Genomic DNA, 56,587 nt, shown 5'->3' with positions numbered 1-56,587 from the left:
GACCGGGTCGCGGTGAGCCGGTTCGCCTTCGAGATGGGCGACCCGAAACACCTCGGCCACGTGCTCAAGGCGGTGCGCAACGTGGAGGGCGTCTACGACGTGTACCGGGTCACCTCGGCCAGCTGAGTCCAGGCCTAGCGGGCCGCGAACACCATGCCGATGTCGGCGGCCCGCTGCGCCGGATCCTGCTCGGCCCGGACGGTGAACCCGCGCGCGGTGAACACCTCGCTGATCCGGTCGCGGTTGGCCGCCCAGCCCTCGACCTCGACGACCGACTGCCGGATGAGCGGCCAGTGCCGGTCCTCGATGCCGTGCAGCACGTCCAGCTCGGCGCCCTCGACGTCGATCTTGAGCAGGTCGATCGCCTCGATGCCCTGCTCGTCGAGCACCGCGGACAGCGGCCGGACCCGCACCCGATGGGTCTCCAGCTCGCGCATCACCCGCAGCTTGCGGCCCACCAGGAAACGCAGCACCGGAGCGGGCACCCGGCGCAGCGCCGGCCCCATGCCGCCCTGCCGGATCATCTCCACCACGCTGGCGGTGACCCGCCGCCGCTCCTGCTCGATGTTGCCGGCGTCGCGCAGCGAGGAGGAGAAGATCGTCGCGGCCGGGAAGTAGCTGAAGTCGAGCTCGTGCTCGGCGGCGGCCAGACCGTAGGGCAGCGCGGTCAGCTTGCCGTCGAAGAACTCCTCGGCGTTGCGGGCCAGCGTCGCGTGCAGCGGCGGCATCGGCTCGAAGGCGAACAGCCGCACATCACCGCCCAGCCGCTCGTAGACGGCCGCGGCGAAGACGCCGATGTTGGCGCCCACGTCGAGCACGGTCGCCCCCGGCCGGAGATCGACCTCCGGGGTGAAGTAGCCGCGCACCTCCTCCCGCAGGAACGCGGCCTCCCACGAGTTGACGCAGTGCAGTTGGATCGTCTCCGTGCTCACGCGAGATCTCTAGCAGTCCCCGCCCCGGGAGTCCAGGCCGGCACCGCGCTCAGTTCACCGGCCTGGCCTGGTCCGCGGCCAGCTCGGCCGGGCTCAGCGCCCGGTCGTAGAGCCGCACCTCGTCGATCAGCCCGGCGAAGAACTCGTTGCGCCACACCGCGTTCCCGCCGATCCGCAACACCCCGTCCGACGCCGTCACCGACCCGGTCACGGCTTGGCTGGCCACCAGCGAGCCGTTGACGTAGAGCCGCACCACGCTGCCGTCGTAAGTCGCGCTCACATACGACCATTGGCCGGCCGGTAACGCCGTCGCGCTCGCGGTGTCCCGCTCCACTCCGCCGACCCTGGCCGCCGCGCCCGGACCACGTGACGGCGAACTGGCGTAGAGGCCGTAGCTGAGCCCGTTCGTGGTCTCCCGCAACGCGATCGTGCGCCACTGCGTGCTCGGCGCGCTCGGCTGCACCCAGGCGGAGAGGGTGAACCGGGCCGGGGACAGGCCGGCGTGGCTCGGCACGGTGACCCAGTCGTCGACCCCGTCGAAGCGCAGCGCCCGCCCGAACCTGCCGGTGGTCACCCACTGCGCGCCGGAGACCGTGCCGGTGCGGCCACTGCCGCTGTCATCGGCGGCGGTGCTCCCGCTGCCCGCGTCGAAGCCGTACTCGGCCAGGAGTCCACTGGCCCGGTAGCGGGCCGTGTAGGTGGTCGCGGTGGCGGGCGCGGTGACCACGTGGCTGTTCGCGCCGCCGTCGGACCAGGAGGTGAAACCAAAACTGGTGCCGGACAACGTCTGCGGACTGGGCGCGGACACCGAGTTCGCCGACCCGACGATCACCGTCCTGGTGAACGGGGTGACCTGGGTCCGGGAGAACGTGGTCAGCTGCAACCCCGGCGGATCGGAGGCGAAACTCAGCTGCACCGTCCGCGGATCCAGCCGCACCGAGCTGCTGGCCTCCCGCCCGCCGGAGTCCCGCGCGGTCAGCACCAGCTCCAGGAACGACGGGTACTCGTGGTCCGGCGCGAAGAACTCCCCACCGGCCACCCCGGTGAAGCTCTGCACCGGATGGGTGTGGCAGTTGCTCGGACAGTGGTGCAACACCAGCCGCCAGGTCAGTGCCGAGGCCGGTAACGGCCCGTCCTGCGGATCGGTGGCGCTGCCACTGAACGGGATCCGCTGCCCCACCTGCCACCGCAGCGCCGCCGTCGGAGTCGCGATCACCGGCACCGGGTCCTGCGGCGGCGGTTGTCCCACCGTCACCGTCACCGAGGTGGTGCCGGACAACCCGGCCGGATCGGTCACCCGCAGCCGCGCGGTCACCTGGCTGGCCTGACCGTAGGTCCAGCTGGGCCGGGGCAGCGTCGAGTCGTCATAGGCGCCGTCACCGTCGAGATCCCAGCCGTAGGTCAGCGCGCCGGCGTCCGGATCGGTGGACCGCGACCCGTCGAACCGCACCGTCAACGGCGCGGGCCCACTGGCCGGGCTCGCGGTCGCCACCGCCGTCGGCGCCCGGTTGCCCGCCGGATAGCTCAACCGCCGCAGCTCACCCGCCCCCAGCGCCAGGTAGAACATGTCCCCGCCCGGTCCGCGCAGGATCTGCACCGGAATCCGCACCCCGGTGGCGACGGTGACGATCCGCGCCGGATCCGGCAACCCGTTCGCCCCGGCCCGCATCGCCCACACACAACCGCGCGAGGAGTCCGCGAAGAACAACGCCCCCCGGTACTCCGCCGGATAAGCGCTGCCCTGCTCAAAAGCGAGCCCGGTCACCGAAGAGCTCCCGGTCGGACACCCGTCCCCGGCCACCACCGAACCGTCATGCCGATAGGCGTAATAGGGAGCCTGCTGCCCGGCCCCCGCGTAGAGCTGCTCACAGGAGTCCAGGTTCGCCCCGTCATAACCACCCTGCCGGGCCGTGCCCTCATAACAGGGCCAGCCGAAGTTCTCCGCGGTGGCATCAGCCGGATTGACCACCCGGTTGATCTCCTCCCAGGTGCCCCACCCGACATCGGCCACCCACAGCTCCGAAGTCCCCGGCCGCACCGTGAACCGGAACGGATTCCGCAACCCATAAGCGGTGACCCGCCGCGCATTCGGATCCGAACTCCCCGCGAACGGATTCCCCGGCAACCCAGCCCCGGTGTCCGGATCAATGCGGATCACCGACCCGTTCAACACCCGGGGCTGCCCAGCGGGCCGCCGCACCGCCTGCGCCCGCACCGCCCCACCCTGCGCCGCGGGCGGCGAGAGGCTGGATCCGGCGGCCCCAGGCGGATCCGCGCAAGGATTCTTGGTCTGCCCCCAGTCGGCATAGTTGAAGCCGGCCCCGTCACCGGCGCTCACATAGAGCGCCCCATCAGCCCCGAACCGCAGCTCACCCACGGTATGACTGGGGAACTGCTGACACCACGAAGTCAGCACCACCTGCTCGGTCCCGGTGTTCCCACTGGCCACCAGCCGGGACACCCGCCCCTGCACCACACACCCGTCCACGGTCGCCCCCGGCGGATCAGGACAGGTGTCCCCCCAAACCGGCGCCACACCCCCGGGAATGGCGTCATAGGTATAGGCGACGTACACGTGCGGTACCACCGGAAACCGCGGATGCAACGCCAATCCCAGCAATCCCCGGTCCCAGTAGTCCTGCACCTGGGTTCGCAGATCGGCGAACACGGTGGGCGTCGTATCCGCCAGCCCGTCGAACACGTTCACAATGCCGCGCTTCTCCGCGACAAAAACCCGCCCGTCCGCGGCGAAGGCCACATTCGTCGGCGCGTGCAATCCCGATAACGCGACGGAGTCGACAAATCCCGGCGGCGTGGCCGAGGCGGTCCCGGCGGGCAGTCCCACCAGACAGGTCAAGGTCAACAGGGCAGCGAGAAGCACGCGCAGCACAGACATCCGGGTCCCCAAGGCTCGCACCGACAAAGCGACCACCCGGCCCCCGCCCGCGGCCCCCAACAACTACCCTGCGCAACCGAGCCGTAGCAATCCGCCATCAGGGCAGCTCATCGGCCCAAGGTAAGCCGCCCCGAACGTCCGTTGTCACTATTACTTCAGTGTCGATCGAAATAAAGCTGACAAGCCGCAACCCATAAACCAGCCAGGAGAGCTCAAGCCCCGCCAAACGCCGCCGCGCCCTGCCTGCCGCGCCCCGCCCCGCCTTGCCGCGCCCCGCCACGCCTCTCCTGGTGCCCGGCCACAAAAAGAACGCCCGGCCGGGGGAAAAACCGGCCGGGCGTTCTCGATGTCGCGAGGGGATCAGCCCTTCAGCGTCGCCGTCTCGATCTTGGTCTCGAGCTTGGGCTTGCCGTCACCGGGCGGGGCGCCGGGCTCGCCGGCTTCAGCGCCGGCGGCGGCGATCTTGTCCAGGACCTTCATGCCCTCTTCGCTCACCGAGCCGAAGACCGTGTACTCCGGCGGCAGCTGGGAGTCGCCGGTGACCATGAAGAACTGGCTGCCGCCGCTGTCCGGGGCCTGCGTCTTGGCCATCGCCAGGGTGCCGCGCGGGTAGACGCTGACGCCTTCCTTGGGACCGGCCTTCAGGTCCTTCGGCTTCTCGTCCTTGATCGTGTAGCCGGGGCCGCCCTGGCCGGTGCCCTTCGGGTCGCCGCACTGCAGCACCTTCAGGCCCTCGCCGGTGGTCAGGCGGTGGCAGGTGGTGTTGTCGTAGTACTTCTTGGCGATCAGGTGGGTGAAGCTCTGCACCGTGCACGGAGCCTTGGCCCGGTCCAGGGTCAGCGGGATGACACCCTGGCTGGTCTTGAAGTCCGCCTGCACCGTGCCCTTGTCCGGGGTCGGGTTCACATCCGGCGGGAGACCGGCCTCCTTCGCCGCGGGCTCGGCCGGAGTCTCGGTGTACTTGCACGGACCCTCGGACTGCTTGCCCGGCGGGGGCGGCGGCGTGGTCGAGGTGTCCGAGGGGTTCGCCGCGGCGTCGGTGCTGCTCTCCGAGGTCGCCAACCAGTAGACGCCGCCAACGACAGCCAGTACGGCGACGACGGTCACCGTCACGCCGATCACGCGACGGCGCTTGGCGCGCGCCGCCCGGCGTTCCAGCTGCCGTTCCAGCTTGCGCTTGGCAGCTTGGCGCCGCTGCTCGTTGCTCGGCACGTGGATCCTCCCCTGGGGGTCGACCTGTTGGTGTGGTGGTGGCGCGCGGAGTCTAGATCGGATCGTGTAAGGCCAGTGTGGCGGTACCCGTCGTCCGTTGGTTCGACCCGCGAAAACCGGCTCGGGGCGCTCGCTAGGCTAAGGGGACAATCCAGTCGCAGTCGACCAGGAGGTTCCTCCGTGTTCGTCGCCGGGTTCCCCGCCGGCCCCCTCGCCGCCAACTGTTACCTGTTGGCCGCCGACGAGGGCGAGGCCTGCGTCATCGTGGACCCCGGGCAGGACGCCGAGGAGCTGATCGAGCAGGCCCTGCGCCAGTACCGGCTCACCCCGGTCGCCGTGCTGCTCACCCACGGCCACCTCGACCACGTCTTCTCCGTCACCCCGGTCTGCGACGGCCACGACGTGCCCGCCTGGATCCACCCGGATGACCGCGCGCTGCTCAGCGACCCGGCCCGCGGGTTCGGCGTGGACGCCGCCGACTTCTTCGGCGGCAAGCTGGCGCTGCGCGAGCCGAAGGAGATCCGCGAGCTCGGCGACGGCCAGCAGCTGGAGATCGCCGGGCTGAGCTTCACCGTCGACCACACCCCCGGCCATACCGGCGGGTCGGTGTGCTTCCGCACCGGCGCGGAGGAGGGCGGACGGCTGCTGCTCTCCGGCGACACCCTCTTCGCCGGTTCCATCGGACGCACCGACCTGCCGGGCGGCGACTCCGGCAAGATCATGGAGTCGTTGCGCGCCAAGGTGTTGCCGCTTCCCGACGACACCGTGGTGCTGCCCGGCCACGGCAGCCCGACCACCATCGGCCGCGAGCGCGCAGGCAACCCGTTCCTGACGGGGCTGACCGGCGGCGGCGCACCGGCCTTCCCGACCCGAGGACTGTGACGCACTACCGATGAGCACCTTCGCCGCTCCCAAGGGCATTCCCGAGTACTACCCGCCGGCCTCGGCGGCCTTCCTGCACGTCCGCGACACCCTGACCGAGCAGGCCCGGCGCGCCGGCTACGGCTACATCGAGCTGCCGCTGTTCGAGGACACCACGCTGTTCGCCCGCGGCGTCGGCGAGTCCACCGACGTGGTCAGCAAGGAGATGTACACCTTCGCCGACCGCGGCGGCCGTTCGGTCACGCTGCGGCCGGAGGGCACCGCGGGCGTGATCCGGTCGGTGATCGAACACGGCATGGACCGCGGTCAGCTGCCGGTGAAGCTGTACTACGCGGGCGCGTTCTTCCGCTACGAGCGCCCGCAGGCCGGGCGGTACCGGCAGCTGCAGCAGGTCGGCATCGAGGCCATCGGCATCGACGACCCGGCCATCGACGCCGAGATCATCTCGGTGGCCGACGCCGGGTTCCGCGCGCTCGGCCTGACCGGTTTCCGGCTGGAGATCACCTCTCTCGGTGACAACACCTGCCGCCCCGCCTACCGGGAGAAGCTCCAGGCGTTCCTGGCCAAGCTGCCCCTGGACGAGGCCACCCGCGCCCGCGCCGAGCTGAACCCGCTGCGCGTGCTCGACGACAAGCGCCCCGAGGTGCGCGAGCTGCTCGCCGACGCGCCGCTCATGGTCGACCACCTCTCCCCGGAGTGCCGCGAGCACTACGAGCGGACCAAGGGCCACCTCGGCGACCTGGGCGTGAAGTTCGTGGAGAACCCGCGCATGGTGCGCGGCCTGGACTACTACACCAAGACCACCTTCGAGTTCGTGCACGACGGGCTCGGCGCGCAGTCCGGCATCGGCGGCGGCGGCCGCTACGACGGCCTGATGGCCCAGCTCGGCGGGCAGCCGCTCTCCGGCATCGGCTTCGGGCTCGGCGTGGACCGCGCGGTGCTGGCCTGCCAGGCCGAGGGACTGGCGGTCGGCGACGCGGCCCGCTGCGAGGTCTTCGGCGTGCCACTGGGCGAGGAAGCCCGCTCGCGGCTGGTGGCCGTCGGCGGCGCGCTGCGCGCGGCCGGCGTGCGCACCGACCTCGCCTACGGCGGCCGGGGCGTCAAGGGCGCGATGAAGGCCGCTGACAAGTCCGGCGCCCGGTTCGCGCTGGTGCTCGGCGACCGCGACCTGGCCGAGGGCATCGCCCAGCTCAAGGACCTGGCCAGCGGCGACCAGCGGCCGGTGCCGCTGGAGGACGTGGTGGCCGAGGTCCGCGCGGCACTGGCGCGGCCGGAGTGACTCCCGGCGAACGGATCCCGCTGAACCTGCTGGACTCGGCGCTGCTGCGCAAACGGGCAGGCGCGGTGGCCATCGGCGCGGTGCTGCTGGGCGGCGCCCTCGGCGGCCTGTTCGGGCTCTTCGGCGGCGCGGTGGTCGGTTTGGTCGCGGCGGCGATCGTCGCGCTGCCGCTGGTGCTGCTCGCGGTCACCGAGGCCCGGCGCAAGGTGTGGCTGCAGGACGGGGTGGTGTCGGTCCGCGCGATCGGCACCCGCCGCGTCGACCTGCGCGCCGCCGGCCGGCTGGAACTGCTGGTCACCGACGTCCGCGGCGCCCGCACAGTAGGCCTGCTCGTCTCCGGCCCGCCAAAGAACCAAACCCTCAACCTCGCCCTGGCCACCTACGCCGGCGTCGGCGGCCGCGAACTGGGCATCCTGGCCCTGCGCCGCCTCGCCGACGTCCTGGCCACAGCAGGCGAGGCCCACGCCCTGGTCTACTCCGAACTGCTGGTGGCCCAGCTCCGCTCCGAGGCCCGAGGCGACGCCGCCCCAGACCGCCCCCTGTACCGCCTGGCCAGCCTCGCCCCCCAGGGCAGAATGGCCCAACGACTCCGCCCCGACGCGGTAGCCAAGTTCGTCACCAGCCTCGGCTGAGACGGCAGTTCGACGCGCACGACGGACCGGGTGAGACGCGGCCCAGCCCGAAGATCAAGACAGAAAGCAACCTTTTCGGCTTGAAAAGCGTTCCGCAGAGGAAGCGGAGGCGCGGGCGGGGCAGCGGAGGCCGCGGGAAAGCGACGAGCGGGTGCGCACGCGGCATGCAGCAGCCCGCGCGGGACGTAGCGGTCGGCGCGGGCTGCAGCGGCCCACGTGGGATGTAGCGGCTCGGGCGGCATGCAGCGGCCCGCGCGGGACGTAGCGGACCGGGCGGCATGCAGTGGACCGGGCGGCGTGCAGCGGCCCACGCGGGATGGACTGGTCCGCGCCTGGACGGACCGGCCCCGCGCTGGCTCGGGCCTGGATGGACCGAGCCGCGCTGGACGGGCCCGATCCGCGTCGGCTTGGGCCGCGTGGGTTCAGTCGAGCTGGGCTTGGTCTGGCTGGGGTCGGCCCGGCTGGGCTGGGGCGGTGTGGGCTCGATCGGCGTCGGTGTGGGCTCGATCGGCGTGGGCTCCGCGTGGGCTCGGCGTGAGTTTGGCCGGCGTCGGCTCGGTTGGTGTCGGCTCGGGCGGCGTGGCGCAGTTGGGGGAGCGCAGTCGGGGCGTGCTCCGGCGGCGTCCGCTCGGCTCGTTGCGATTGGGCTCGCTCTGAGCCAGCCGCCGGTTCAGTCCGCGTCGACGACCGGCTCCGGCGCAGACCACAAGCCGACCAGCAGTCGCCACAACTCCGGCGGCACCTGCGGCTCCGGCGGCACCTGCGGTCGCGCGGGGTCCAGCCGGGTCGTCAGCCACCCGTTCGCCGCCCGGACCACCGCGGCCGTGGCGGCCCGCATCAGCTCTGGGTCCACGTCCGGTTGCACGAGTCCCAGTGAGCGGCCGTCGGCGAGCATCGCGTCCAGCCATTTCTCCAGTCGGCGGTCCGCTTCGACCGTGATCGTCGCCACGGCTACCGCCAGGTCCGCCGGGGTGGCCTGCAGGTGGGCGAGCAGGCGGGTGGCGCCCGCTCGCAGTTCTCGCCAGAAGTCGGCGCGGGTCAGCGTGCCCGGCCAGATGCCGAGGGTGTCTGCCAGGCGTTCGCGTGCGTCGGCGACCACTGCCGTCAGCAGGTCGTCCCGGCCGTCGAAGTACTGGTAGGCGCTGGTCTTGGAGATTCCCGCGGCGGCGATGATCTTGTTGTAGGAGGCGGCGCCCAGGCCGTCGGTGGCGAAATGCGCTCGGGCGACATCCAGGATGTGTCGACGGCGCTCGGTGGGTAACCGGAAGTAGCGCGGCAAGGGCATGAACCAATAGTGCGCACTAGCGGGGTGTACCGCAAGTACACCCCGAAGGTTGGCGCTGCGCGGCGCAAGGACCGCGACTAGCGTGGCCCACTTCGACAGCCGTGCCGACTACGGAGGGAACCCACCGATGCTCGCTCTCACGCCCACGGCCATCGAGGTCGTTCGCACCATCATGGCCGCCGATGGCGTGCCCGACGGCTCTGGCCTGCGCTTCTCCGCCTCCGGTGTGGATCACCCCGGTGAACTGCAGATGACCATCGCCCCCGCGCCGGAACAGGACGACCAGGTGCTGGTCGGCGAGGGCGCCCATGTCTTCCTGGACCCGCAGGCCGCCGAGTTCCTGGACGACAAGATCCTGGACGCGGAGGTCGACGAGCAGGGACAGCTGTCGTTCGCGCTGGGCGAGCAGGCCGCGCCGCCGGTGAGCAACTAGCGACCCAACCGGTCACGCGGGACGAAGGAGATCACCATCGCGGACCGGCGGGGCTTGGCCGAGGCAGGCCACCCGCTGGTCCGGTCCTCGCCGTGCCTGGTCTAGTCGGTCAGCTCCGCCCAGACGATCTTGCCCTGGCCGGTCGGCTGGTGGCCCCAGCGGACCGAGAGCGCCTCGACCAGTTGCAGGCCGCGCCGACGCACCGAGTCCACCGGGCCCCGGTGCAACCGAGGCGGCGTCGGGCTGCCGTCGCTGACCCGGATCAGCACCCCGCCCGTCCTGGGCAGCAACTCGAGGCGCAGCGGGCCCTGGGCGTGGTCGACCACGTTGGCCACCAGCTCGTTGGCGACCAGCATCGCGTCCTCGACCACCGTGCCCGTCACACCCCAGCCGGCCAACGTCGCCCGCACCAGCAGCCGCGCCTGACGGCACGCCGCCGCTGAGACCTCCAGGGCGGTGCTGCTCTCCGCAGGCCGGGCGTTCATCTCGGCGGTCCTATCTCCAGGCCGTCCTCGCCCTGGGTCATCGAGAAATGTACCCATAACCGGCGGCTGACGTCCCGTCGCGCTGGAGTGATCGACGCGATGGGTCGCTGGATGGGGGAGGTCGCGGGTGGCCGGGCTTGGTGGGCGAGGTGAACGGCTGGTGTTGGTGGTGGGTGTGCGTGTTGGCGTTCGGTGTTGTGTGAAGGTGAGGCGGGGGCAGCGCTGGCCGGGGCGCGGGAGGGGTGGTTGTGGGGCGCGACTTGGTGGGCGGATGGTTGCGGGGCGTGGGCTAGCGGACGCCGCGGGGGCGGAACTGGATGCTGATCCTGGGGCCTACCGGTTTGCTGGTCTTGGGGATGGCGTGCTCCCAGGTTCGCTGGCAGGAGCCGCCCATGACGATCAGGTCGCCGTGGCCCAGCGAGCGGCGGATCGTCTCGCCGCCGCCTCGGGGCCGGAGTAAGAGCGGGCGGGGTGTGCCGACGGAGAGGATGGCGACCATGGTGTCCTCGGTGGCGCCCCGGCCCAGGGTGTCGCCGTGCCAGGCGACGCTGTCCTGGCCGTCGCGGTAGAAGCACAGGCCCGCGGTGCGGAAGGGTTCGCCGAGCTCGGCGGCGTAGTGCTGGTTGAGGGCGTCGCGGGCGGCGGTGAGCACTGGGCTGGGCAGGGCGGCGGACTCCGGGTAGAAGCAGAGCAGGCGGGGGACGTCGACGACACGGTCGTACATCTGGCGGCGTTCGGCCTGCCACGGCACCTCGCGGGCCAGGTGCTCGAACAGCTCGTCGGCGCCGGTCAGCCAGGCGGGCAGGACGTCGATCCAGGCACCGTGCGCGAGGTGGGTGCGCTGGGCCTGGGGCAAGGGGGCCAGGCCGGGTTCGGCCTGGTCGAAGAGGGAGGCTTGCAGGGCTGGGGTCATGGCTCGAGATTAGCCCGCGATCGAACACCTGTTCTATATTCTTTGCGGGCAATCTTCCATCGTGTGACCCTGGTTCGCTGAATCAGGTGGGGTGGTGTTGCGAAGTGTGAGAGCGGCCAGGGCTGCCAGCAGGGCGAACCCGAGGGCGCTGAGTCCCGCCATCGTGGTGACGGCGGTGGTGAAGGCGTCTTTGGCTGCGGAGAGTAAGGGGGCGGCCTCGGGGAGGCGGCCGGCGGCGGCCAGGGCGCTCGCGATGCCCTCGCGGGCGGTCTCGGCGGCCTGGGCCGGGAGTCCGGCAGGCAGGGTGAGGGCGTCGCGGTAGACCGCGGTCACCACACTGCCCACCAGCGCCACGCCCAGCGCGATCCCCAGCTCGCCGCTGGTCTCCGACAGCGCGGCCGCCGATCCGGCCCGCTCGGCGGGCGCCGCGCCGACGATCAGCTCGGTGCCCAGCGCGGCGGCCAGCCCGAGTCCGATCAGCGAGACCACCAGCCCCGGCAGCAGCACCGACAGCGAAGCCGACCCGTCCAGCCCGGTCAGCCCCAGGTACGCCACCGCGCCCACGCCCAGCCCACTGGCGATCACCAGTCCCGGCCGGACCCGCCGCGCGATCACCGGTGCGGTCATCGACCCGAGCACCATCGCCGTCGCGGGCAGCACCAGCCACAACCCGGCCTGCAAGGGCGTCAGCCCGACCACGGTCTGCAGGTAGAGCGTGAAGAACAGGTAGCTGCCGCCCTGGATCACGCCGAATCCCAGCCACACCACCAGCGCCGAGGAGAAGGTCCGGTTGGCGAACAACCGCAGGTCCAGCACCGGATCGGGCAGTCGCCGCTGCCGCCGCGCGAACGCCACCCCGAAGACGAGCCCGGCCACGATCGCCAGCGCCGGGACCGGCGCGAGACCGTTCTTGGCCAGCTCCTTCAGCCCGTACACCACCGGCAGGATCGCGGCCAGCGACAGCCCCACACTGACCAGGTCGATCCGCCCGGCGTCCGGCTTGCGGTACTCCGGCAGCAGCAGCGGCCCGGTCACCAGCAGCACCAGCATCACCGGCACGCCCAGCAGGAAGGCCGACCCCCACCAGAACCGCTCCAGCAGCACCCCGCCGATGATCGGCCCGAGCGCGGAGCCGCCCATGAAACAGCTCATCCACACCGAGATCGCCACCCCGCGCTGCCGGGCGTCGGTGAACATGGTGGTCAGCAGCGCCAGTGTGGAGGGCATCAGGGTCGCCCCGGCGATGCCCAGCACGCCCCTGGTGACGATCAGCATCTCCGGGCTGGTGGACAGCGCCGCCAGCACCGAGGCCGCGCCGAAGGCGGCCCCGCCGATCAGCAGCAGCCTGCGCCGCCCGATCCGGTCGCCCAGGGTCCCCATGGTCACCAGGAACCCGGCGATCATGAACCCGTAGCTGTCCATGATCCACAGCTGCTGGGTGCCGTCCGCGCCGAGATCGCGGCTGAGCTGCGGCAACGCCAGGTAGAGCACGCTCATGTCCAGGGCAAGCAGCAGGGTGGGCAGAGCTAGCACGGCCAGCCCGAGCCATTCCCGTCGGCCGGCCCGGCTGGGCGAGGTGGTGGTCATCGTGAGGCCTTCCCGTGTGCGGATCTCACCCGTTGTGACCCGCCTCGGACGGAAAACTCATCGGTGGCCGATGACTCCCGGCCGGTTTCCGGGTCTGTACTGACAAGCGCCGCGACCGTGGCGCGGACAGGAGGCCGGGCCGCGATGACCGGGACAGGTGGGGGAGCGCTGCTGGGCGGGGTCGAGCTGCTGGCGCGCTCGGTCCGGTACGCCATGGGCGGCCTGGACCTGGTGACCCCGGCGACGTTGACCTGGCCGACCCCGTGCCGGGACTGGGACGTGCGAGCGCTGCTGCGGCACCTGGAGGACTCGATGGCCGCGCTGGCCGAGGCCGCCGACCTCGGCCAGGTCGCGCTGACCCCGGCCCGCCGCGAGGAACCCGCCGCCGACCTCCTGGACAGCGTCCGGGTGCACGCCGCCCGGCTGGTGCGCAGCTGGCGGCGCGCGGAGGGCCCCGACCTGGTCGCGGTGGCCGGCTGCCCGATCACCGCGACGCTGGTGGTCACCACCGGCGCGGTGGAGGTCGCTGTGCACGGCTGGGACCTGGCCATGGCCTGCGACGGCGACCTGCCGCTGCCGGAGTCCCTGGCCAGGGACCTGCTGGAGCTGGCGCCGCTGTTCGTCAGCCAGGCCGACCGGCCGCACCGGTTCGGCCCGGTGGTCAGCGAGGGCCCGGACGCGGGTGCGGCGGAGCTCCTGCTCGCCTTCCTCGGTCGCGACCCGGCCTGGCGCGGCCGGTCCCGGTGGAGTGCCTAGGAGGCCTTGGCCCGGTCGAACTCCGCGCGCGCGGTCAGCACCTCGGCCATGTGCTCGCGAGCCCATCGGTCCAGGTAGGCCACGGTGTCGGCGAGGCTGTGCCCGAGCGGGGTGAGCGCGTACTCCACTCTGGGCGGCACCTCGGCGTAGGCGGTGCGGGTGAGCATGCCGTCGCGCACCAGGCTGCGCAGCGTCTGGGACAGCACCTTCTGCGAGATGCCGCTGACCACCTCGCCGATCTGGGTGAAGCGCCTCGGCCCAGCGCACAGCGACAGCACGATCAGCACCGTCCACTGGTCGCCGATGCGGTCGAGCAGTTGCCGGGCCGGGCAGTCCCGGTCGGTCGGATCAAAATCCAGCACGTCGACTCCTTTGGTTCCCTTGAGATAGTAACTGACTTCAAAGTCATTACTAACTTTGGGGAAGTATTGGGATCGGCGGCCGGTTGGAGGGGGTGGAAGAGCACCCCACTGCCAAGGAGACAGCAATGACGATCGTGGTGACCGGCGCTACCGGACAGCTCGGCAGGCTCGTGGTCAAGCACCTGCTGACCAAGGTCCCGGCCGAGCAGGTGGTCGGCAGCGTCCGTACCCCGGCCAAGGGCGCCGACCTGGGCATCCAACTGCGCGAGGGCGACTTCGACCGCCCGGAGACCCTGGTCGCGGCCTTCGCCGGCGCGGACAAGCTGCTGATCATCTCCACCGACGGGGACAGCGCGGCCGAGCGGGTCCGCCAGCACGCCAACGCGATCGAGGCCGCCAAGGCCGCCGGCGTGAAGCACATCCACTACACCTCGCTGACCTCGGCGGACACCGCCACCATCGTGCTGGCCCAGACCCACGGGCCCACCGAGGAGCTGATCAAGGCCAGCGGCATCCCGTACACGATCCTGCGCAACAACTGGTACTTCGAGAACGACCTGGGCACCATCGCGGGCGCGCTGGCCACCGGTGTGCTGGCCACCTCCAGCAAGGGCGGGCGCTTCGCCCCGGCCGCGCGCGAGGACTTCGCGCGGGCCGCGGCAGCGGTGCTGACCACCGACGGCCACCAGAACACGACCTATGAGCTGGGCGGCCCGGAGTCCTACAGCTACGCCGACTTCGCCAAGCTGGTCGCGGAAGCCTCCGGCAAGGACATCGCCTACGCGGAGGTCACCCCGGAGGAGGCCAGGGCCGGGATGCTCGGCGCCGGACTGCCCGCGGGCCTGGTGGAGCTGATCGTGGACTTCTACCGCGCGCTGGGCCAGGGCGAGCTGGACGTGCCGCGCGGGGACCTGGAGAAGCTGATCGGGCAGCCCGCGGTGTCGCTGCGCGAGTTCGTCGCGGACGCGGTGCGCGGTTAGCGGGCTGCCCGGCTGATCAGCGGCCGTCGACCCTGGTCGCGGTGTCGCCGAAGCAGAACGGGGCCGGTTCGCACTGGGCGATGAACTCACCGGGGAAGCCCAGCTCGAACGGCGCGGCCGCGGTCAGCCGGTCCAGCGCGTCCTGGGGGAGCACCAGGTCCAGGGCCGCCAGGTTCTCGGTGAGCTGCTCCACCCGGCTCACCCCGACCAGCGGCAGCACCGCCTTCGACCGGCTGCGCAGCCAGGCCAGGGCCACCTGCGCCGGCCGCGCCCCGGCCTCCTCGGCGACGGCGCGGACGGCCTCGGCGGCGGCGAGTTCGCGCGGGGTGAGCGTGGCCGGGTCGACCCGGGAGGAGCCCGCGGTGGCGGCCAGCTTGCCGGAGGCCAGCGGCGCCCACGCGGTCACGCTCAGCCCGAGCGCCTCGGCCATCGGCAGCAGCTCGCGCTCGATGTCGCGCTGCAGCAGGTTGTAGGGCACCTGCAGACCGGCGAAGGGCGTCCAGTCCCGCCACTGGGCCAGGGTGTTCGCCCTGGCCACCACCCAGGCAGGCGCGTCGGAGACGCCCACGTAGCGGATCTTGCCCGCGCGCACCTGGTCGTCGAGGGCGCGCATGGTCTCCTCGACCGGGGTGTGCCGGTCCCACAGGTGCACCCAGTACAGGTCGAGGTAGTCGGTGTGCAGCCGCCGCAGGCTCTGCTCCAGGGAGGCGACCAGGTTCTTGCGGTGGTTGCCGGAGGCGTTCGGGTCGGCGTGGTCGCGGGAGAGGGTGTACTTGGTGCCGAGCACGAACCGGTCGCGCCGGCGCAGGACCTCGCCGAGCAGGGACTCGCCGTCGCCGTAGGCCGAGGCGGTGTCCAGCACGTTGCCGCCCGCCTCGGCGTAGGCGTCGATGATGCGGCGCGCCGCCGCGGGGTCGTCGAAGACCATGGTGCCCAGCAGGAGCTCGGAGACGCGCAGGCCGGTGTGGCCGAAAAGTCGGTACCGCATGCCCCGAATCCTGCTGTCCGGGGCCTGTGGATGGGAGACCCTGCCAGGGCCCCTTTCCGCGTAGGGTCGATGCCCATGGACAACGTGCTGGGCGGGTTCCTGCGGGCCCGCCGGGAGTCGGTCACCCCGGCCGATGCCGGGCTGCCGGCCGGCCCGCGCCGCCGCACGCCCGGACTGCGCCGCGGCGAGCTGGCCGAGCTGGCCGGGATCAGCGTGGAGTACCTGACCCGCCTGGAACGCGGCCGCGACCGGCACCCCTCCGGCCAGGTTCTCGGCGCCCTGGCCGACGCGCTGCGCTTCACCCCGGACGAGCGGGTGCACCTGTACCGGCTGATCAAGGCGGGCACCGGCACGGCCTGCGCGCTGGCCGCCGAGCCGCTGGAGTTACGGCCCACCGTGCTCGCCCTGCTCGACCGCCTCGAGCCCGCGCCCGCGCTCATCCTCACCCCGCACGGCGAGGTGCTCGCGGCCACCAAGGGGTTCCGGCGGCTGGCGGACCCGACCGGCCTGCTGGCGGAGGATCCGCCCAACCTCACCCGGTTCGTCTTCACCGCCCCGCGCGCCCGCGAGCTGTTCCCGGACTGGGCGCAGGTGGCCGACGAGCACGCCGCACAACTGCGCACCGCGGCGGACCTGGGCGACTACGGGGCGGCGCTGCTGGCTGAGGAGCTGTCCATCATGCTCGGCGCCGGGTTCAGCCGCAGGTTCGCCGCCGCGGCGGTGCTGCCCGCGGCCACCGGGGTCCAGCGGTGGGCGCATCCGGTGGCGGGTCCGCTGACCATGCCGTACGAGAGCCTGCCGCTGCCGGGGACACCGGAGTGCCGCCTGCTGGTCTACCTCACCGAGGAGGCGCCGGTGTGACCGCCGATCCGCTCGCGCGGCTGGAAGCCAGCCGCGCCAACGAGAAACCCACGCCGCTGTGGCGGTATCCGTTGCCGGACAACGAGGTTGAGCTGTTCGTCAAGGACGAGTCGCGGCGACCCAGCGGCAGCCTCAAACACGGCCTCGCCCGCGACCTGCTCCGGCACGCCCTGCGGCACGGCCGGATCCGCCCTGGCCGGCCGATCGTCGAGGCCACCAGCGGGAACCTGGCCGTCTCGCTCGCCTACTTCGCCCGGTGGCTGGGCATCCCGTTCACCGCCGTGGTGCCCGCCCGCACGAGTCAGGCCAAACTGGCCCGGATCCAGCGGCACGGTGGCGCCTGCCACCTGACCGACCCGCCGCTGGCGGTGTACGAACGCGCCCAGCGGTTGGCGGAGGAGTCCGGCGGCCACCACCTGGACCACCTCAACACCCTGGCCGCTGCCGTCGACGAAGGCGCGGAGCGCAACCTGGCCGCCGAGATCCTGGACGGCCTCGCCGCGGCCAACCGGCCCCCGCCGGCCTGGATCGTGGCCGGGGTCGGCACCGGCGCGACCTCCCGCGCGATCGGCAGGCACCTGCGCCGCACCGGCGCGCCCACTCGCCTGGCCGTGGTCGACCCGGAGAACTCAGCCTACTTCCCCGGCTGGGCCACCGACTGCGCCGACTACGCCACCGGCATGCCCTCCAAGATCGACGGTATCGGCCGCCCCCGGATCGAGCCCCCGTTCGACGGCGAGGTGGTGGACCTGGTCATCCCGGTCCCGGACCCCGCCAGCGCCGCCGCCGCGCGCGAGCTCCACCAGAGCACCGGCCGTCCGGCGGGCGCCAGCACCGGCGCCTGCCTGCACGGGGCCCGGCACCTGGCCGGCCGGATGCGGGAGCGCGGCGAGCCCGGATCCGTGGTGCTGCTGATGGCGGACGGGTGGTGATCACCGTGCGACCTCGCTGACCGCCCGCACGATGACCTCCGGCCGCCGCCGAGGAACCAGGCGCGTGGCGGAATCCGGCGCGTGGCTTCGCGGTCACGCCCTGGAACGCCTTTGTGTCCTTTGTGGACTGTGTGGAGCGGCCGACGGCGATCCCGCCGAACCCGCCGTCCCGTTCCTGGCTCGTGCCGCCGCGGTTGCGTTCGAATCGAACATATGTTCGACTCATCCGCATGCGATGGGAAGCGCAACGGGTCGACGCCGAGCAGCCTGCGCTGCTGTCCCTGTCCGGGTTCATCCGCTCGGTGCGCACCCCCGAGTTCGCCGGGGTCACCTTCCACGAGGTCCGCGCCAAGTCGGTGCTCAACCGGGTGCCTGCCGCCTCGTCGATGCCCTTCGCCTGGACGGTCAACCCGTACCGGGGCTGCGCGCACGCCTGCACCTACTGCTTCGCCCGCAACTCGCACACCTACCTCGACCTGGACGCCGGCCGCGACTTCGACAGCCAGGTGATCGTCAAGGTCAACGCGGCCGAGGTGCTGGCCAAGCAGGTTCGCGGGCCGCGGTGGCGGCGGGAGCACGTGGCGATGGGCACCAACACCGATCCGTACCAGCGGGCCGAGGGCCGCTACGAGCTGATGCCGGGCATCATCCGGGCGCTGGCCGACTCCGGCACGCCGCTGTCCATCCTGACCAAGGGCACCGTGCTCGCCCGCGACATCCCGCTGCTCACCGCGGCCGCCAAACAGGTGCCGGTCGGGCTCGGCGTGTCCCTGGCCCTGCTGGACCGTGACCTGCAACGCAGCCTGGAACCCGGCACGCCCAGTCCGCAGGCTCGCCTCGACCTGGTGCGCAGGCTCGCTGACGCGGGACTGTCCTGCGGGGTGTTCATCGCCCCGGTGCTGCCCTGGCTCACCGACGCCACCGAGCACCTGGACGAACTGCTGCGCCAGATCGCCGCCGCGGGCGCCAGCGGTGTCACGGTGCTCGCGCTGCACCTGCGGCCCGGCACCCGCGAGTGGTTCATGCGATGGCTGGCCAGCGAACATCCCGGCCGGGTCGCGGGCTATCGGCGGATCTACGGTCGCGGCAGCTACGCCGACAAGCGCTACCGGGCCTGGCTCGCCGCACGCGTCGGCCCACTGCTGCGCCGCCACGGCCTGGACGGTCCCCGCGGCCGCGCGGTCACCGGGGTGCCGGGCGACGAGGAAGCGGTGTGGCCGGAAGGCAGCCTGCCCGAGGGCGCGCCCGCCGCCCCGGTCAACCAGGAACAGCTCACCCTGTTGTAGCCCAGGGGTGGTGGCTCAGGGGGTCATGACCAGGCAGCTGCTGGTGGCGGTCGCGACCAGCTTGCCCGCCGCGTCGGTGACACTGGCCTCCGCGAACGCGATCCGCCGCCCCGGCTTGGTCACCCAGCCTCGCGCCACCAGCTCACCGCTGTCGGCGTGCACGGGCCGCAGGTAGCTGACCTTGATCTCCACCGAGGTGTAGCCCACCCCGGCGGGCAGCGTGCTGTGCACCGCGCACCCGGCCGCGGAGTCCAGCAGGGTGCAGACCAGTCCGCCGTGCACCAGCCCGATCGGGTTGTAGGCGGACTCGTCCGGCGTGCAGGCGAAGGTCACCTCGCCCTCACGCACCGACACCGCCCGGAACCCCATCAGCCCGGAGATCGGCGGCGGCGCCAGCTCACCGTTGACCATCCCGGTCAGGTACTCCAGCCCGGACAGGCTGGCGCCCACCTTGGCCAGGGCAAACGGGTCGTACCAGGTGACCGTCTTGGTCCGGGGCTCGCCCCAGGACGCGGGCGCCAGTTCGCTCATGCGCCAGACCGTAACATCAGAGTTCGCAATCCGAACACAGCTCGTGCGAGAATCCCCGTCGTGACCGTCCCCACTCCCGGCCCGGTATCCGGTGCCAGCGCCGCTCCCGGTGCCGGCGCTGTCCCGCGAACCTGCTCGGTCGCGATGTCCCTTGAGGTCCTCGGCGAACGCTGGTCGCTCCTGGTCCTGCGCGAGGTCTTCCTGGGCAACCGGCGCTTCGAGACCATCCGGCAGCACACCGGCGCGCCGCGAGCGATCCTCACCGCCCGTCTGAACACCTTGGTGGACAACGGAATCCTGTCCCGCCACGAATACCGCGACCCGGGCGCGCGGGCTCGCCACGAGTACCGCCTGACCTCCGCGGGTCGTGAGCTCCAGCCCGTCCTGACCGCGCTGATGCAGTGGGGCGACAAGCACCTGGTCGCCCCGGCGTCGCCGCCGCTGCGGATCCGGCATCGCGACTGCGGCGGCACGGTGCGCGCCGTCCTGACCTGCGAACACGGCCATCGGCTGCCCGACACCGGCTCGGGCCTGGAGCCCGTGCCCGGGGCACTGTCCGAGGCTCTGCCCGAGGCCGAGGCCGAGGCCGAGGCCGGGGGCGCGGAAGCCTGGGGGCGGGGCCAGGGCTGAGGAGGCTGGGGCAGGGGCGGCTGGGGCCGTGGGTCACCTTGCCCCGCCCCCGCCCACTGCTCTCTCTGCGGTAACGAGTCGATCAGAGTGCAAGGTTCCGGGTTCGGGTCGCTCGAACTGGTGAACCTGGAGGCGGGTTTGGGGTTAGCTTGGGGGGCGGTTCAGTTGCCAGACCACGTCTACGCCGATCTTGCCGGGGCTCAGGGGTTCGCGGGGTGGCTCGTGGCGGGCCACTTCGGTGAAGCCGAGGCGTTTGGGGACGGCGGCGCTGCGGGTGTTGGCCAGGTCGTGCCAGATTTGCACGAAAGTGATGTCCGGCAAGGTGAACGCGGTGCGGGTGAGGGCGGCGGCGGTCTCGGTGGCGTAGCCGTTGCCGGTGTGGGCCGGGTGTAGCCAGTAGCCGATCTCCAGGCCGCCGGGGCCGATTCGGCGTTCCAGGCCGGTGGCGCCGATGAGGTTGCCGGACAGGGTGATTCCGTAGCTGTACGCGGTGCCGGTCCGCCATCCCTCTTGCACGAAGGTGAGCCAGTTGGCCGCGGTCTCCCGGGTGTATTCCGTTCCCGCCCAAGGCATCCACGGGCGCAGGTGGGGCAGCGCGTCGGCGGCCACGGTCTGCACTTCGTCCACATCGGACAGGTGGGGGCGGCGCAGTACCAGGCGGTCCGTGGTGATCTGCTCGGGTGGGGCGGTCATGGGTGGCATCCTGCCAACTCCGGGCCGGGTGTGCGCGGAAGTTTCACCAGTGGCGGCCGGTGGGCAGCTGGTCCAGCTCGGGGCGGGACAGGCGCAGGACCTGGAAGTGGACGCCTGCCCCGGCCGGTGGTTCGGCGCACCACAGCGTGTAGCGGAGCAGCTCCCAGGTTCGGGGGTCGATGGCCAGGGCGGTGCAGTGCACGCCGGGGGTGGTGGCGTGGGCGGTCAGGTCGGCGACGGCGGAGGCGACCGCGGTGCCGGGTTCGGCGGTGCAGAGGGAGGTGAGCTCGGTGGTGGCGGAGACCGGTGAGCCGGTGCGGGCGGGGCCGTGTTCGAAGGCCAGGCCCAGCCAGTGCTGGACGACGGGGCGGCCGAAGTCCTCGCAGATGCCCTGGAAACCCTTGCCCCACAGGAAGTCGTTCATCCCGGCCGGGGTTCGCCACAGGTAGAACGGCGCGTACTGGTTGACCGGGGAGCCGGCCACGCCGCGTTCCCGGATCAGGTAGGACTTCAGGCCCAGGCCTGGGAACTCCTCCAGCGCGTGTCCCCGGGTGGCCACCCGCTCGCGGATGACGTCCATGTCGTAGTCGGCGGGCAGGGTGATCGCGTACCGCATCGCGTGCATGGGTCCGTACTGTACATACTACTAGGTACAGAGTGGGAGGGTCAGCGCAGTTCCGGCCAGAGCTCGAGCCAGGGGAGGAGCTGTTCGCGCAGGTCGGGGGAGGTGAGGTGGCGGCGCTGGCGGGTGGCGGCGGTGATCAGGTCTCTGGTCAGCAGCTGGGCGGGCAGGTCGGGGCCGCGGACGCCGGGGTCGGCCCAGCGGGTCTGGGCGGGGGAGAGGGGGGCGGCGGCCAGGGCGAGGCGGACGATGTCGTCGGCGGTGGGCAGGGCGCCGGCGGGGGCGGACCGGGAGTCGTCAGCCGGGGGCGGGGTGCCACCGGCGGCGGGCGGGGTGTTGCCGGGCACGGGCGGAGTGCTGGCGGCAGTGGGCACGGTGCTGTCGGGCGGAGGCGGGGTGCTGTTGGCAGTGGGCACGGTGCTGTCGGGCAGAGGCGGGGCGCTGTTGGTGGCGCGTGGGGTGGCGCTGGCGGGTGGGGACAACGTCTCGCGCAGGTCCTCCAGCCAGTTCAGGGTCACGGCGAGGACCGGGGCGGGGCGGCTCAGTGACTCGCGCAGGAACCACAGGAGCAGGGGGGCCTGGGCTGGGTCGAACGGTGTGTCCAGGTCGGCCAGGTGGGTGAACACGCCGTGCCACCAGGTGCTCTGGTCAGGGCCGGTGGGTTCGTGCTCGGTCAGCCAGGCCGCGCGCTCGGGCAGGGGCAGGGCCGGGACCGGGGCGAGGGCCTGGCCGAGGGCCTCCCAGCGGGCGCGGTCCAGGTGGGGCAGGGCGGGGGCGGAGCCGATCCGGTAGAGGTCGCCGAAGGCCAGGTCGGGGCGGTCGGGGTCCGGGTCGGGGTGGTGGTTGACCACGAGCACGGTGGCGCCGGAGCTGGGCTGGCGGTACTCGCGGTAGTCCTCGTCGTGGTAGGGCACCTCGACCAGGGGGATGTCGCGTTCGGTCAGTGCGGCGTGGAGGTCGGCGAAGCTGGTGCGAGGGCGGAACTCGCCGTAGCGGGCGCGCAGCATCTCGTTCGGGGTGCACCAGTCGTGCGGGAGCCGGTGCAGCTGCAGCGAGAAGTGGTGGCCGCGCCAGTGGTGGGCGAGGGAACGGCGCTGCCAGAAGATCTCGGCCAGGCCGTAGTCGCGCCACCAGTTGTGCGCGTCCACGTTCAGGCCGTCGTGGCCTTCGCCGCCGAGCAGGGCGTCGACCTGGGCCGGGCCCCAGTGCCGGTCGATGCCCAGCAGCGTGCCGGTGGCCAGGGCCTCGACGTAACAGTCCAGATCAGTCACTGCGCATTTCTAACAAGCCCGCCGCGCGGCCGAACTCCGGCCATACCCGCAGCCACTCGCCGAGCTCCGCGATGACCGCGGTCTCGCGCAGGAACGGGCGCAGCCGGGCCGCGGTCTCCACCAGCTGCCGGGACCGCAGCAGGGGGCGGACCTCCTCGCCGGGCAGGCCGGGCACGCCCCAGCGCTGTTCGGCCTCGCCCCGGTGCAGCGGCAGGCCGGTGAGCAGGGTGGTGGTCAGCTCGTCGGCGCCGGGCAGCAGCGGGGGCAGCTCCTCGGCGGTGTAGAGGTCCAGGCGGGCGGCGGTCTCGGCGACGCGGCGGGCCAGCTCGGCGGCATCCAGGGCGCCGCGGCGCAGGGCCGCTTCGGCGAACCACAGGTAGAGCGGCACCCAGACCGCTTCGGCGCTTTCCCGCCAGCCGAGCTTGATCGCGAACACGGTCAGCCGGTCGCGCCACCAGTCCGCGTCGGCCGCGTGCTTGTCCAGCCAGCGTTCGCGGGCGGCGGGGGTGGCCTCGGCCAGCTGGTTGAGGGACTGGCGGAGCGCGTCGAAGCGGGGACGGGGCAGGTTGTGCAGCAGGCCGGGGGCGGAGATGCCGTTGATCGAGCCGATCTCCTCCGACGGGGAGGTGAGGAACTCCTCCTGGGCGACGATCTCGACCACCACTGCCTGGCTGTCCGGCTGCCAGTAGGAGCGGTGCGCCGGCAGCTCCTGGGGCAGCTCGACCAGGGGGATGTCCCGGCGGTCGAGCTCGGCGCGGAGTTCGGCGAAGGACGGGTTCGGCTCGAACGCGCCGTAGTTCTCACTCAGCAGGGCGGGCGTGTCGGCCCAGCCGATGGTCAGCCGGTGCACCTGGGCGCTCAGGTGCACGCCGTGCCACGGGGCGCGGTGGGACTCGCGCTCCCAGAAGTACTCCAGCAGGCCGTAGTCCAGGTTCAGCGCCTCGGTGGAGACCGCTTCGACGTACTCGCGGTTGTCCGCGTCGAACAGCTCGTCCAGCTCGGCCGGGGTCCAGTGCCGGTCGGCGCCGAGCACCGCGCCGGTGGCGACCAGGTCGGCGTAGAAGTCGATATCGCTCATGCCGCGGCCGGGGGCCGGAAGTCGACGGTGGCGATCCGCTCGTCCTTGTAGTCGTCCAGCTCTTCGGCCAGCCAATGCTCCTCCGGCCGGACCTGGTGGAAGCGGAAAGTTCCCGAAGCGCGGCTGACCGACACGATCGAGCGAACCGGCACCGGCTCGGGCAGCTTCCCGGCCAGCTCGCACACCGCGAAGCCGAGCAGGATGCCCTGGCGCAGCATCAGCCGCTGGTCGCCCTCGTCCACGTCCAGCTCACTGCCGTCGTCGGGGACCCCGGTGGAGACCGGCAGGTGGTAGCTCAGGTGCAGCTTGTTGGCCAGGCACTCCCGGCCGGTGAGGTCGGGGCTGGCCGGGATGCCCGAGCCGGCCAGCGCGGCGAAGACCAGCGCGCCGGAGAGCCGGGCCAGGCCGGGTTCGATGACCGCCGTGTGCAGCGAGGCGTGCAGCGGCTCCGTCGGCAGCGCCGTGGTGCGCAGGCCGGGACCGCGCAGCGCGGCCACCGCGTTCTGGTTGAGCGCAACGGTGATCACCCGTGCAGTGTGCGCCACGACGGGCCCGCGCGGCAGGCCGGACCCGTCGTAGCGTGCGCATTGTTACTGCTGGCCCCAGCCGCCCTGCACCATGGTCTGGAACAGCCAGCGCCCGCCTACGCGCACCAGCAGGTCGCCGTAACGCACGGTCTGGCTGTGCCCCTCCACGGTGAAGGTGGAGTCGGTGGTCACGAACACCAGCTCCCGGCTGACGAAGTGCGGGGTGCGCACCGACTTCATCTCGATGTCGTGGCCGCCGCCGAGGATCTCGGTCCAGCGCTGGACGAAGAACTCCCGGCTCCACGAACCGGCCGAGGCGTTGCCCTCGGCGTCGGTGCTGATCACGTTGAGGGGGAACAGCGCCATGTCGGCCATCCGCTGGATCTCGCCCGCGCCCGCGGCGGCGTCATAGGCGGCGTACCAGGCGAGCACGCTATCGACGTCCTCGCTGGTCGGGGTGAAGCCGGCGCCATCGGTGGGCAGAACGGGGGTGTGGGTCAACGTGTGCTCCTTCTTCTCGCGCTGAGCTGCGGGCGCGCGGCCACGCCAGCAGTTCGTATGGCGTACGGTACAGCGTACGATTCGCCGGTGCAAGCCGGTTGGCGGCCGAAGTGATGTGACGTGGGTCGCTGCGCGCGCAACTAACAAGCAGGCTTGACTGTTTGTTAGTTCGGCGGAAGACTCTGCCGGCATGGGCGCGCCGACCAGGCAGAGGCAGGCTGACCGCAGCCGTGAGACGCGGCGCAAGCTGATGGTGGCCACCGTGGACGCGCTGGTCGAACGCGGCTGGGCCGGGACCACCACCACCCTGGTCGCCCAGCGCGCCGGGGTGTCCAGGGGCGCGCAGCTGCACCACTTCCGGACCCGCGGCGAGCTGGTCGCGGCCGCGGTGGAGTACGTGGGCGCGATGGGGGTGCAGCAGCTGCGCGCGCAGGCCGCGAGCGCGCCTGCCGAGGGCGGGCACACCGCCGCGGTGGTCGAGCTGCTCGCCGACTTCTACGCCAGCCCGCTGTTCACCGCGGCGCTGGAGCTCTGGGTCGCCGCCCGCACCGACCCGGAACTGCACGAGCTGGTGCTGCCGTTGCAGGCGCGGCTGGGGCGGGAGACGCACCGGCTGGCCCTGGAGCTGCTCCGCGCCGACGAGTCCAGGCCCAGGGTGCGGGAGGCGGTGCAGGCCACGCTCGACCTGATCCGCGGCCTGGCGCTGGCGAACCTGCTCACCGACGACGGCAAGCGCCGCAAGCGGATCGTGCGGCAGTGGGCGGCCATGCTGGATGACGCGCTGCGAGGGGAACAGTGATGAGCACGCTGACCGGACTGCTGGCCGATCTTGACGCCGAAGGCGGTGACCTGGACCGCCACGTCGCCGGACTCGACCTGGCCGGGCTGGCCACGCCCACCCCCGCCGAGGGCTGGACCATCGCGCACCAGCTCGCGCACCTGGCCTGGACCGACCGGCAGGCCATCCTGGCCGCCACCGATCCGGCCGGGTTCGCCGAGTCGCTGACAACCGCCAACCCACTGTCCTTTGTGGAGGAAGGCGCGGCCGAGGGGGCCGGCGAGGCGCCGGAGTCGCTGCTCGGGCGCTGGCGGGCCGGGCGGGCCGCGCTGCGTGCGGCGCTGGCCGCGGTGCCGCCCGAGGTGAAGATCCCGTGGTTCGGGCCGCCGATGAAGGCCACCTCGATGGCCACCGCGCGGATCATGGAGACCTGGGCGCACGGACAGGACGTGGCCGACGCCCTCGGTATCCGGCGCGAGCCCACCGACCGGCTGCGGCACATCGCGCACCTGGGCGTGCGGACCATGGGCTTCGCCTTCGCGGTGCGCCAGGAACCGTTGCCGGACAAGCCGGTCCGGGTCGAGCTGACCGGCCCCTCCGGTGACCGCTGGGAGTGGGGGCCGGAGGAGGCCGAGGACCGGGTCAGCGGGTCCGCGCTGGAGTTCTGCCTGCTCGTCGTGCGCAGGCGCAACCCGGCCGATCTGAAGCTGAGCGTCACCGGTGCGGTGGCGGCCAAGTGGATGAGCATCGCGCAGGCCTTCGCCGGGCCGCCCGGAGCCGACCGCGAGCCGGGGCGGTTCGATGACTGACGGGGTGCTGCGGATCGGCAACGCCTCCGGCTTCTACGGCGACCGGTTCAGCGCGGTTCGCGAACAACTATATGACGGCGAACTGCATATCCTCACCGGCGACTACCTCGCCGAACTGACCATGCTCATCCTAGGCAGGGACCGGCTCAAAGACCCGTCGCTGGGCTACGCGCGCACCTTCCTGCGCCAGCTGGAGGACTGCCTCGGCCTCGCCGTGGAACGCGGGGTCAAGATCGTCACCAACGCGGGCGGGCTCAACCCGGCCGGGCTGGCCGCGGCGCTGCGGGCGCTGGCCGGAAAGCTGGGCCTGGACGTCCGGGTCGCGCACGTCGAAGGCGACGACCTGCGGGAGCGGGCCGCCGAGCTCGGCTTCGGCGAGCCGCTGACCGCGAATGCCTACCTCGGCGCCTGGGGCATCGCGGAGTGCCTGCGCGCCGGGGCCGACGTGGTGGTCACCGGACGGGTCACCGACGCCTCCCTGGTGGTCGGACCCGCCGCCGCGCACTTCGGCTGGTCGCGCACCGACTGGGATGCACTGGCCGGGGCCACCGTGGCCGGGCACGTGCTGGAGTGCGGCACCCAGGCCACCGGCGGCAACTTCGCCTTCTTCGCCGACCTCGCCGACCTCCGCAAGCCGGGGTTCCCGATCGCCGAGCTCGCCGCCGACGGCAGCTCGGTGATCACCAAGCACGAGGGCGCCGGCGGCGCGGTCACCGTGGACACCGTCACCGCGCAGCTGCTCTACGAGATCGCCGAACCGGCCTACCTCGGGCCCGATGTCACCACCCGCTTCGACACCATCCAGCTGGAGCAGACCGGGATCGACCGGGTGCGGATCCACGGCGTGACCGGCGCACCGCCGCCGGAAACGCTCAAGGTGTGCCTGAACCGGCTCGGCGGGTTCCGCAACGCCACCACGTTCGTCCTTTGTGGACTGGACGTGCAGCGCAAGGCCGACCTGGTGCGCGCGCAGCTGGAGCAGGCGATCGGCGGGCAGGGGCTGACCTGGACGCTGGCCCGCACCGACCGGGCCGACGCGGACACCGAGGAGACCGCCAGCGCGCTGCTGCACGCCACCATCAAGGACACCGACCCCAAGCGGGTCAAGGCGTTCTCCCGCTCGGCGATCGAGCTGGCCCTGGCCTCCTACCCGGGTTTCCACGTGACCGCGCCACCCAGCGACGGCACCCCGTTCGGCGTGTACTCGGCCGCCTACGTGGACCGGAGCGAGGTCACGCAGGTCGCGGTGCTGCCGGACGGGAGCAGGGTCGAGATCGAGGAACCGGTGGGACAGCAGCTCCCCGCGTCCTGGACCGACAGCGGACCCGCGCCGTTCGGGCGGCACGAGCCGACCCGGCGTGGACCGCTCGGCCGGATCGCCGGGGCCCGTTCCGGGGACAAGGGCGGTGACGCCAACCTCGGCGTGTGGGTGCGCTCGGAACCGGCCTACCGCTGGCTGTTCCACCACCTCACCGTCGAGCGGCTCAAGGAACTGCTGCCGGAGTGCGCGGAGCTGACCGTCGAGCGGCACGCGCTGCCGAACCTGCGCGCGGTGAACTTCGTCATCCGCGGCCTGCTCGGCGACGGGGTGGCCTCGGCCACCCGGTTCGACCCGCAGGCCAAGGCGCTCGGCGAATGGCTGCGGGCCCGGGTTGTCGATGTGCCGGAGGTGTTGTGGTGAACGAAGTTTCCGACCCGTTCGGCACGCCGGAGCGGCGGGCGCTGCGGGAGACCGTGCGCCGGTTCATCCAGCGCGAGGCCGTGCCGCACCTGGCCGACTGGGAACGCGCCGGGGAGGTGCCGCGCTCGCTGCACCGGGCCGCGGCCGCGATCGGTCTGCTGGGCATCGGGTTTCCCGAGGAGGTCGGCGGCAGCGGCGGTGACCTGCTGGACATGGTGGTGGTCAACGAGGAGGTGCTGGCCGCCGGTGGCTCCTCCGGGTTGCTGGCCGCGCTGTTCACCCACGGCATCGCGCTGCCGCACATCGTGGCCGCCGGTGGCGCGGACCTCATCGACCGGTTCGTGCGGCCGGCGCTGGCCGGGGAGAAGATCGGCTCGCTGGCGGTCACCGAGCCCGACGGGGGTTCGGACGTGGCCGCGCTGCGCACCACCGCGGTGCGGGAGGGCGATCATTTTGTCGTCAACGGCGCGAAGACCTACATCACCTCCGGGGCGCGCGCGGACTTCGTCACCACCGCGGTGCGCACCGGTGAACCCGGCTACGGCGGGGTGAGCCTGCTCGTGGTGGAGAAGGACACGCCCGGGTTCACCGTGAGCCGCAGGCTGGAGAAGCTGGGCTGGCACTGCTCCGACACCGCCGAACTGTCCTTTGCCGACGCACGGGTGCCGGTGGGCAACCTGGTGGGCGGGGAGAACGCCGGGTTCGCCGAGCTGATGCGGCAGTTCCAGACCGAGCGGATCACCTTGGCCGTGCAGGCCTACGCCACCGCCCAGCGCTGCCTGGATCTGAGTGTCCAGTGGGTGAAGGCGCGGGAGACCTTCGGGCGGCCACTGGTCAGCCGCCAGGTGGTGCGGCACCAGCTGGTGGAGATGACCCAGCGGATCGAGCTGGCCCGCACCTACACCCGCTCGGTGGCCGCCCGCGCCGCCGCCGGTCAGGAGGTGGTGGCCGAGGTGTGCCTGGCCAAGAACGCGGCGGTGGCCGCGTGTTCGTTCGTGGCCGACGCCGCGGTGCAGCTGCACGGCGGGTTCGGGTACATGCGGGAGGCCGAGGTGGAACGGCACTACCGGGACGCGCGGATCCTGGGCATCGGCGGCGGGGCCAGCGAGGTGCTCGCCGACCTCGCGGCCAGGCGATTGGGGTACACGGCATGACCGTCTTGAAGTCCACAGTGGACACCGCGGCGCCGGAGCACGTGGCGAACCGGGAGGCCATGCTGGCCAAGCTCGCCGAGCTGGACGCCGAACACGCCAAGGCACTGGCCGGTGGCGGCGCGAAGTACGTCGACCGGCACCACAAACGCGGCAAACTGCTGCCACGCGAACGCATCGAGCTGCTCCTCGACGAGGACTCGGCGTTCCTGGAACTGTCCCCACTGGCCGCCTGGGGCACCGACTACACCGTCGGGGCCAGCCTGGTCACCGGGATCGGCGTGGTCAACGGGGTGGAATGCCTGATCACCGCGAACGACCCGACCGTGCGCGGCGGCGCCAGCAACCCGTGGACGCTGAAGAAGTCCTTCCGGGCCATGGACATCGCGGTGGCCAACCGGCTGCCGGTGCTCAGCCTGGTCGAGTCCGGCGGCGCGGACCTGCCCAGCCAGAGCGAGATCTTCATCCCCGGCGGCCGGATGTTCCGCGACCTCACCAGGGCCTCGGCCGCCGGACTGCCCACGGTCACCCTGGTCTTCGGCAACTCCACCGCGGGCGGCGCCTACATCCCCGGCATGTCCGACCACGTGGTGATGGTCAAGCAGCAGGCCAAGGTCTTCCTCGGCGGGCCGCCGCTGGTGAAGATGGCCACCGGCGAGGAGTCCGACGACGAGGAGCTGGGCGGCGCGGAGATGCACGCCGCGGTCTCCGGCCTGGCCGACCACCTGGCCGAGGACGAGCGGGACGCGCTGCGCATCGGCCGGGACATCGTGGCCCGGCTCAACTGGCGCAAGCTCGGACCGGGTCCGAGCCGGGCCAGCGTCGAACCCCGCTACGACGCCGAGGACCTGCTCGGCATCGCGCCCAGCGACCTGCGGCTGCCCTTCGACCCGCGCGAGGTGATTGCCCGGCTGGTCGACGGCTCGGAGTTCGACGAGTTCAAACCCCGCTACGGCACCAGCCTGGTCACCGGCTGGGCCAGCCTGCACGGCTACCCGGTGGGCATCCTGGCCAACGCGCGCGGCGTGCTCTTCAGCGCGGAGGCGCAGAAGGCCACCCAGTTCATCCAGCTGGCCAACACCGCCGACGTGCCGCTGATCTTCCTGCAGAACACCACCGGCTACATGGTCGGCAAGGAGTACGAGCAGGCCGGGATCATCAAGCACGGCGCGATGATGATCAACGCGGTGTCCAACAGCACCGTGCCGCACCTGACCGTGGTGCTGGGCGCCTCCTACGGCGCGGGCAACTACGGCATGTGCGGGCGAGCCTACGACCCCCGGTTCCTGTTCACCTGGCCCAACGCCAAGTCCGCGGTGATGGGACCGGCCCAGCTGGCCGGAGTGCTCTCCATCGTGGCCAGGCAGGCCGCGGCCGCCAAGGGCGCGCCCTATGACGACGAGGCCGACAAGAACCTGCGCGCCATGGTGGAAGGGCAGATCGAGGCGCAGTCGCTGGCGCCGTTCCTGTCCGGGCGGCTCTACGACGACGGCGTGATCGACCCGCGCGAGACCAGAACGGTGCTCGGCATCTGCCTCTCGACCATCCACAGTGGACAAGTCAGCGGCACCAGGAACTTCGGCGTCTTCCGGATGTGAGGTCCCCCAACGTGATCACCCGAGTCCTGGTCGCCAACCGCGGCGAGATCGCCCGCCGCGTGTTCCGCACCTGCCGTGCGCTGGGCATCGGCACGGTGGCGGTGTTCTCCGACGCCGACGCCGAGTCCCCGCACGTCACCGAAGCCGACCTCGCCGTCCGCCTGCCCGGCCTCACCCCCGGCGAGACCTACCTGCGGGCCGAGGCGCTGATCGCGGCCGCGCACAGCAGCGGGGCGGACGCGGTGCACCCCGGCTACGGCTTCCTGTCCGAGAACGCCGAGTTCGCCCGCGCCGTGCTCAATGCCGGGCTGGTGTGGATCGGGCCGCCGCCGGAAGCCATCGAGGCCATGGGGGCCAAGGTCGAGGCCAAGAAGCTGATGGCCGAGGCCGGGGTGCCGGTGCTGCCCGAGCTCGACCCCGGGGACGTGACCGAGTTCCCGTTGCTGGTCAAGGCTTCCGCCGGCGGCGGCGGCCGGGGCATGCGGATCGTGCGCGCACCCGAGGAGCTGGCCGGGGCGGTGGCCGCGGCGCGGGCCGAGGCGGCCAGCGCCTTCGGTGACGGCACCGTCTTCTGCGAGCCCTACCTGGAACGCGGGCGGCACGTGGAGATCCAGGTGCTCGCCGACGCCCACGGCGCGGTGTGGGCTCTGGGCGAACGGGACTGCTCGGTGCAGCGCCGCTACCAGAAGGTCGTGGAGGAGTCGCCCTCACCGGCGGTGGACGACACCCTGCGCGAGGCCATGTCCGCGGCGGCCGTGGCCGCGGCGCGGGCGATCGGCTACCGGGGCGCGGGCACGGTGGAGTTCATGGTCTCGGACAAGGGCGAGTTCTACTTCCTGGAGACCAACACCCGCCTCCAGGTGGAACACCCGGTCACCGAAGCCGTCTTCGGCGTCGACCTGGTCGCCTGGCAGCTCGCCATCGCCGAAGACAGCCCACTGCCCGCGGAGATGCCGGTGCCGCGCGGACATGCCATCGAGGTCCGGCTCTACGCCGAGGACCCGGCCGCGGACTGGCGGCCCGGCAGCGGGCCACTGCACCGCTTCGAGGTGTCCGGAGTGGACAGTGAGTTCACCGGAACCGGCGGCGAGCGCGGACTGCGCCTGGACGCCGGGGTGGTGGACGGCTCGGTCATCAGCACCCACTACGACCCCATGCTGGCCAAGGTGATCGCCTGGGCGCCCACCCGCGCCGAAGCCGCCCGCCGGCTGGCCGCCGCGCTGACCGGGGCGCGCATCCACGGCCCGGCCACCAACCGGGACCTCCTGGTCCGGGTGCTGCGCGACGCCGACTTCCTGGCCGGTCGGGTGGACACCGGTTTCCTCACCCGCCCAGGACTCGACACACCCCTGGCCGAGCAGCGCGGGGTGCGGATCTCCGCGCTGGCCGCCGCGCTCGCCGAGGCCGCCGCCAACCGGGCTGCCGCCACCGTGCAGCCCCGCGTGCCCGCCGGATGGCGGAACCTGCACTCGACCAACCAGGTCAAGGCCTACGACAGTCCACAAGGGACGATCGAGGTCGAGTACCGGTTCACCCGCGACGGGATTATTACCGAGGACCTGCCTGACGTGAGCGTGGTCTCCGCCGCGCCGGAGTCGGTGGTGGTGGAGGTCGACGGGGTGCGGCGCACACTGCACGTGGCGCGCTACGGCGAACAGGTGTTCGTGGACTCGCCGTTCGGACCCGTGACCCTGCGCCGGTTGCCGCGCTTCACCGAACCCGGGGCCGCGCACGCCGAGGGATCACTGCTCGCGCCGATGCCCGGCACCGTCGTCGCGGTCACCGCCGCGCCCGGCGACACCGTGCGCGCCGGGCAGGAACTGCTGGTGCTGGAAGCGATGAAGATGCAACACCCGGTGCGCTCGCCCGCCGACGGCGTGCTCACCGAACTCGCCGTGACCGCGGGCGCCCAGGTCGAGGCCGGGGCCGTGCTCGCCGTGATCGAACCCGCCCCGACCGGGCAGAAGCCGATGGAGGACTGACGGACATGGACTTCCGGGAGACCGACGAACAGCGCGCGCTGCGGGCCTCGGTGGCCGCGCTGGCCGCCAAGTACGGGCACGGCTACTGGGTGGACAAGGCGAAGGCGGGGGAGAAGACCACCGAACTGTGGGCCGAGGCCGGGCAGCTCGGCTACCTCGGCGTCGCCGTGCCCGAGGAGTACGGCGGCGGCGGAGGCGGCATCACCGAACTGGCCATCGTCTGCGAGGAGCTCGCCGCCGGGGGCTGCCCGCTGCTGCTGCTCGTGGTCTCCCCGGCCATCGCGGCCACCGTCATCGCCAACTCCGGCACCCCGGAGCAGAAGAAGAACTGGCTGCCCGGTTTCGCCGACGGGTCGCTGAAGATGTCCTTCGCCATCACCGAACCCGACGCCGGCTCCAACTCCCACCGGATCGTCACCACCGCCCGCGCCGACGGCGACGGCTGGCGCCTGACCGGCGGCAAGTACTACATCTCCGGGGTCGACGAGAGCGATGCGACCCTGGTGGTGGCCCGCCTGGAGGACGCGCGCACCGGCAAGCTGCGGCCCGCGCTGTTCGTGGTGCCAACGGACGCACCCGGTTACTCCCACCACCCGATCCCGATGGAGATCACCTCACCGGAGCGGCAGTTCACCCTGTTCTTCGACGACGTGAAACTGCCGGCCGATGCCTTGGTGGGCGGGGAGGACGCCGGTCTGGCCGCGTTGTTCGCCGGGCTGAACCCGGAGCGGATCACCGTGGCCGCCTACGGTTGCGGCATCGGGCGGTACGCCTTGGCCAAGGCGGCCGACTACGCGCGCACCCGCAAGGTGTGGAACTCGCCCATCGGTTCGCACCAAGGGATCTCGCATCCCCTGGCGAAGGCGCACATCGAGGTCGAGCTGGCCAGGCTGGCCACCCAGCGCGCCGCCTGGGCCTACGACCAGGACGACCCCGGCGCCGCCGAGTCGGCCAACATCGCCAAGTACGCCTCCGCCGAAGCCGCCATCGCCGCGGTGGACGCCGCCGTGCAGACCCACGGCGGCAACGGAATGGCCACCGAGTACGGGGTCGGCACGCTCTACGGCGCGGCCAGGGTCGGGCGGATCGCGCCGGTGAGCCGGGAGATGATCCTCAACTTCGTCGCCCAGCACACCCTGGACCTCGGGAAGTCGTACTGACACGGTAGAAGGCCCACCCGGCAACGACGCCACCGGAGGTCGCCATGATCCACCGCAGCCCGCTCCCCGACGTCGAGATCCCCGATCTGCCGGTGCACACCTACGTGCTGGCCGGGGCGCGGGAACGGGGCGACCACCTGGCGGTGGTGGACGGGAGCAAGCCGGACGGGTTGCGGCTGACCTACGGCCAGCTGGACGCCGCGGTCGGCAGGCTCGCCGCGGGCCTGCACCAGGAGGGGCTGGGCAAGGGCGACGTGCTGGCCTTGTTCAGCCCCAACACGGTGGCCTACCCGGTGGTGTTCTACGCGACCACCACCCTGGGCGCGATCGTCAGCACGGTCAACGCCTTGTACACCACCGAGGAGCTGACCACGCAGCTGCGCGACTCCGGCGCGAGGTTCCTGGTCACCATCTCGCTGTTCCTCGACCGCGCGGTGCCCGCGGCGAAAGCGGCCGGGATCGAGGAGGTCTTCGTCTGCGACACCGCGCAGGGGCACCGCTCGATCCTGGAGCTGATGGCCACCGACGGACCGGTGCCGGAGGTGGAGATCAACCCGGCCGAGGACGTGGCGGTGATGCCCTACTCCAGTGGCACCACGGGCAAGGCCAAGGGCGTCATGCTGACCCACCGCAACATCGTGGCCAACATGGCCCAGGCCGGCGGGATGCAGCCCACCGGCCCGGAGGACCGGATCCTGGCCATCCTGCCGATGTTCCACATCTACGGCATCACCGTGCTGCTCAACCACGCGTTACGGTGCGGCACAACGGTTGTCGTGCTGCCCCGGTTCGAGCTGGAGCAGTTCCTCGCCGCGCTGGCCGAGCACCGGGTGACCAAGGTGCCGGTGGCCCCGCCGATCGTGCTCGCCCTGGCCAAACATCCCATGGTGGACCGGTTCGACCTCTCCGCGCTGAAGTCCGTGCTGTGCGCGGCCGCTCCCCTGGACGCCGACACCGGCCACCTGTGCGCCACCCGGCTCGGCGTGCGGATCACCCAGGGCTACGGCATGACCGAGCTGTCCCCGGTCTCCCACGTGGTCCCCGACTCCGACGCCCACCCGCCCGAGGGCACGGTGGGCAAGCTGGTGCCCAACACCGAATGCCGGATCGTCGACCCGGCCACCGGGCAGGACACCGACGGCGCCGGCGAGCTGTGGATCCGCGGGCCGCAGGTGATGAAGGGCTACTTCGCCAGGGGCGCGGACACCGCGGCGATGATCGACGAGGACGGCTGGCTGCACACCGGCGACATCGGCCGGGTGGACGCCGAGGGCAACTTCTTCATCGTGGACCGGCTCAAGGAGCTGATCAAGTACAAGGGCTACCAGGTGCCGCCCGCCGAGCTGGAAGCCGTGCTGCTCTCCGATCCCCGGGTCGCCGACGCCGCGGTGATCGGCGTCCGCGACGCCGAGGGCGAGGAGGTGCCCAAGGCGTTCGTGGTGCGCGCGCCGGGTCAGGAAGCCTTGGCGGAGCGGGAGGTGATGGAGTTCGTGGCCGGGAAGGTCGCGCCGTACAAGAAGATCCGGGTGGTCGAGTTCATCGACGCGGTGCCCAGGGCGCTGTCCGGGAAGATCCTGCGCCGGGAGCTGCGCGGCCGCTGACTCACTCCAGCGGGGTCTCGGTGGGCCGCAGCGGCCCGGAGAACCGGGGCCCCGCCAGGGTGCGGCCCAGCCGGCCAAGGCCGGTGCGCACCGGCTGGGCCAGGTACTCCCCGAGCACCACACCCGCGGCCAGGGCCAGTCCGATGCCGGCCGCCAGCATCAGCGACTGCGCGCCCTTGGCGATGTTCTGGTCCACCGCCAGCTGGAACAGCGCGTGGTAGGTGGTCAGCCCCGGCAGCAACGGGGTCAGCCCGGAGACCGCGATGATCAGCGGCGGGATGCGCAGCCGCCGCGAGATCACGCCGCCGACGAACCCGATCAGGATGGCCGCGCCCGCGGAGGCGATGACCACGTCGGTGCCCAGCACGGTCAGCACCCCGTAGGAAGCCGTGCCCGCCGCACCCGCCAGCCCCGCCACGAACAGCGCCCGCAGCGTGGCGTAGCTGGCCCAGGCGAAGCAGAACGAGGTCAGGCCACCGGCCACGATCATCTGCGGCACGTGCGCCAGCAGCGGCGGCGGCGGTTCGGCCACCGAGATGTGCAGACCCTGGGAGACGGCCAGCCGCAGCACCAGCAGCACCCCGATGACCAGCCCGGCGGTCATCAGCAGCACCTCCATGGCGCGGCCGGCGGCGGTGACGTTGTAGCCGGTGATCGCGTCCTGCACGGTGCCCACGATGGACAGCCCGGACAGCAGCACGATGATCCCGGTGGCCACCACCAGCGACGGCCGGACCAGGTGGCTGCCGGGGTCCATCGCGTGCACGCCCAGCGCCATGCCGGTGGCCAGCACCCCGCCGATGACCTGCTGGAAGAAGAACGGCAGCGCCAGCCGGTTCACGATCCGGCCGACCCGGTCGATCACCGCGGTGGTGAAGGCGGCGATCCCGGCCAGCAGCGGCCCGCCGCCCAGCAGCACCGCCACCGCCGCGGCCATCGCCGCCCAGGCCAGCGTGGACACCCAGCGCGGGTACGGGTGCGGCGCGGTGGAGACCGTCTCCAGGCCGGTGAGCGCCTGGTCCGCGGTGATCTTGCCCGCGGTGACCTCCCGCACCAGGCGCTCCAGCGCGGTCAGCCGGGTGTAGTCCAGGCTGCGGGCGCGCACCACGCGGGTGGTGGTCACCGGGGCGGCCAGGTTGCCGCGGTGGCAGCAGGCGGTGATCGAGGTGAACGTGACGTCCACATCGGTGGTCGGCAGGCCGTAGGCGTTGGTGACCGCGAGCATGGTGGCGGTGACGTCGGCGGCCCCGGCCCCGCAGGCCAGTTGCAGCTCGCCGATGCGCAACGCCAGGTCGAGCACCTGGTGCACCGTGGCGGCATCCGGCACCTTCGGTCCGTGCAACATGGCACTCATGATCGCCGGTTCGACCCGTTCCCGCCGCAGCAGAAGTCCCCGCAGACCCACCACACACCTCCGCCACCCGCACGCCGCCGACCAGGGCATCGCGCGAGCGGACCCGGCCGTTGCACGGTGTCGCGAAGGTCACGTGTGGTGGGCCGGAACGCGGGGTAGACGCTAGGGCTTGAGCACGATCCGGATGGGGTTGCCGATCTTGTTCGCCAGCCGGTGCACCGCCTCCGGCGCCTCCTCCAGGGGCATGACCTCGGTGACCGAGGCGGAGAGGTCCAGCCGGCCGGTGGCGACCAGGCGGATGAGGGTGTGCAGGTCCTTCGGCTCCGAGCCCCACGCGCCGCGGACCTGGTGCTGGGCGGCGTTGAACCGGGCCGCGTGCGCCAGGTGCAGCGGGGCCTGGGTCATCCCGACCAAGACCAGTTTTCCGTGCGGGGCCAGCAGGTCATCGGCCGCGGCGCGCGCCGCCGGGTGGCCGACCAGGTCCACCGCGAGGTCGAGGCCGAGGCCGCCGGTGGCAGCCAGGACCTTGGCCGCCAGGTCCGGCTCGGCCGGGTCGAAGGCGTGGTCCGCACCCGCCTCCAGTGCGCGTTCGCGGGCCAGCGGCAGCGGGTCGACGGCGATGATCGGGGCCGCCCCGGCCAGCCGGGCGATCCGCACCGCGTGCACGCCGAGACCGCCGATGCCCCACAGACCCACCGCCTCACCCACCGACAGCTCGCCCTTGTGCAGCAGCGCCGCGTACGGGGTGGACACCGCGTCCGGGATGATCGAACCCTGCTCGAAGGGCACGTTCTCCGGCAGCGGCACCACCGAGCGGTGGCTGGTCAGCACGTACTCCGCCCAGCCGCCGTCGTAGCTCACCCCGCGCGCGGGCGGCAGCAGGCAGAGACCGGTGTGGAACAGGCAGTTCGGGCAGCGCTCGCAACGGTCGCCCGCGGCCAGCACCACCCGCGCGCCCGGCCGCCAGAACTCCGGCACGTCCGGGCCCAGCTCGGCGATCGTGCCCGCCACCTCATGGCCCAAGGTGATCACGGTCTGACCGGTCAGGGTGCGGAAACCGGTCAGGCTGCCGTCGATGATGTGCACGTCGGACAGGCACACCCCGGCCGCCGCGACCTTCACCAGCACCTGGCCCGGCCCCGGCGCGGGCACCTCGACCTCGTGCAGCCCGAACTTCCCGGTCTCCAGGTCGAACCTCGCCGCGCGCATACCGGCCCTCCGTCGTTACCCGTTGGTAGCTTTCACGCTACCGGGACCGGGCGCCGGCAGCGGCGGTGGCCGCCGGGGAAACCTGCTGGCAGGCACCCCGGGGGCGTTGGCTAACCTGCTGGGAAGCATTCCCGCCGACTCCGCCGACCTAGGAGATCAGTACCCGTGTTGCGCACGCACGAGGCCGGAGCACTCCGCGCCGAGCATGCAGGCCAGACCGTCACCCTCACCGGCTGGGTGGCGCGGCGTCGCGATCACGGCGGAGTGATCTTCATCGATCTGCGGGACGCCTCCGGTGTCGCCCAGGTCGTCTTCCGCGAGGGCGAGATGGCCGAGCGGGCGCACCGGCTGCGCGCGGAGTTTTGCGTCAAGATCGTCGGCGAGGTCGCCAAGCGGCCCGAGGGCAACGAGAACGCCGAGATCCCCACCGGCGCGATCGAGGTGCTGGCCACCGGCCTGGAGGTGCTGAACGAGTCCGCGCCGCTGCCCTTCCCGCTGGACGACCACCTGGAGGTCGGCGAGGAGATCCGGCTCAAGCACCGCTACCTGGACCTGCGCCGCAGCGGACCGGCCAAGGCCATGCGGATGCGCAGCGAGGTCAACCGGGTCGCGCGCGAGGTGTTGCACCGCAACGACTTCGTCGAGATCGAGACCCCCACCCTGACCCGCTCCACCCCCGAGGGCGCGCGCGACTTCGTGGTCCCGGCCCGCCTGCAGCCCGGCTCCTGGTACGCGCTGCCGCAGTCCCCGCAGCTGTTCAAGCAGCTGCTCATGGTCGGCGGCCTGGAGCGCTACTACCAGATCGCCCGCTGCTACCGGGACGAGGACTTCCGCGCCGACCGGCAGCCGGAGTTCACCCAGCTCGACATCGAGATGAGCTTCGTCGAGCAGGACGACGTGATCAGCCTCGGCGAGCAGATCATCGCCGCGATCTGGCGCGAGGTGCTCGGCGTCGAGCTGTCCCTGCCGATCCCGCGCATCCCCTACGCCGAGGCGATGGCCCGCTACGGCAGCGACAAGCCGGACCTGCGCTTCGAGCTCGAGCTGGTCGAGATGACCGAGTACTTCGCCAACACCCCCTTCCGCGTGTTCAAGGCGCCCTACGTCGGCGCGGTGGTCATGCCCGGCGGCGCGAGCCAGCCGCGCAAGCAGCTCGACGCCTGGCAGGACTGGGCCAAGCAGCGCGGCGCCAAGGGCCTGGCCTACGTGCTGGTGCAGGAGGACGGCAGCCTCGGCGGACCGGTGGCCAAGAACCTCTCCGAGGAGGAGCGCGCCGGTCTCGCGGCCGCGGTGGGCGCCAAGCCGGGTGACTGCGTGTTCTTCGCCGCGGACACCCCCAAGGCCGGGCGGGCGCTGCTCGGCGCGGCCCGCGTGGAGATCGCCAACCGTCTTGGGTTGATCAAGGACGGCGACTGGAAGTTCGCCTGGATCGTGGACTTCCCGCTGTTCGAGGCCACCTCCGAGACCGACGACGTCGCGGTCGGCGGCGGCAGCTGGACCGCGCTGCACCACGCGTTCACCTCGCCCACTCCGGACTGCCTCGACGACTTCGAGAAGGACCCCGGCTCGGCGCTGGCCTACGCCTACGACATGGTGTGCAACGGCTTCGAGATCGGCGGCGGGTCGATCCGTATCCACCGCGCCGACGTGCAGCAGCGCGTCTTCGGCGTGATGGGCCTCGCCGAGGAGGAAGCCCAGGAGAAGTTCGGCTTCCTGCTCGACGCGTTCAAGTTCGGCGCGCCCCCGCACGGCGGCATCGCCTACGGCTGGGACCGGATCTGCATGCTGCTGGCCGGGGCCGACTCGCTGCGCGAGGTCATCGCCTTCCCCAAGAGCGGCGGCGGTTTCGACCCGCTGACCGCCGCGCCCGCGCCGATCACCGCGCAGCAGCGCAAGGAAGCGGGCGTGGACGCCAAGCCCGCCGTCAAGGGTGACACCGCGACCGCGTGAGCTCGCTGCTGCACCTGCGCGTGGTCAACCAGCCGGAGCACACCGAAGCGGTGCTCCGGCTGCTTGACGAGTGCTCGGGTGCCACCCACCTGGTGCTGCTGCCCGGCGCGGGCGTGCGTCCCAAGGGCGATGTCATCGAGGCCGACGTGGCCAGGGAGTCCCTGGACGAGCTGCTCGCCGAGCTGTGCGAGCTGGGCATCGACCACCACGGCGCGATCACCCTGGAGAGCATCGACACCGCGCTCTCCGACGCCGCCGACCGGGCCGAGGCCGCCGCGCCGGGCGAGGGCGCGGACGCGGTGGTGTGGGAGGAGCTGATCGCCCGCACCGGCGAGGAGTCCCGGCTCAACCTCACCTACCTGGGCTTCCTCACCATCGCCTGCCTGCTCGCCGCGGTCGGCGTGATCACCAACTCGGCGGTCACCATCGTCGGCGCGATGGTCGTCGGACCGGAGTTCGGGCCGCTGGCCGCGCTCGCGGTCGGCCTGGTCCGGCGGCGCTGGGACCTGGTGCGCAGGGCGAGCGCGGCACTGGTGTTCGGCTTCCAGGTCGCGGTGGTGGTCACCGCCGGACTGGCCGCACTGGGTTACGCCGCCGGACTGTTCAATGAATCGATCATGCACAGCAACCACGACGTGGACTTCGTCTTCCAGGTCGGCCCGTTCTCCCTGATCGTCGCGCTGCTGGCGGGCGCGGCGGGCATGCTCTCGCTGACCTCGTCGAAATCCGCCGCGCTGGTAGGGGTTTTCATTTCCGTCACCACCGTGCCGGCGGCCGGTTACGCGGCATTGGCGCTGGTGCTGGGGGAGTACGGGCGGGCCGGGCAGTCCGGGCTCCAGCTGCTGGTCAACCTGGCCGGGATCGTGCTGGCCGCGGTGCTCGTGCTGCTGCTGCGCAACCGGCAGCGCAGGCGCCAGGGCAACGGCCGACCGCTCGCGGAAGGGTGAAAAACAGGCTGTCCGAGGAACTTCCGGACCTTTGTCGATCGTTGGTAGTACGCCGGGTGGGTGGAATCGGCGCGCAGCAGAGGGCTTGCGCCGCAACGAGATCGGAACAGAAAGACAATGTCCTCAGGCTCGTTGGTCGGGATAGCTTTGCCAGAGCGTAACCAGATCATGCCGATCCGTGATAGCCAAGCCCGGTAGGGTCGACAACGATGAGCGTGGAAATCTCCACCGGCCCGCTGGACGTCCACAACGCGGTGGCAGCGGAGGTGGCCGAGACGGTCGCCGCTGCGCAGGCAGTGCTGCGCCGCCGCTTCGGTGCGAGCGTCCGGCTGAGTGATGCCGAGGATCTGGGCGGTAGCGACCGGTCGGTCGTGCTCCGCGTGCGAGTGGTGGAAACCCCTTTCGCCATGCCCCGCACGTTGGTGATCAAGCGATATCGCACCCCGTTGCTGCCAGGTCAGACCGCCGACCCCTTCGCCCATGAAGCGGCCAGCAGTCAGCTGTTCACCGCCCTGTCCGTCGGCGAGCGGGTCAGCCCGGAGCTGATCGCGCACGGACCGGCCGAACGGCTGCTGGTCATGGAGGACCTGGGCCGCGCGCCGACCCTGGCCGACAAGCTGCTCGGCGACGACGCCCGCGCCGCCGAACGCTCGCTGCTGGCCTGGGCCAGGGCGCTGGGCCGGGTGCACGCCAACACCGCCGGCCGCGAAGCCGACTTCGACGCGCTGATGCGCCGCCTCGGCCAGCGCAGCTGGACCGACCCGATCGCCCCGGAAGCCCGCACCGCGCTGACCGAACTGCCCGCGTTGCTGGAAGAGGCCATCGGGGTGCAGACCTCCGACGCGGTGGCCGAGGCCGCCCGCAACACCGGCTGGCTGCTCGGCGGCACCCGCTACCGCGCGTTCAGCCCCTCCGATGTGTGCCCGGACAACAACCTGGTCACCAACCGGGGCGTGCGGTTCCTGGACTTCGAGTGGGGCTGCATGCGCGATGTCGCCCTGGACGTGGCCTACCTGCGGGTGCCGTTCCCGTCCTGCTGGTGCTCCTTCGCCCTGCCCCAGGGCATGACCGAGGCCATGCTCGCCGCCTGGCGCTCGGAGGCCAGCACGGTGTGGCCGGACCTGGACGACGACGCGGTGCTGCTGCCCAGGCTGCTGGACGCGCAGGTGCTGTGGGTGTGGCTGTCCACCTGGTGGCTGCTGCCGCGGATCACCGAGACCGACCGGCCCATCGACGCCAACCAGCTCTCCCCGCGCCGCAGCGCCGCGCTGGCCGACCGCTGGCGCAGGCTGCGGGCCGACGCGGTGGTCTCCGGCAGGCACGAGCTGGCCGAGCACGCCGAGGCGGTCGCCACCGCGATCGTGCGCCGGTTCGGACCCGACGCCGAGCAGCTCCCGCTCTACCCGGCCTTCCGCTGACCTGCGCAAACCCGTCTCGGAAGAATAATCACGATATTCTTGGAAATCCGGTGAACCGTTCGCCAACGGCGGTCGTATGAACCGGCCATGACCACTCGTGCCGACTTCGCCGCTCTCGTCACCGACGACATCCTGCCCAGCCGCATGCCCGACGTCGGCCTACTGCGCGCCTACCTGGACCAGGGCTGCCGGCACGGCGACCCGCTGTGCCTGAGCTTCGGCGAGACCTGGAACCAGGCCCCGGCCGGGCTGCTCGACCACCTGCACGAGCGCCCGCTCTACGCCCACGGTTACCAGCTGTCCATGTACGGCCTGCCCAAGCTGCGCAAGGTGGCCCGCGACTACGTGACCTCCTCACACCGCCTGGAAGCGGTGGCCCAGCCGGGCCGGGACTTCCAGGTGGCCGCCACCTGGACCGGCACCCGCGGCGCCATGTTCGACTTCGGCCGCTACCTGCTCGACGAGCTCGGCTCCGACGGCCGGGTGCCCGTGGTGGTGGCCGCCGGGCCCAGCTGGGACTACGAGGGCGTCTTCCACACCCTCGGCTACCAGGTCCGCTACCTGCCGCTGCGCCCGGAGACCGGGTTCCGCCCGCTGGCCGGGGAGCTGCAGGACCTGGCAGACCGGATCACCGCCGAACCAGGGCAGCGGCTGGCCATGGTGGTGGTCAACGCCCAGCACAACCCGACCGCGGTCAACTGGCGGCCCGGTTTTGTCGCCGCCGCGGTCGACCTGGCGCACCAGCACGGCGCCGGCCTGCTGGTCGACGACGCCTACTTCGGCGTGCACGACCCCGAGGTCGAACCCACCTCCGCGCTGCGCGTCCTGCTCTCCCGCCTGCCCGGCGCCCCGCCCGCCGCGCGCCGCCGCTGGCTCGCCGTCCGCTCCCTGGGCAAGCAGTTCCACTGCAACGGCTGGGGCCTGGGCCTGATGACCGCCGAACCCGCCACCCTGGACCTGCTGGTCAACCGGTACCGGCTGCACAGCTCGCTGATGTACGGCGGGGTCTACCAGCACGCCATGGCCGACTGGCTGGCAGACCCGGCCAGCGCGGCGTTCCTGGCCGCCCAGTGCGCGGAGTACGCGGCCAAGCGCCGCCTGGTCGACCGGCTCTTCACCGCCCGCCTCGGCTACCCCGCGGGTGCGGTGCACACCGGCTCCTGCACCTCCTACCTGCTCTTCGCCCTGCCCGCCGCCTACGCCGGCCTGGACGACGGCGAGGCCCGCTTCCGGGATGACGCCTTCGCCCGCACCGGCGTGCTCTTCGCCCCCGCCTGGCCCTGGCCCTACGCGCCCACCGCCGCCCCGCTGCCCTACATGCGGATGTACCTCGGCCCAGGTCAGGACGTGCTCGCCGAGGCCGTGGACCGGCTGGCCGGGGCGGGCATCCACCACGGGATGGCGGTGTCGCGGTGAAAGTTCCCCGACCTGTCTCCACCCGGTCACCCTGATCTCACCGGCAGTGAGCCGAGGGCCCCGATCGTGGCAGCGTGACGGTTGAGCTCACCGCCCCGGCGCTCGACCCCGGCTTCGCCGGGCGAGCGGTCCACAGCCTGGTCGCGCTCGGCGACTCCACCACCGTAGGCATCGGCGACCGGGTCTCCGGCGGCTGGCGCGGGTTCGCCCCGTTGCTGGCCGCCGGGCTCGGCGCCCAGCTGCACAACCTGTCCTTCCAGGGCGCGCGCATGCGCTGCGTCCGCCAACGGCAGCTGCCCCAGGCCCTGGCCCGCCGCCCGGACGCCGCGGTGCTGGTGGTCGGCATGAACGACACCCTGCGCTCGGACTTCGACGCCCAGGCCATCAGGGACGACCTGGACGAGGTCGTGGGCAGCCTCACCGCGGCCGGGACCGTGGTGCTCACCGCCCGCTACCACGACCACGCCCGCGTCTTCCGCATCCCCGGCCCGCTGGCCCGCGCGCTGCGCGCCCGGATCGCCGAGGTCAACGCGGTCACCGACGAGGTCGTCGCCCGGCACCGGATCGGCTGCCTGGACCTGGACGCGCTGCCCGGCGCCTACGAGCTGCCCGCCTGGAGCGTGGACCGGCTGCACCCCTCCGAGCTCGGCCACCGGATGCTCGCCCGCGGCTTCGGCGACCTCCTCGAAGCGGCGGGCTGCCACCTGCCCGAACCGGTGTCCATGACCTGCGCCGGCGGCGTGCGGATCACCCCGCTGCACCACGTCGGCTGGCTGGTGTTCAAGGGCCTGCCGTGGCTGTGGCGGCGCAGCTCGGACCTGCTGCCCTACGCCGCCCAGATCATCTGGCGGGACCTGCGGCAGCGGCGGCGCGCCGGGGAGTAGCGTGCCGCGCATGGCGTTGGTTGATCGTGTGCTGCTGGGCCCCGGACCGGGCAACCCCTACCCGGAGGCCACCCTCGCGCTCGCGGCCCCGCTGCTGGGCCACCTCGACCCGGAGTTCCTGCGCATCCTGGACGAGACCTGCGACCGGCTGCGCACAGTGTGGGGCACCGCGAACCGGCGCACCCTGCCGCTGTCGGGCACCGGCTCGCTGGGCATGGAAGCCGCCTTCGTCAACACCGTGCGGCCCGGCACGATCGCCGTGATCGGCGTCAACGGGCTGTTCGGCCACCGCATGTGCGAGGTGGCCGCCCGGCACGGCGCGCAGGTGGTGCGGGTGGACCACGAGTGGGGCGCGCCCATCGACATCCGCCGCATGCTCGAGGCCCACCCGAAGCCGGACCTGGTGGCCGCGGTGCACGCCGAGACCAGCACCGGCGTGCTCAGCGACATCGGCGGGCTCGCCGAGGTCGTGCACGCCAGGGACGAGCGGGCCCTGGTCATCGCCGACTGCGTCACCTCCATCGCCGGGCTGCCGCTGCACCTGGACGAGTGGGGCGTGGACATCGCCTACGCCGGCACCCAGAAATGCCTCGGCGTCGCGCCCGGCCTGGCCCCGTTCACCTTCTCCGAACGCGCCTGGGAACAGCGGGTGCAGCGGCCCAGCAGCTGGTACCTCGACCTCGGGCTGATCGGCGACTACGTCAGCGGCGGCGCCGGCGGCGGCCGCACCTACCACCACACCGCGCCCACCGCGATGGTCGCCTCCCTGCACGCCGGACTCGGCCGCATCCTGGAGGAGGGCCTGCCCGCGGTGCACGCCCGGCACCGGGCCGCGGGGGAGCAGCTCCAGGACGGGCTGGCCGAGCTGGGGCTCAAGCTCTTCGCCGCGGACGGGCACCGGCTGCCGCAGCTGACCACGGTGTGGGTGCCCGAGGGCGTGGACTCCGCGACCGTGCGGACCCGGCTGCTGCACGACTTCGGCATCGAGATCGGCGCGGGCGTCGGCGAGTACGCCAGCCGGGTCTGGCGGATCGGGCTGATGGGGCCCAACGCCACCCCGGCCAAGCCCGCGCTGGTGCTGGCCGCGCTCAGGTCGCTGCTCGGCTGAACACGTCCAGGGCCTGCCGGTCGGTGGCCTTGGCGCGCAGGTAGTACCCGGCCCAGGCCGCGGCCTCCGGGTAGCCGGACTCCTCGGCGATCCGGCGGCAGGCGGCGTCCAGGTCGAACTCGGTGCGCCGCAACTGGATCCCGCCGCCGGCCAGCAGCGCCCAGTGCGCGCCGGAGCGGCCGTAGGGCATGCCGACGCTGCCCGGGTTGACCACCATCCGGCCCGAGGCCAGCCGCGCGAAGGGCATGTGCGTGTGCCCGCACACCACCGTGCGCACCTGTTCGTCCACAGTGGACAGAACCTGGTCGAAGCGGTCCAGCGGGCTGTCCACCATCACGATCTCCTCATCATCGCGCGGGGTGCCGTGGCAGAACAGCACCGGTCCGAACCCGTCGATCTCCAGGGTGACCGGGTGCGGCAGTCCGGCCAGCCGGTCCAGGTGCTCCGGCCGCAGCTGCCGCGCCGCCCACCGGGACACCTCATCCGGCACCGGCAGCCTCTGGTCGGCGGCCAGCGCGACCAGCTCGCGGTCGGCGTTGCCGCGCACCCACACCGCCCGCTCGCCCAGCGCGGTCAGCGCGTCCAGGGTCGGCACGGGCATCGGACCGGCCGCGAGATCACCGGTCAGCACGATCAAGTCCGCCGCCCGCACGTCCGGCTCGGCCAGCACGGCTTCCAGGGCGGGCAGCACGCCGTGGATGTCGGAGAGCACCGCCACCAGTCGGGTCATGCCCCCGAACCTCACAGAGTTCTTGTTGGCGAGCAACCTCGCGGGTGACTTCTTCGTAAGTTTTCGCGGAGCGAGAACACGGAAGTTCTCGCCAACGAGGGAGCATCAATGGGGACACACTCCCGTCGCGGCCGCCGTTGTGGCGTGACCGCGGCGCTGCTCGCCCTGGCCGGGGCCACGCTGACCCCGGTCGCGGGCGCGGCCGAGACACCACCCGGTTCCGCGCCGCCACAGCGCGTGCTCACGCTGCTCAGCGGCGATCAGGTGGTGGTGCGTGGCGCGGACGTGGTGCAGGTGCGGCCCGCCGCCGGACGCGAGGACATGGCCTTCCACAAGGTGATCCTCAACGGGCGCCGGTTCGTCTACCCGGCCGACGCGCTGCCGCTGGTGCGGGCCAACCGCCTGGACGAGAACCTGTTCAACGTCACCGAGCTGCTGCGCCAGGGCTTCGACCGCGACACCGCGCTGCCGCTGCTGCTGACCCGCCAGCCGCGCGCCCGCGCCGCGGCGGACCTGCCCGCGGCCAGCGCGGTCACCCGTGAGCTGCCCGCACTGGGCGTCACCGCGCTGACCCAGCCGAAGGAGCGGGCCGGGGAGTTCTGGGCCTCGTTGACCGGACCCTCGCTGCGCGCCGCGGAGGGCAAGTTCTGGCTCAACCGCAGGCTTTCCCTCAACCTGGACCAGAGCGCGAGCGTCATCGGCGCGCCGCAGGCCTGGCAGGCCGGGGGCACCGGAGCCGGGGTCAAGGTCGGCGTGCTGGACTCCGGCTACGACCAGCAGCACCCCGACCTGACCGGCCGGGTCGCCGCCTCCTCGAGCTTCATCGAGGGCCAGTCGGTGCAGGACACCAACGGCCACGGCACGCACGTCGCCTCCACCATCGCCGGCACCGGCAAGGCCTCCGGCGGCCGTTACCGGGGCATCGCGTACGAGGCGAACCTGGTGGTGGGCAAGGTCTGCGACGAGTACTGCCCGGAGGACGCCATCCTGGCCGGTATGCAGTGGGCCGCCGACCAGGGCGCCAAGGTGGTCAACATGAGCCTGGGCGGCCCGCCCACCGACGGCACGGACCCGCTGTCCCAGGCGGTGAACCGGCTCTCCGCGGACAAGGGCACGCTGTTCGTCATCGCCGCGGGCAACAACGGCTCGGAGGCCGCCGTCGAGTCACCCGGCGCGGCCGACGCGGCGCTGACCGTGGCCGCCAGCACCAAGTCCGGGCAGCTCGCCCCGTTCTCCGCGCGCGGCCCCCGCCACCTCGACCACGCCGCCAAGCCGGACATCACCGCGCCCGGCGTGGACATCGTGGCCGCCCGCGCCGCCGGGACCATGCCGCAGTACGCGGTCAGCGAGCAGTACCTGCGGATCTCCGGCACCTCGATGGCCACCCCGCACGTCGCGGGCGCCGCGGCCGTGCTGGCCCAGCAGAACCCGGGCTGGACCGGCGAGGCGCTCAAGGCCGCGCTGATGGGCACCTCGGCTCCCCTGGAGGGCGCGAACGTCTTCGGCCAGGGCGTCGGCAGGCTGGACCTGGCGCGGGCGCACCGCCAGCGGGTGCGGGTCGAACCGGCCTCGCTGTCCATGGGCAGCGTGCCCACCGGCGGGGAAAAGCCGGAGCAGCGGAAACTCCGGTACAGCAACGACTCCGACCGCCCGGTCACCCTCAAGCTCGACCTGCCCGCGCACGGCGGCCTGTTCACCGCCGACGCCAAGCAGGTCACCGTGCCCGCCAAGGGTTCGGCTGACATCACCGTCACCGCCGACTTCACCAAGGCCACCGGCCTGGTCGGCACCCGGCTCACCGCCAGCGGCGACGGCGTGGAACTGCGCACCTCGGTGGTGGCCGAACGGCGGCCGGCCGAGCACATCCTCACCGTGAAGTCCTTCAGCCGCCAGGGCAAGGCCGACGCCTTCACCAACGTGGTGCTGCAGAACCTGGACACCGGCCACGCCCGGATCATGAACAGCACCAGCGAAGGCGTGCCGGTCGGCCGCTACCGGGTGCTCGCCCAGGTGATCGACACCGAGTACCCGCCCGGCCTGCCCCACGGCGTGTTCACCGACCGGGTCAAGCTGGTCCAGGAGGTCACCGTCGACAAGGACACCGAGATCGTGCTGGACGGCCGCAAGGCCAAGCCGATCCAGGTGCGGGTGGACGACGCGGAGGCGGTGCAGACCCCGTTCCAGCTCGGCCACGAGGTCGGCCTGTTCTCCGACCTGCCCGGCAAGCCCAAGGCCGGGGTCGCCATGGTGTCCAAACCGGGCCGGGAGTACCTGGTGCCCAGCGCGCCCGCCCCCGGACTTGTGTTGTACAGCAACACTTCCTGGAACCGGCCGCTGCTCTCGGCCAAGCTCGGTGACCGCGAGCTCAACCCGCGCGACCTGAACCCACTGGGTTTCCGCGGTGAGCGCACCGCCAAGGTCGCCGACGTCGGCGGCGGCACCCCGGAGGAGATCGCCCAGGCCGGCGTGCGCGAGAAGTTCGCCCTGATGCAGCCGGGCCGCCAGCCCACCACGGAGGTCAACCGGCGGGTGGCCGCCGCCTTCACCGCCGGTGCGGCCGGGGTGATCCTGGACGACGCCTACGCCGAGCACCAGGCCGCCTGGACCGGGCCGGTGGTCAACATCTACGGGGAGGCCAGCGCCGCGCTGCGCGCCCAGCCCGGCGGCAGCGTCACCATCCGCGGCATCGCCAACTCGCCCAGCCTGTACGTGCTGCACGACCGGGTCACCGACGGCCTGCCGGACGGGATCACCTGGTCGCACTCCGCCCGCGACCTCGGCAAGGCCCGCACCAGGATCGCCCAGGTCGGCAACGGCGAGTCGGCCACCTCGGTGCAGGCCAACGTCCAGGTCGGCGACATGTGGTTCGGCTCGGTCGCCCCGGTCCGGGTGCCCGGCGAGCTGGACGTGCTCTACACCCCCGGCCGGCCCTGGATCACCGGCGCCGCCCTCGGCCAGACCCAGACCGCGGCCTACGGCATCCAGGAGACCCTGCCCACCACCTACCGGGCCGGGCAGAGCACCAAGCTGACGCTGTTCGGCAGCCCGTTCGGACCGGAGCTGACCCGGCCCGCGATCACCCGCACCGGCGACAAGCTGCGGGTCGAGCTGCCCATGTTCAGCCAGCCCGGCGCGCTGGGCTACTTCAGCCCGGACTTCGACAAGGGCAGCACCTCGTTGTCCGCCAACGGAAAACGCGTCGGCGGCAGCGACGTGCCCGGTATCGCCACGGTGGACGTCCCGGCCCGCCGCCAGCTCCTGGAGCTGACCGCCGAAGCCACCAGGGCACTGCCCGGCGCGGAACTGGGCACGAAGTCCAGTGCCACCTGGAAGTTCCACAGTGGACAGACCGCGAAGGAGACCTCGCTGCCACTGCTGGACATCCGCTACGACCTGCCCCTTGACCTGGCCAACCGGGCCAAGCCGGGCGAGTTCGCCGTCACCGTCACGGCCCCGCACCAGGCGGGCTCCGGCGGGCGTGGCGCGGTGGCGGTGACCATGGAGGTCTCCACCGACGACGGCGCCACCTGGCGGCCGGTCCCGGTGCTGCCGTCCGGGAAGTCCTGGACCGCCAAGGTGACCAACCCGGCAGGCGGGTTCGTCTCCTTGCGCACCAAGGCGATCGACGCCGACGGCGGCTCGGTCACCGAGACCGTGGTCCGCGCCTACCGCGTGGGCTGACCGAGCACCCGGTGCCGCTGTCGCGCGACAGCGGCACCGGGTTCCCTGGTCAGACGATCGGACTGGTCGCCGACTGCACCCGCTGAGAGCCCGCCTTCACCCGGAACGAACGGCCGTGCCGCACCGGGCTGTCCGCCTTGGTCCGGTCGGCCACGTAGTACCAGTCCATCTGCGTGCCCGCCGGGGTCACCTCCAGCACCGAGGCGCCGTGCGAGTCGTACTCCACCCACTTGATGTGGCGGTTCAGCCCGGTCAGCGCCTTCTCCACCACCAGGCTCGCGGTGCGCGGCGGCACCTTCAGCACATCGTCGATGTTGTCCGAGGTGACCGAGGTGCACACCAGTTCGGTGGCCAGCGACGGACTCAACGGGTACAGCCCGGCGTCGGCCGGAATGTCAGCCGCCCACGAGGAGTGCACGTCCCCGGTGAGGAACACGGTGTCCTTGACCTTGTTCTCCGCCAACGCTTTCAGCACCTTGCGCCGGTCCGCGGTGTAGCCGTCCCACTGGTCGGTGAGCACCGCCCCGCCCTCCTGCGGCAGGCCCAGCAGCTTCAGCAGCGGCCCGAGCAGCTCGGCGGGCAGCGGCGGGATCAGCGTCGGCGTGATCATCACCGAGGTGCCGACCAGCTTCCACTGCGCGCTCGAGGAGACCAGGCCGTCGATCAGCCACGCCAGCTGCTCGCTGCCCGCGATGGTGCGGTCCGGCCGGTCCACCTCCCCGGAGAGCGCCTTCACCTGCTGCGAGCGGTGCGTGCGCAGGTCCAGCATGGACAACTCGGCCAGCGTGCCGAACCGCAGCCGCCGGTACAGCCGGTCCCCGGCGTTGCGCACCGGCATCCACTCGAAGTACGCCCGGTGCGCCGCCGCCCGCCTCGCCGCGTACTCGCCCTCGGTACCAGGCGTGTGGTTGCCCGCACCCCCTGACCAGGCGTCATTGGCCACCTCGTGGTCGTCCCAGGTCAGGATCCAAGGGCAGGTGGCGTGCAGGCGCTGGAGGTGCGGGTCGGTCTTGTACTGGGCATGCCGCTGCCGATAGTCAGCGAGACTGAGTATCTCGCGCGGCGGCATATGCGGCCGCACGTACTGTCCGACCGGGAACCCGCCCGGCTCGTACTCGTAGAGGTAGTCGCCCATGTGCAGCACCGCGTCCAGGTCCCCGCGCTCGGCGAGGTAGCGGTAGGCGGCGAAGTGCCCGGCCTGCCAGTTCGAGCAGGACACCACCCCGAACCGCAGCCGTTGCACCGCCGCGTCGGCCGCGGGCGCGGTCCGGGTCCGCCCGGCGGGGGAGCGCACCCCGTTGACGGTGAACCGGTAGTGGTAGTCGGTGGCCGGGGCCAGCCCGCCCACATCGACCTTGACCGTGTGGTCGCGCCCAGGCCCGGTCACGGTGACCCCGGAAGCCACCACCGCGCCGAACCCGGCATCGCTGGCCACCTCCCACCGCACCTGCACCTCAGGCCCGGCACCGGAGCCAGGCGTCGACTCGGGGGTCGGGGTGACCCTGGTCCACAGCAACACCCCGGTGGGCAGCGGATCGCCGGAAGCCACGCCATGCCCGAAAACCGGAACGTCAGCGGCAGCGGCCGAACTCGTGGTGGGCAGAGCAGTCGCGGCGGCCACACCCAGGGCCGCGGCTCCGGTGGCGCGCAGCACGGCCCGCCGGTCCAGAGGATGATTCATGTTCAGCACTCTGGCCTGGCCGGGCCAGGTCGAGAAGGCGGCCGTTCAGGTGTTCATCCGGCGGCAACTAGCCGGTTGAAATGCGGTGCCACACCCGCCGAAAACCGGTATCGCCAGCTACCGAGGCCCACGCACCGGTCAACTCGCCGCAACCACCCGCGCGCCATCCGCCACCTGCTGCCCCCGCCCCGCCTCCACCACCGCGACCCGCTGCTCCCGCGCCTTCTCCGCCGCTACAACCCGCCCATCCAGCGCGCTCTCCACCGCCGCGACCCGCTGCTCCCGCGCAGCCTCCGCCACTGCGGCCTGCTGGTCCCGCGCAGTCTCCGCCACTGCGGCCTGCTGCTCTCGCGCAGCCTCCGCCACTGCGACCTGCTGATCCCGCGCGGCCTCCGCCGCGACGCACTCATCCCGCGCGCCCGCCGCCAGCGCCGCCTGCTCGCCCGGCGAGCCCGCCGCCAGCGCCGCCCGCTTGTCCGGCGCGCTCACCGTCAGCGCCGCCTGCTCGCCCAGCGCGCTCACCGCCAGCGCCGCCCGCTTGTCCGGCGCGCTCACCGCCACCACCGCCCGCTCGTCCCGCGAGCCCACCGTCAGCGCAGCCCGCTCATCCCGCGAGCCCGCCGCCAGCGCCGCCCGCTCGCCCGGCGTGCTCGCCACCGCCCGCTCGACCCGCGCCGCCCGCACCATCGCCGCCAGCTCCGCCCCGGCCCGCCCCGGAGCCACCCCGCGCAACCCGGCCGCCGTGCACCGCGCCACCACCCCCGGCTGCTCCCGCACCAGCCGCAACCCCCGCCGCACCAGCAGCGGCCACGGCTTGCGCGCCTCGGCCACATCCCGCACCAGCCGCCGCGCGAAGGTCACCACCCGGTTCGGCGCCAGCACGATCCCGTCCGCCAGCACCCCCGCCGCCCGGCAGCCCGCCACCAGCCGGTCCGCGAACAACCCCTCGGCCAGGAAGAACGGCCCGTCCGCGCGGACCTCGTGCGTGCCCACCCGCCGGTCCTCGCCGATGGAGTACACCGGCGCCCGCACCACACCGGTGCTCGCCAGCTCCACGATCGCGGCCAGCGCGGCCTCGGCGTTCCAGGAGTCGGGGTGGTCCCAGTCGGCACGGCCGGCCTCGTCCACCGGCATCGCCGGGTCGTCGCCGTCGCGGTAGAAGTCGTCCAGGCGGAGCACCGGCCAGCCCAGCCGGGCGGCCAGGTGGGACTTGCCCGATCCCGAGGGGCCCGCGAGCAACACGACCTTGAGCGCAACGGCAGGTGACGGCACGGGTGTTGATCCTCGCACACCGCGGACCGCGACTGTCAGTCTCTCCGGGTAGCGTCCCGCACGTGGACGACGGTCTGTTCGAAAGCGGCCTGTTCGCGGCCGAAGCCCAGGAGAAGGCGGAGGAACATCTCGCGGCCAACGCCCCGCTCGCCGTGCGCATGCGCCCCCGCTCCCTCGACGAGGTGGTGGGCCAGCAGCACCTGCTCGGCCCCGGCGCGCCGCTGCGCCGCCTGGTCGAAGGCGCCGCGCCCGCCTCCGTGCTGCTCTACGGACCGCCCGGCACCGGCAAGACCACCCTGGCCACCCTGGTCTCGCTGGCCACCGGCCGCCGGTTCGTCGCGCTGTCCGCGCTCAACGCCGGGGTCAAGGAGGTCCGCGAGGTCATCGGCGAGGCCAAACGGCGCCTGGGCCGCACCGCCGAGTCCACCGTGCTGTTCATCGACGAGGTGCACCGCTTCTCCCGCACCCAGCAGGACGCCCTGCTCGGCGCGGTGGAGGACCGCACCGTGCTGCTGGTCGCCGCCACCACTGAGAACCCGTTCTTCTCCGTGGTCTCCCCGCTGCTGTCCCGCTCGCTGGTGCTCCAGCTCAAGTCCCTCACCGACGAGGACATCCGCGCCGTCATCCAGCGCGCCGCCACCGACCCGCGCGGCCTCGGCGGCGCGCTGGCCGTGGCCGCCGACGCCGAGGACCACCTGGTCCGCCTCGCCGCCGGTGACGCCCGCCGCGCGCTGACCGCCCTGGAGGCCGCCGCCGACGCCGCGGCCAGCACCGGCGCCACCGAGATCACCCTGGCCACCGTCGAGTCCACCGTGGACAAGGCCGCGGTCCGCTACGACCGCCAAGGCGACCAGCACTACGACGTGACCAGCGCCTTCATCAAGTCCATCCGCGGCTCCGACGTCGACGCCGCCCTGCACTACCTGGCCCGCATGATCGAAGCCGGCGAGGACCCCAGGTTCATCGCCCGCCGCCTGGTCGTGCACGCCAGCGAGGACATCGGCATGGCCGACCCCACCGCGCTGCAGACCGCGGTGGCCGCCAGCCAGGCCGTGCAGCTGATCGGCATGCCCGAGGCCCGCCTCGCTCTGGCCCAGGCCACCATCCACCTGGCCACCGCGCCCAAGTCCGGCGCGGTCAACTTCGCCATCAGCGCCGCCCAGGCCGACGTGCGCAAGGGCTCGGTCGGCCCGGTCCCGCCCCATCTGCGCGACGGCCACTACGCGGGCGCGGCCAAGCTCGGCAACGCCAAGGGCTACCTCTACCCGCACGACGTCGCCGAGGGCGTGCTCGCCCAGCAGTACCCGCCGGATGACCTGGTCGGCGTCGACTACTACGAACCGGTGGACCGCGGCGCCGAACGCGTGCTGGCCGACCGGGTGCCCAAACTGCGCCGCATGATCCGGGGAGAGCAGGGGTGACCGAGCTGGACGCACTGGTCGTGACCCCCAAGACCGGTGCCGAGCCGATCACCGGCGCGGGCGCGCCACCGGGGGCGGACCTGCGCGGGTTCTGGAGCTGGTCCTGCTCCGACCTGGTCGGCAACGCCATGCGCGGCGTGCTCGCCGAGTACCTGGTCGGCCTCGCCCTGGACTGCGTCACCGGCCGCACCCGGATCGAGTGGGACGCCGCCGACCTGCGCACCGCCCAGGGCTGGCGGATCGAGGTCAAGTCCGCCGCCTACCTGCAGAGCTGGCGGCAGGAACGGCTCTCCGACATCTCCTTCGACATCCGGCCCACCGCGGGCTGGGACCACGCCACCAACACCACCGCCGCCCGCGCCCGGCAGTCCGACGCCTACGTCTTCTGCCTGTTCCGGCACCAGGACAAGGTCACCGCCAACCCCCTGGATGTGGACCAGTGGGTCTTCCACGTGCTGGCCACCCGGCGGCTGACCGCGGCCGTCGGTGAGCAGAAACGCATCGGCCTGGCCAGCCTGCTGCGCCTGGACCCGAGGGTGGCCGCCTTCCCGGAGTTGCCCGAGGCGGTGGCCGCGGAGCTGACCCAGCAGCAACCGGGGTGAGGCACGTGACACCGGCGCGGTAACCTGTCCCCGATCATCCACAGCGCCTGCGACACGCCAGAAGACCTGCGTGACCGCGCGTGGGCTTACCGTCGCGGCGCTGGGGTACCCGACTTCTACTTACGCATGGAGGGCTCGTGTCACCAGGGCAGATTGCCGCATTGGTCGCGGCAGGCGCCTTCGTGCTGCTGGTGCTGCTGCTCGCGATCCCGCTGCTGAAGCTGGGCCGCACGCTGGACGAGGCCACCATCGCCATCCGCAAGGCGCACGAGAACAGCGATCCGCTCTTCGACGGCGCCAACACCACCCTCACCCACGTCAACACCCAGCTGGAACGGGTGGACGGGATCACCGCGAACGCGCGCGCCGTCAGCGGCAACGTCTCCGCGCTGACCTCCCTGTTCACCGCCACGCTGGGCGGGCCGCTGGTGAAGGCCGCCGCGTTCTCCTACGGCGTCAGCAAGGCGCTGCGCGCCCGGCGCAAGCGCACCGCCGCGATGGAGCCCACCGGACGGCACTCCCGGCGCACCACCCGTAAGAGTGGTAAGCGATGAGGCGGCTGTTCTGGCTCAGTCTCGGCGTGGCCGCCGGGGTGGCGATCGCCCGCAAGGCCACCGCCACCACCAAGCAGTTCACCCCGGCCGGCATCGCGGAGAACCTCGGCGACGCCGTGCGTGAGCTGGCCGGCGCGGTCGGCTCCTTCGGCGCCGACGTGCGCGCCGGCATGAGCGAACGCGAGGACGAGCTCTCCGAGGTGGTCGCCCGCGCCCAGGAGCCGCTGGGCTCCCGCTCGCGCAGGCACAACCGCCCGGCCCGGGACAGCGTCGCCCGCGACAGCGCCGGCCGTGACACCGGAGCCCGCGAGCCGGGCCGCGCCGTCCGCGAGACCGGTTCGCACCGCGCCGCCGACGCTGGGTGGCTGACCGGTCTGGACGAGTCGCCACGAGGCGGAACGGAGGGGGACCGGCGAGCGCGCTGGGCGGAGGGCTGAGCCCCGACGCCCCTGCCCTTCGCCGCCCCGCCGACCACCCGTCAACCCGCGCCGTGCGCGCGCAGCCACACCTAGGACTCCCCGTGCAGACCCATGACCTCCGCCAGCGGTTCCTCGACCACTTCCAACGCAACGGCCACCGCGTCGTGCCCAGCGCCTCGCTGATCCTGGACGACCCGAACCTGCTGTTCGTCAACGCCGGCATGGTGCCGTTCAAGCCGTTCTTCCTCGGCGAGGCCCCGCCGCCGTCCCCGACCGCCACCAGCGTGCAGAAGTGCGTGCGCACCCTGGACATCGACGAGGTCGGCAAGACCACCCGGCACAACACCTTCTTCCAGATGGCCGGGAACTTCTCCTTCGGCGACTACTTCAAGGACGGCGCGATCCAGCTGGCCTGGGAGCTGGTCACCAAGCCGCAGTCCGAGGGCGGCTACGGCCTGGACGAGTCGGTGCTGTGGACCACCGTCTACGAGGACGACGACGAGGCCTACGACCTGTGGCACAACAAGATCGGCGTGCCCAAGTCCCGGATCATCCGCCTCGGCAAGGGCCCCAACTTCTGGTCGATGGGCGTGCCCGGTCCGTGCGGCCCGTGCTCGGAGATCCTCA

The 56,587-nt window shown here is 72.3% G+C and carries 51 protein-coding genes and 1 pseudogene (2 of these 52 running past the window's edge); 31 read left to right on the top strand and 21 right to left on the bottom strand.

The window, feature by feature from the left end; genetic code table 11:
- Nucleotides 1-126, top strand: partial view of a RelA/SpoT family protein gene (locus tag ACWDY5_RS08135; protein ID WP_449721550.1) — the end only. The gene continues 2,169 nt to the left of window position 1, outside the view; only the last 126 of its 2,295 coding nucleotides appear in the window; its start codon lies beyond the left edge, outside the window; it ends in the stop codon at nt 124-126.
- Nucleotides 127-134: 8 nt separating this feature from the next.
- Here ACWDY5_RS08135 and ACWDY5_RS08130 read toward each other — a convergent pair whose 3' ends face one another.
- The 3 genes from ACWDY5_RS08130 to ACWDY5_RS08120 all read right to left on the bottom strand — a co-directional run bounded on the left by ACWDY5_RS08130 (nt 135) and on the right by ACWDY5_RS08120 (nt 5,040).
- Nucleotides 135-932 (bottom strand): FkbM family methyltransferase, encoded by a 798-nt coding sequence (locus tag ACWDY5_RS08130; RefSeq protein ID WP_449721549.1) that lies wholly within the window; start codon nt 930-932, stop codon nt 135-137.
- Between the two features lie 49 nt (nt 933-981).
- Nucleotides 982-3,789 (bottom strand): LamG-like jellyroll fold domain-containing protein, encoded by a 2,808-nt coding sequence (locus ACWDY5_RS08125; RefSeq protein WP_449721548.1) that lies wholly within the window; start codon nt 3,787-3,789, stop codon nt 982-984.
- Nucleotides 3,790-4,188: 399 nt separating this feature from the next.
- A complete protein-coding gene (locus ACWDY5_RS08120) occupies nt 4,189-5,040 on the bottom strand; it encodes a peptidylprolyl isomerase (RefSeq protein ID WP_449721547.1) in 852 nt (283 codons plus the stop codon).
- Nucleotides 5,041-5,220: 180 nt separating this feature from the next.
- Between ACWDY5_RS08120 and ACWDY5_RS08115 the strand changes: the two genes are divergently transcribed.
- The 3 genes from ACWDY5_RS08115 to ACWDY5_RS08105 are packed head-to-tail and all read left to right on the top strand — an operon-like array spanning nt 5,221 to nt 7,833.
- Nucleotides 5,221-5,922, top strand: coding sequence for an MBL fold metallo-hydrolase (locus tag ACWDY5_RS08115; RefSeq protein ID WP_449721546.1), 702 nt, complete (start codon nt 5,221-5,223; stop codon nt 5,920-5,922).
- Nucleotides 5,923-5,932: 10 nt separating this feature from the next.
- Nucleotides 5,933-7,201: a histidine--tRNA ligase gene (hisS, locus tag ACWDY5_RS08110; protein ID WP_449721545.1), complete on the top strand. Its 1,269-nt coding sequence runs from the start codon at nt 5,933-5,935 to the stop codon at nt 7,199-7,201.
- Nucleotides 7,198-7,833, top strand: coding sequence for a hypothetical protein (locus ACWDY5_RS08105; protein ID WP_449721544.1), 636 nt, complete (start codon nt 7,198-7,200; stop codon nt 7,831-7,833). The genes hisS and ACWDY5_RS08105 overlap by 4 nt, the downstream gene beginning before the upstream one ends.
- A 670-nt stretch (nt 7,834-8,503) precedes the next feature.
- Here the strand turns inward: ACWDY5_RS08105 and ACWDY5_RS08100 are convergent.
- A complete protein-coding gene (locus ACWDY5_RS08100) occupies nt 8,504-9,118 on the bottom strand; it encodes a TetR/AcrR family transcriptional regulator (RefSeq protein WP_449721543.1) in 615 nt (204 codons plus the stop codon).
- A gap of 127 nt (nt 9,119-9,245) precedes the next feature.
- Between ACWDY5_RS08100 and ACWDY5_RS08095 the strand changes: the two genes are divergently transcribed.
- Nucleotides 9,246-9,551, top strand: a complete 306-nt coding sequence (locus tag ACWDY5_RS08095; protein WP_252482779.1) for an iron-sulfur cluster biosynthesis protein — start codon at nt 9,246-9,248, stop codon at nt 9,549-9,551.
- 101 nt (nt 9,552-9,652) lie between these two features.
- Here the strand turns inward: ACWDY5_RS08095 and ACWDY5_RS08090 are convergent, their stop codons facing one another.
- The 3 genes from ACWDY5_RS08090 to ACWDY5_RS08080 form a co-directional block, all read right to left on the bottom strand.
- Nucleotides 9,653-10,036 carry an ATP-binding protein gene (locus tag ACWDY5_RS08090; RefSeq protein WP_283660155.1) on the bottom strand — a complete coding sequence of 128 codons (384 nt, stop codon included), beginning with the start codon at nt 10,034-10,036 and terminating at the stop codon, nt 9,653-9,655.
- Nucleotides 10,037-10,325: 289 nt separating this feature from the next.
- The gene (locus ACWDY5_RS08085) at nt 10,326-10,949 is read right to left on the bottom strand and encodes an alpha-ketoglutarate-dependent dioxygenase AlkB (protein WP_449721542.1); all 624 of its coding nucleotides are present in this window, start codon (nt 10,947-10,949) and stop codon (nt 10,326-10,328) included.
- Between the two features lie 33 nt (nt 10,950-10,982).
- Nucleotides 10,983-12,536, bottom strand: a complete 1,554-nt coding sequence (locus ACWDY5_RS08080) for an MFS transporter (protein ID WP_449721541.1) — start codon at nt 12,534-12,536, stop codon at nt 10,983-10,985.
- Between the two features lie 144 nt (nt 12,537-12,680).
- Here ACWDY5_RS08080 and ACWDY5_RS08075 point away from each other — a divergent pair, with 144 nt between their 5' ends.
- The gene (locus ACWDY5_RS08075) at nt 12,681-13,292 is read left to right on the top strand and encodes a TIGR03086 family metal-binding protein (RefSeq protein WP_449721540.1); all 612 of its coding nucleotides are present in this window, start codon (nt 12,681-12,683) and stop codon (nt 13,290-13,292) included.
- Here the strand turns inward: ACWDY5_RS08075 and ACWDY5_RS08070 are convergent.
- A complete protein-coding gene (locus ACWDY5_RS08070) occupies nt 13,289-13,651 on the bottom strand; it encodes a winged helix-turn-helix transcriptional regulator (protein WP_449721708.1) in 363 nt (120 codons plus the stop codon). The two genes, ACWDY5_RS08075 and ACWDY5_RS08070, sit on opposite strands and share 4 nt — an antisense overlap.
- Nucleotides 13,652-13,779: 128 nt before the next feature.
- Here ACWDY5_RS08070 and ACWDY5_RS08065 point away from each other — a divergent pair, with 128 nt between their 5' ends.
- Nucleotides 13,780-14,634: an SDR family oxidoreductase gene (locus tag ACWDY5_RS08065; protein WP_449721539.1), complete on the top strand. Its 855-nt coding sequence runs from the start codon at nt 13,780-13,782 to the stop codon at nt 14,632-14,634.
- A 16-nt stretch (nt 14,635-14,650) separates the two neighbouring features.
- Here ACWDY5_RS08065 and ACWDY5_RS08060 read toward each other — a convergent pair whose 3' ends face one another.
- Nucleotides 14,651-15,622 carry an aldo/keto reductase gene (locus ACWDY5_RS08060; protein WP_449721538.1) on the bottom strand — a complete coding sequence of 324 codons (972 nt, stop codon included), beginning with the start codon at nt 15,620-15,622 and terminating at the stop codon, nt 14,651-14,653.
- 75 nt (nt 15,623-15,697) lie between these two features.
- On the opposite strand from ACWDY5_RS08060, the gene ACWDY5_RS08055 reads away from it, so the two are divergent.
- From ACWDY5_RS08055 to ACWDY5_RS08045, 3 genes are all read left to right on the top strand, one after another.
- On the top strand, nt 15,698-16,483 hold the full coding sequence (locus ACWDY5_RS08055) for a helix-turn-helix domain-containing protein (RefSeq protein ID WP_449721537.1): 786 nt from the start codon (nt 15,698-15,700) through the stop codon (nt 16,481-16,483).
- Nucleotides 16,480-17,415, top strand: a complete 936-nt coding sequence (locus tag ACWDY5_RS08050) for a PLP-dependent cysteine synthase family protein (protein ID WP_449721536.1) — start codon at nt 16,480-16,482, stop codon at nt 17,413-17,415. The genes ACWDY5_RS08055 and ACWDY5_RS08050 overlap by 4 nt, the downstream gene beginning before the upstream one ends.
- A 230-nt stretch (nt 17,416-17,645) precedes the next feature.
- The gene (locus ACWDY5_RS08045; RefSeq protein ID WP_449721535.1) at nt 17,646-18,701 is read left to right on the top strand and encodes an Rv2578c family radical SAM protein; all 1,056 of its coding nucleotides are present in this window, start codon (nt 17,646-17,648) and stop codon (nt 18,699-18,701) included.
- 15 nt (nt 18,702-18,716) lie between these two features.
- Here ACWDY5_RS08045 and ACWDY5_RS08040 read toward each other — a convergent pair whose 3' ends face one another.
- The gene (locus ACWDY5_RS08040; protein WP_449721534.1) at nt 18,717-19,232 is read right to left on the bottom strand and encodes a PaaI family thioesterase; all 516 of its coding nucleotides are present in this window, start codon (nt 19,230-19,232) and stop codon (nt 18,717-18,719) included.
- Between the two features lie 144 nt (nt 19,233-19,376).
- Here ACWDY5_RS08040 and ACWDY5_RS08035 point away from each other — a divergent pair, with 144 nt between their 5' ends.
- Entirely contained in the window at nt 19,377-19,862 is a 486-nt protein-coding gene (locus tag ACWDY5_RS08035) for a winged helix-turn-helix transcriptional regulator (protein ID WP_449721533.1), read from the top strand.
- A 144-nt stretch (nt 19,863-20,006) separates the two neighbouring features.
- Here ACWDY5_RS08035 and ACWDY5_RS08030 read toward each other — a convergent pair whose 3' ends face one another.
- From ACWDY5_RS08030 to ACWDY5_RS08005, 6 genes are all read right to left on the bottom strand, one after another.
- Nucleotides 20,007-20,555 (bottom strand): GNAT family N-acetyltransferase, encoded by a 549-nt coding sequence (locus ACWDY5_RS08030; RefSeq protein ID WP_449721532.1) that lies wholly within the window; start codon nt 20,553-20,555, stop codon nt 20,007-20,009.
- A gap of 43 nt (nt 20,556-20,598) precedes the next feature.
- Complete coding sequence (locus ACWDY5_RS08025; RefSeq protein ID WP_449721531.1) at nt 20,599-21,180, bottom strand: DUF4865 family protein; 582 nt, start codon at nt 21,178-21,180, stop codon at nt 20,599-20,601.
- Nucleotides 21,181-21,221: 41 nt separating this feature from the next.
- Nucleotides 21,222-22,448: a hypothetical protein gene (locus tag ACWDY5_RS08020; protein ID WP_449721530.1), complete on the bottom strand. Its 1,227-nt coding sequence runs from the start codon at nt 22,446-22,448 to the stop codon at nt 21,222-21,224.
- Complete coding sequence (locus tag ACWDY5_RS08015; protein ID WP_449721529.1) at nt 22,441-23,526, bottom strand: hypothetical protein; 1,086 nt, start codon at nt 23,524-23,526, stop codon at nt 22,441-22,443. The genes ACWDY5_RS08020 and ACWDY5_RS08015 overlap by 8 nt, the downstream gene beginning before the upstream one ends.
- Complete coding sequence (locus ACWDY5_RS08010) at nt 23,523-24,053, bottom strand: hypothetical protein (RefSeq protein ID WP_449721528.1); 531 nt, start codon at nt 24,051-24,053, stop codon at nt 23,523-23,525. Before ACWDY5_RS08010 ends, ACWDY5_RS08015 begins: the two co-directional genes overlap by 4 nt.
- A 63-nt stretch (nt 24,054-24,116) precedes the next feature.
- Nucleotides 24,117-24,554 (bottom strand): nuclear transport factor 2 family protein, encoded by a 438-nt coding sequence (locus ACWDY5_RS08005; protein WP_449721527.1) that lies wholly within the window; start codon nt 24,552-24,554, stop codon nt 24,117-24,119.
- A 190-nt stretch (nt 24,555-24,744) separates the two neighbouring features.
- On the opposite strand from ACWDY5_RS08005, the gene ACWDY5_RS08000 reads away from it, so the two are divergent.
- From ACWDY5_RS08000 to ACWDY5_RS07965, 8 genes are read left to right on the top strand one after another with little or no spacing between them, the layout of a single operon-like run.
- A complete protein-coding gene (locus ACWDY5_RS08000; protein WP_449721526.1) occupies nt 24,745-25,353 on the top strand; it encodes a TetR/AcrR family transcriptional regulator in 609 nt (202 codons plus the stop codon).
- The gene (locus ACWDY5_RS07995) at nt 25,353-26,141 is read left to right on the top strand and encodes a TIGR03084 family metal-binding protein (protein WP_449721525.1); all 789 of its coding nucleotides are present in this window, start codon (nt 25,353-25,355) and stop codon (nt 26,139-26,141) included. The genes ACWDY5_RS08000 and ACWDY5_RS07995 overlap by 1 nt, the downstream gene beginning before the upstream one ends.
- A complete protein-coding gene (locus tag ACWDY5_RS07990) occupies nt 26,134-27,822 on the top strand; it encodes an acyclic terpene utilization AtuA family protein (protein WP_449721524.1) in 1,689 nt (562 codons plus the stop codon). The genes ACWDY5_RS07995 and ACWDY5_RS07990 overlap by 8 nt, the downstream gene beginning before the upstream one ends.
- Complete coding sequence (locus ACWDY5_RS07985) at nt 27,819-28,976, top strand: acyl-CoA dehydrogenase family protein (protein ID WP_449721523.1); 1,158 nt, start codon at nt 27,819-27,821, stop codon at nt 28,974-28,976. The genes ACWDY5_RS07990 and ACWDY5_RS07985 overlap by 4 nt, the downstream gene beginning before the upstream one ends.
- Nucleotides 28,973-30,571: an acyl-CoA carboxylase subunit beta gene (locus ACWDY5_RS07980; protein ID WP_449721522.1), complete on the top strand. Its 1,599-nt coding sequence runs from the start codon at nt 28,973-28,975 to the stop codon at nt 30,569-30,571. Before ACWDY5_RS07985 ends, ACWDY5_RS07980 begins: the two co-directional genes overlap by 4 nt.
- Before the next feature lie 11 nt (nt 30,572-30,582).
- Nucleotides 30,583-32,553 carry an acetyl/propionyl/methylcrotonyl-CoA carboxylase subunit alpha gene (locus ACWDY5_RS07975; protein WP_449721521.1) on the top strand — a complete coding sequence of 657 codons (1,971 nt, stop codon included), beginning with the start codon at nt 30,583-30,585 and terminating at the stop codon, nt 32,551-32,553.
- A 5-nt stretch (nt 32,554-32,558) separates the two neighbouring features.
- Nucleotides 32,559-33,713 (top strand): acyl-CoA dehydrogenase family protein, encoded by a 1,155-nt coding sequence (locus tag ACWDY5_RS07970; protein WP_449721520.1) that lies wholly within the window; start codon nt 32,559-32,561, stop codon nt 33,711-33,713.
- 44 nt (nt 33,714-33,757) lie between these two features.
- Nucleotides 33,758-35,314, top strand: coding sequence for a 4-coumarate--CoA ligase family protein (locus ACWDY5_RS07965; RefSeq protein WP_449721519.1), 1,557 nt, complete (start codon nt 33,758-33,760; stop codon nt 35,312-35,314).
- Between the two features lies 1 nt (nt 35,315).
- Here the strand turns inward: ACWDY5_RS07965 and ACWDY5_RS07960 are convergent, their stop codons facing one another.
- Together ACWDY5_RS07960 and ACWDY5_RS07955 are read right to left on the bottom strand one after the other, a co-directional pair.
- Nucleotides 35,316-36,659 carry a threonine/serine ThrE exporter family protein gene (locus ACWDY5_RS07960; RefSeq protein WP_449721518.1) on the bottom strand — a complete coding sequence of 448 codons (1,344 nt, stop codon included), beginning with the start codon at nt 36,657-36,659 and terminating at the stop codon, nt 35,316-35,318.
- Between the two features lie 171 nt (nt 36,660-36,830).
- Complete coding sequence (locus ACWDY5_RS07955) at nt 36,831-37,877, bottom strand: zinc-binding dehydrogenase (protein WP_449721517.1); 1,047 nt, start codon at nt 37,875-37,877, stop codon at nt 36,831-36,833.
- 165 nt (nt 37,878-38,042) lie between these two features.
- Here ACWDY5_RS07955 and aspS point away from each other — a divergent pair, with 165 nt between their 5' ends.
- The 6 genes from aspS (at nt 38,043) to ACWDY5_RS07925 (ending at nt 45,600) form a co-directional block, all read left to right on the top strand.
- On the top strand, nt 38,043-39,827 hold the full coding sequence (gene aspS / locus ACWDY5_RS07950; RefSeq protein ID WP_449721516.1) for an aspartate--tRNA ligase: 1,785 nt from the start codon (nt 38,043-38,045) through the stop codon (nt 39,825-39,827).
- Nucleotides 39,828-39,832: 5 nt separating this feature from the next.
- The gene (locus ACWDY5_RS07945) at nt 39,833-40,774 is read left to right on the top strand and encodes a DUF389 domain-containing protein (protein ID WP_449721707.1); all 942 of its coding nucleotides are present in this window, start codon (nt 39,833-39,835) and stop codon (nt 40,772-40,774) included.
- A 209-nt stretch (nt 40,775-40,983) separates the two neighbouring features.
- On the top strand, nt 40,984-42,192 hold the full coding sequence (locus ACWDY5_RS07940) for a hypothetical protein (protein ID WP_449721515.1): 1,209 nt from the start codon (nt 40,984-40,986) through the stop codon (nt 42,190-42,192).
- Nucleotides 42,193-42,279: 87 nt separating this feature from the next.
- Nucleotides 42,280-43,608: an aminotransferase class I/II-fold pyridoxal phosphate-dependent enzyme gene (locus tag ACWDY5_RS07935; RefSeq protein ID WP_449721514.1), complete on the top strand. Its 1,329-nt coding sequence runs from the start codon at nt 42,280-42,282 to the stop codon at nt 43,606-43,608.
- A 74-nt stretch (nt 43,609-43,682) separates the two neighbouring features.
- Nucleotides 43,683-44,492, top strand: a complete 810-nt coding sequence (locus ACWDY5_RS07930) for an SGNH/GDSL hydrolase family protein (RefSeq protein WP_449721513.1) — start codon at nt 43,683-43,685, stop codon at nt 44,490-44,492.
- 10 nt (nt 44,493-44,502) lie between these two features.
- Entirely contained in the window at nt 44,503-45,600 is a 1,098-nt protein-coding gene (locus ACWDY5_RS07925; protein ID WP_449721512.1) for a pyridoxal-phosphate-dependent aminotransferase family protein, read from the top strand.
- Here the strand turns inward: ACWDY5_RS07925 and ACWDY5_RS07920 are convergent.
- On the bottom strand, nt 45,581-46,330 hold the full coding sequence (locus ACWDY5_RS07920; protein ID WP_449721511.1) for a metallophosphoesterase family protein: 750 nt from the start codon (nt 46,328-46,330) through the stop codon (nt 45,581-45,583). The genes ACWDY5_RS07925 and ACWDY5_RS07920 overlap by 20 nt on opposite strands.
- Nucleotides 46,331-46,438: 108 nt before the next feature.
- Between ACWDY5_RS07920 and ACWDY5_RS07915 the strand changes: the two genes are divergently transcribed.
- Nucleotides 46,439-50,011, top strand: coding sequence for a S8 family serine peptidase (locus ACWDY5_RS07915; protein WP_449721510.1), 3,573 nt, complete (start codon nt 46,439-46,441; stop codon nt 50,009-50,011).
- Nucleotides 50,012-50,060: 49 nt separating this feature from the next.
- On the opposite strand, the gene ACWDY5_RS07910 is transcribed toward ACWDY5_RS07915, so the two are convergent.
- Entirely contained in the window at nt 50,061-51,692 is a 1,632-nt protein-coding gene (locus ACWDY5_RS07910) for an alkaline phosphatase D family protein (protein WP_449721509.1), read from the bottom strand.
- Between the two features lie 138 nt (nt 51,693-51,830).
- Nucleotides 51,831-52,934: a hypothetical protein gene (locus ACWDY5_RS07905; protein WP_449721508.1), complete on the bottom strand. Its 1,104-nt coding sequence runs from the start codon at nt 52,932-52,934 to the stop codon at nt 51,831-51,833.
- A gap of 119 nt (nt 52,935-53,053) precedes the next feature.
- Here ACWDY5_RS07905 and ACWDY5_RS07900 point away from each other — a divergent pair, with 119 nt between their 5' ends.
- The 5 genes and pseudogenes from ACWDY5_RS07900 to alaS all read left to right on the top strand — a co-directional run.
- The gene (locus ACWDY5_RS07900; RefSeq protein WP_449721706.1) at nt 53,054-54,385 is read left to right on the top strand and encodes a replication-associated recombination protein A; all 1,332 of its coding nucleotides are present in this window, start codon (nt 53,054-53,056) and stop codon (nt 54,383-54,385) included.
- Entirely contained in the window at nt 54,382-54,987 is a 606-nt protein-coding gene (locus ACWDY5_RS07895) for a hypothetical protein (RefSeq protein WP_449721507.1), read from the top strand. Before ACWDY5_RS07900 ends, ACWDY5_RS07895 begins: the two co-directional genes overlap by 4 nt.
- A gap of 137 nt (nt 54,988-55,124) precedes the next feature.
- Nucleotides 55,125-55,541: a DUF948 domain-containing protein gene (locus ACWDY5_RS07890; RefSeq protein WP_449721506.1), complete on the top strand. Its 417-nt coding sequence runs from the start codon at nt 55,125-55,127 to the stop codon at nt 55,539-55,541.
- Nucleotides 55,538-55,742, top strand: a pseudogene (locus tag ACWDY5_RS07885) (hypothetical protein); the annotation flags it as partial. The gene ACWDY5_RS07890 and the pseudogene ACWDY5_RS07885, both read left to right, overlap by 4 nt.
- Before the next feature lie 319 nt (nt 55,743-56,061).
- Nucleotides 56,062-56,587 carry the beginning of an alanine--tRNA ligase gene (gene alaS / locus ACWDY5_RS07880; RefSeq protein WP_449721505.1) on the top strand. 2,156 nt of this gene lie beyond the right edge of the window, so only the first 526 of its 2,682 coding nucleotides appear in the window; its start codon is at nt 56,062-56,064; the stop codon falls past the right edge of the window.

Source organism: Crossiella sp. NPDC003009 (assembly GCF_053591555.1).
This window is presented reverse-complemented; position numbering and strand designations above follow the sequence as displayed.

Excerpts from the sequence above, each read along its gene's own strand:
- ACWDY5_RS08075 (WP_449721540.1), top strand. The coding sequence starts at position 12,681 with ATGACCGGGACAGGTGGGGGAGCGCTGCTGGGCGGGGTCGAGCTGCTG.
- ACWDY5_RS08045 (WP_449721535.1), top strand. The coding sequence starts at position 17,646 with ATGCGATGGGAAGCGCAACGGGTCGACGCCGAGCAGCCTGCGCTGCTG.
- ACWDY5_RS07940 (WP_449721515.1), top strand. The coding sequence starts at position 40,984 with ATGAGCGTGGAAATCTCCACCGGCCCGCTGGACGTCCACAACGCGGTG.
- ACWDY5_RS08030 (WP_449721532.1), bottom strand. The coding sequence starts at position 20,555 with ATGACCGCCCCACCCGAGCAGATCACCACGGACCGCCTGGTACTGCGC.
- ACWDY5_RS08055 (WP_449721537.1), top strand. The coding sequence starts at position 15,698 with ATGGACAACGTGCTGGGCGGGTTCCTGCGGGCCCGCCGGGAGTCGGTC.
- ACWDY5_RS07970 (WP_449721520.1), top strand. The coding sequence starts at position 32,559 with ATGGACTTCCGGGAGACCGACGAACAGCGCGCGCTGCGGGCCTCGGTG.
- ACWDY5_RS07995 (WP_449721525.1), top strand. The coding sequence starts at position 25,353 with ATGAGCACGCTGACCGGACTGCTGGCCGATCTTGACGCCGAAGGCGGT.
- ACWDY5_RS08065 (WP_449721539.1), top strand. The coding sequence starts at position 13,780 with ATGACGATCGTGGTGACCGGCGCTACCGGACAGCTCGGCAGGCTCGTG.
- ACWDY5_RS08025 (WP_449721531.1), bottom strand. The coding sequence starts at position 21,180 with ATGCACGCGATGCGGTACGCGATCACCCTGCCCGCCGACTACGACATG.
- ACWDY5_RS07925 (WP_449721512.1), top strand. The coding sequence starts at position 44,503 with ATGGCGTTGGTTGATCGTGTGCTGCTGGGCCCCGGACCGGGCAACCCC.
- hisS (WP_449721545.1), top strand. The coding sequence starts at position 5,933 with ATGAGCACCTTCGCCGCTCCCAAGGGCATTCCCGAGTACTACCCGCCG.
- ACWDY5_RS08035 (WP_449721533.1), top strand. The coding sequence starts at position 19,377 with ATGTCCCTTGAGGTCCTCGGCGAACGCTGGTCGCTCCTGGTCCTGCGC.
- ACWDY5_RS08000 (WP_449721526.1), top strand. The coding sequence starts at position 24,745 with ATGGGCGCGCCGACCAGGCAGAGGCAGGCTGACCGCAGCCGTGAGACG.
- ACWDY5_RS07990 (WP_449721524.1), top strand. The coding sequence starts at position 26,134 with ATGACTGACGGGGTGCTGCGGATCGGCAACGCCTCCGGCTTCTACGGC.
- ACWDY5_RS08040 (WP_449721534.1), bottom strand. The coding sequence starts at position 19,232 with ATGAGCGAACTGGCGCCCGCGTCCTGGGGCGAGCCCCGGACCAAGACG.
- ACWDY5_RS07980 (WP_449721522.1), top strand. The coding sequence starts at position 28,973 with ATGACCGTCTTGAAGTCCACAGTGGACACCGCGGCGCCGGAGCACGTG.
- ACWDY5_RS08095 (WP_252482779.1), top strand. The coding sequence starts at position 9,246 with ATGCTCGCTCTCACGCCCACGGCCATCGAGGTCGTTCGCACCATCATG.
- ACWDY5_RS07915 (WP_449721510.1), top strand. The coding sequence starts at position 46,439 with ATGGGGACACACTCCCGTCGCGGCCGCCGTTGTGGCGTGACCGCGGCG.
- ACWDY5_RS08015 (WP_449721529.1), bottom strand. The coding sequence starts at position 23,526 with ATGAGCGATATCGACTTCTACGCCGACCTGGTCGCCACCGGCGCGGTG.
- ACWDY5_RS08100 (WP_449721543.1), bottom strand. The coding sequence starts at position 9,118 with ATGCCCTTGCCGCGCTACTTCCGGTTACCCACCGAGCGCCGTCGACAC.
- ACWDY5_RS07955 (WP_449721517.1), bottom strand. The coding sequence starts at position 37,877 with ATGCGCGCGGCGAGGTTCGACCTGGAGACCGGGAAGTTCGGGCTGCAC.
- ACWDY5_RS07960 (WP_449721518.1), bottom strand. The coding sequence starts at position 36,659 with ATGTTGCACGGACCGAAGGTGCCGGATGCCGCCACGGTGCACCAGGTG.
- ACWDY5_RS08085 (WP_449721542.1), bottom strand. The coding sequence starts at position 10,949 with ATGACCCCAGCCCTGCAAGCCTCCCTCTTCGACCAGGCCGAACCCGGC.
- ACWDY5_RS07965 (WP_449721519.1), top strand. The coding sequence starts at position 33,758 with ATGATCCACCGCAGCCCGCTCCCCGACGTCGAGATCCCCGATCTGCCG.
- ACWDY5_RS08090 (WP_283660155.1), bottom strand. The coding sequence starts at position 10,036 with ATGAACGCCCGGCCTGCGGAGAGCAGCACCGCCCTGGAGGTCTCAGCG.
- ACWDY5_RS07935 (WP_449721514.1), top strand. The coding sequence starts at position 42,280 with ATGACCACTCGTGCCGACTTCGCCGCTCTCGTCACCGACGACATCCTG.
- ACWDY5_RS08060 (WP_449721538.1), bottom strand. The coding sequence starts at position 15,622 with ATGCGGTACCGACTTTTCGGCCACACCGGCCTGCGCGTCTCCGAGCTC.
- ACWDY5_RS07910 (WP_449721509.1), bottom strand. The coding sequence starts at position 51,692 with ATGAATCATCCTCTGGACCGGCGGGCCGTGCTGCGCGCCACCGGAGCC.
- ACWDY5_RS08080 (WP_449721541.1), bottom strand. The coding sequence starts at position 12,536 with ATGACCACCACCTCGCCCAGCCGGGCCGGCCGACGGGAATGGCTCGGG.
- ACWDY5_RS07920 (WP_449721511.1), bottom strand. The coding sequence starts at position 46,330 with ATGACCCGACTGGTGGCGGTGCTCTCCGACATCCACGGCGTGCTGCCC.